General features: G+C 58.1%; 48 protein-coding genes, 2 tRNA genes and 1 pseudogene (1 of these 51 only partly in view). 26 read left to right on the forward strand and 25 right to left on the reverse strand.

Annotated elements, in window-relative coordinates; all coding sequences use genetic code 11:
• From addA to JHL21_RS11505, 3 genes are all read left to right on the forward strand, one after another.
• Nucleotides 1-1,789 carry the 3' portion of a double-strand break repair helicase AddA gene (gene addA, locus JHL21_RS11495; RefSeq protein WP_200213574.1) on the forward strand. Its footprint begins 1,634 nt before the window's first position, so only the last 1,789 of its 3,423 coding nucleotides appear in the window; its start codon lies off the left edge, out of view; the stop codon is at nt 1,787-1,789.
• Nucleotides 1,790-1,864: 75 nt separating this feature from the next.
• Nucleotides 1,865-2,191, forward strand: coding sequence for a thioredoxin (gene trxA, locus JHL21_RS11500; RefSeq protein ID WP_169194351.1), 327 nt, complete (start codon nt 1,865-1,867; stop codon nt 2,189-2,191).
• Nucleotides 2,192-2,336: 145 nt separating this feature from the next.
• Complete coding sequence (locus JHL21_RS11505) at nt 2,337-4,010, forward strand: glycoside hydrolase family 3 protein (protein WP_200213576.1); 1,674 nt, start codon at nt 2,337-2,339, stop codon at nt 4,008-4,010.
• Between the two features lie 12 nt (nt 4,011-4,022).
• Here the strand turns inward: JHL21_RS11505 and JHL21_RS11510 are convergent, their stop codons facing one another.
• The 7 genes from JHL21_RS11510 to JHL21_RS11540 form a co-directional block, all read right to left on the reverse strand.
• Entirely contained in the window at nt 4,023-5,312 is a 1,290-nt protein-coding gene (locus JHL21_RS11510) for a folylpolyglutamate synthase/dihydrofolate synthase family protein (protein WP_200213578.1), read from the reverse strand.
• Between the two features lie 108 nt (nt 5,313-5,420).
• The gene (pheT, locus tag JHL21_RS11515) at nt 5,421-7,844 is read right to left on the reverse strand and encodes a phenylalanine--tRNA ligase subunit beta (protein ID WP_200213580.1); all 2,424 of its coding nucleotides are present in this window, start codon (nt 7,842-7,844) and stop codon (nt 5,421-5,423) included.
• A 35-nt stretch (nt 7,845-7,879) separates the two neighbouring features.
• Nucleotides 7,880-9,010: a phenylalanine--tRNA ligase subunit alpha gene (gene pheS / locus JHL21_RS11520; RefSeq protein ID WP_200213582.1), complete on the reverse strand. Its 1,131-nt coding sequence runs from the start codon at nt 9,008-9,010 to the stop codon at nt 7,880-7,882.
• A gap of 108 nt (nt 9,011-9,118) precedes the next feature.
• A complete protein-coding gene (gene rplT, locus JHL21_RS11525; protein WP_169194346.1) occupies nt 9,119-9,520 on the reverse strand; it encodes a 50S ribosomal protein L20 in 402 nt (133 codons plus the stop codon).
• A 19-nt stretch (nt 9,521-9,539) separates the two neighbouring features.
• Nucleotides 9,540-9,740, reverse strand: a complete 201-nt coding sequence (gene rpmI / locus JHL21_RS11530) for a 50S ribosomal protein L35 (protein ID WP_046105910.1) — start codon at nt 9,738-9,740, stop codon at nt 9,540-9,542.
• Nucleotides 9,741-9,871: 131 nt separating this feature from the next.
• A complete protein-coding gene (locus tag JHL21_RS11535) occupies nt 9,872-12,046 on the reverse strand; it encodes a methyl-accepting chemotaxis protein (RefSeq protein WP_200213584.1) in 2,175 nt (724 codons plus the stop codon).
• 147 nt (nt 12,047-12,193) lie between these two features.
• Nucleotides 12,194-13,702: an MFS transporter gene (locus JHL21_RS11540; protein ID WP_254082031.1), complete on the reverse strand. Its 1,509-nt coding sequence runs from the start codon at nt 13,700-13,702 to the stop codon at nt 12,194-12,196.
• 90 nt (nt 13,703-13,792) lie between these two features.
• Between JHL21_RS11540 and JHL21_RS18005 the strand changes: the two genes are divergently transcribed.
• Complete coding sequence (locus tag JHL21_RS18005) at nt 13,793-14,344, forward strand: TetR/AcrR family transcriptional regulator (RefSeq protein ID WP_199531117.1); 552 nt, start codon at nt 13,793-13,795, stop codon at nt 14,342-14,344.
• Here JHL21_RS18005 and JHL21_RS11550 read toward each other — a convergent pair.
• On the reverse strand, nt 14,319-15,170 hold the full coding sequence (locus JHL21_RS11550) for a glycosyltransferase family 2 protein (RefSeq protein WP_200213587.1): 852 nt from the start codon (nt 15,168-15,170) through the stop codon (nt 14,319-14,321). The genes JHL21_RS18005 and JHL21_RS11550 overlap by 26 nt on opposite strands.
• A 116-nt stretch (nt 15,171-15,286) precedes the next feature.
• Between JHL21_RS11550 and JHL21_RS11555 the strand changes: the two genes are divergently transcribed.
• On the forward strand, nt 15,287-15,706 hold the full coding sequence (locus tag JHL21_RS11555; RefSeq protein ID WP_169194341.1) for an Hsp20 family protein: 420 nt from the start codon (nt 15,287-15,289) through the stop codon (nt 15,704-15,706).
• Between the two features lie 75 nt (nt 15,707-15,781).
• Nucleotides 15,782-16,066 (forward strand): DUF1150 family protein, encoded by a 285-nt coding sequence (locus JHL21_RS11560; RefSeq protein ID WP_169194340.1) that lies wholly within the window; start codon nt 15,782-15,784, stop codon nt 16,064-16,066.
• Nucleotides 16,067-16,139: 73 nt separating this feature from the next.
• Here the strand turns inward: JHL21_RS11560 and JHL21_RS11565 are convergent, their stop codons facing one another.
• From JHL21_RS11565 to JHL21_RS11595, 7 genes are all read right to left on the reverse strand, one after another.
• Complete coding sequence (locus tag JHL21_RS11565; protein WP_169194339.1) at nt 16,140-16,604, reverse strand: PTS sugar transporter subunit IIA; 465 nt, start codon at nt 16,602-16,604, stop codon at nt 16,140-16,142.
• A 47-nt stretch (nt 16,605-16,651) separates the two neighbouring features.
• Nucleotides 16,652-17,227, reverse strand: a complete 576-nt coding sequence (locus tag JHL21_RS11570) for an HPF/RaiA family ribosome-associated protein (protein ID WP_169194338.1) — start codon at nt 17,225-17,227, stop codon at nt 16,652-16,654.
• A gap of 436 nt (nt 17,228-17,663) precedes the next feature.
• Nucleotides 17,664-19,163 carry an RNA polymerase factor sigma-54 gene (gene rpoN / locus JHL21_RS11575; RefSeq protein WP_200213589.1) on the reverse strand — a complete coding sequence of 500 codons (1,500 nt, stop codon included), beginning with the start codon at nt 19,161-19,163 and terminating at the stop codon, nt 17,664-17,666.
• A 133-nt stretch (nt 19,164-19,296) separates the two neighbouring features.
• Nucleotides 19,297-20,052 (reverse strand): LPS export ABC transporter ATP-binding protein, encoded by a 756-nt coding sequence (gene lptB, locus JHL21_RS11580; RefSeq protein ID WP_169194336.1) that lies wholly within the window; start codon nt 20,050-20,052, stop codon nt 19,297-19,299.
• Nucleotides 20,049-20,510: an LptA/OstA family protein gene (locus JHL21_RS11585; protein ID WP_199531122.1), complete on the reverse strand. Its 462-nt coding sequence runs from the start codon at nt 20,508-20,510 to the stop codon at nt 20,049-20,051. The genes lptB and JHL21_RS11585 overlap by 4 nt, the downstream gene beginning before the upstream one ends.
• Nucleotides 20,507-21,160: a hypothetical protein gene (locus tag JHL21_RS11590; protein WP_200213590.1), complete on the reverse strand. Its 654-nt coding sequence runs from the start codon at nt 21,158-21,160 to the stop codon at nt 20,507-20,509. The genes JHL21_RS11585 and JHL21_RS11590 overlap by 4 nt, the downstream gene beginning before the upstream one ends.
• Nucleotides 21,161-21,174: 14 nt before the next feature.
• On the reverse strand, nt 21,175-21,789 hold the full coding sequence (locus tag JHL21_RS11595) for a ribonuclease D (protein WP_169194333.1): 615 nt from the start codon (nt 21,787-21,789) through the stop codon (nt 21,175-21,177).
• A 213-nt stretch (nt 21,790-22,002) separates the two neighbouring features.
• Here JHL21_RS11595 and metK point away from each other — a divergent pair, with 213 nt between their 5' ends.
• The 7 genes from metK to JHL21_RS11630 all read left to right on the forward strand — a co-directional run bounded on the left by metK (nt 22,003) and on the right by JHL21_RS11630 (nt 30,648).
• Nucleotides 22,003-23,259 carry a methionine adenosyltransferase gene (gene metK, locus JHL21_RS11600; RefSeq protein ID WP_200213592.1) on the forward strand — a complete coding sequence of 419 codons (1,257 nt, stop codon included), beginning with the start codon at nt 22,003-22,005 and terminating at the stop codon, nt 23,257-23,259.
• A 75-nt stretch (nt 23,260-23,334) separates the two neighbouring features.
• A complete protein-coding gene (gene trmB / locus JHL21_RS11605; protein WP_200213594.1) occupies nt 23,335-24,039 on the forward strand; it encodes a tRNA (guanosine(46)-N7)-methyltransferase TrmB in 705 nt (234 codons plus the stop codon).
• Nucleotides 24,040-24,162: 123 nt separating this feature from the next.
• Nucleotides 24,163-24,789, forward strand: a complete 627-nt coding sequence (gene rimP, locus JHL21_RS11610; protein WP_169194330.1) for a ribosome maturation factor RimP — start codon at nt 24,163-24,165, stop codon at nt 24,787-24,789.
• Entirely contained in the window at nt 24,789-26,384 is a 1,596-nt protein-coding gene (nusA, locus tag JHL21_RS11615; RefSeq protein WP_200213595.1) for a transcription termination factor NusA, read from the forward strand. The genes rimP and nusA overlap by 1 nt, the downstream gene beginning before the upstream one ends.
• A 30-nt stretch (nt 26,385-26,414) precedes the next feature.
• Nucleotides 26,415-27,104 (forward strand): RNA-binding protein, encoded by a 690-nt coding sequence (locus JHL21_RS11620; protein ID WP_282567605.1) that lies wholly within the window; start codon nt 26,415-26,417, stop codon nt 27,102-27,104.
• Nucleotides 27,105-27,109: 5 nt separating this feature from the next.
• On the forward strand, nt 27,110-29,950 hold the full coding sequence (gene infB, locus JHL21_RS11625; protein WP_200213597.1) for a translation initiation factor IF-2: 2,841 nt from the start codon (nt 27,110-27,112) through the stop codon (nt 29,948-29,950).
• Nucleotides 29,951-30,084: 134 nt separating this feature from the next.
• Nucleotides 30,085-30,648: a DJ-1/PfpI family protein gene (locus JHL21_RS11630; RefSeq protein ID WP_200213598.1), complete on the forward strand. Its 564-nt coding sequence runs from the start codon at nt 30,085-30,087 to the stop codon at nt 30,646-30,648.
• 99 nt (nt 30,649-30,747) lie between these two features.
• Here the strand turns inward: JHL21_RS11630 and JHL21_RS11635 are convergent, their stop codons facing one another.
• From JHL21_RS11635 to JHL21_RS18010, 4 genes and pseudogenes are all read right to left on the reverse strand, one after another.
• Complete coding sequence (locus JHL21_RS11635) at nt 30,748-31,395, reverse strand: L,D-transpeptidase (RefSeq protein WP_169194325.1); 648 nt, start codon at nt 31,393-31,395, stop codon at nt 30,748-30,750.
• 229 nt (nt 31,396-31,624) lie between these two features.
• Complete coding sequence (pnp, locus tag JHL21_RS11640; protein ID WP_199531129.1) at nt 31,625-33,769, reverse strand: polyribonucleotide nucleotidyltransferase; 2,145 nt, start codon at nt 33,767-33,769, stop codon at nt 31,625-31,627.
• Nucleotides 33,770-34,076: 307 nt separating this feature from the next.
• Nucleotides 34,077-34,384 (reverse strand): annotated as a pseudogene (gene rpsO / locus JHL21_RS11645) (30S ribosomal protein S15).
• Between the two features lie 104 nt (nt 34,385-34,488).
• The gene (locus JHL21_RS18010) at nt 34,489-36,174 is read right to left on the reverse strand and encodes a sensor histidine kinase (protein ID WP_200213600.1); all 1,686 of its coding nucleotides are present in this window, start codon (nt 36,172-36,174) and stop codon (nt 34,489-34,491) included.
• 304 nt (nt 36,175-36,478) lie between these two features.
• Here JHL21_RS18010 and miaB point away from each other — a divergent pair, with 304 nt between their 5' ends.
• The 4 genes from miaB to JHL21_RS11670 all read left to right on the forward strand — a co-directional run bounded on the left by miaB (nt 36,479) and on the right by JHL21_RS11670 (nt 40,716).
• Complete coding sequence (miaB, locus tag JHL21_RS11655) at nt 36,479-37,873, forward strand: tRNA (N6-isopentenyl adenosine(37)-C2)-methylthiotransferase MiaB (protein ID WP_200213602.1); 1,395 nt, start codon at nt 36,479-36,481, stop codon at nt 37,871-37,873.
• Nucleotides 37,874-38,098: 225 nt separating this feature from the next.
• Nucleotides 38,099-39,133: a PhoH family protein gene (locus JHL21_RS11660; RefSeq protein ID WP_248305890.1), complete on the forward strand. Its 1,035-nt coding sequence runs from the start codon at nt 38,099-38,101 to the stop codon at nt 39,131-39,133.
• The gene (ybeY, locus tag JHL21_RS11665) at nt 39,124-39,603 is read left to right on the forward strand and encodes an rRNA maturation RNase YbeY (protein ID WP_282567637.1); all 480 of its coding nucleotides are present in this window, start codon (nt 39,124-39,126) and stop codon (nt 39,601-39,603) included. Before JHL21_RS11660 ends, ybeY begins: the two co-directional genes overlap by 10 nt.
• 186 nt (nt 39,604-39,789) lie before the next feature.
• Nucleotides 39,790-40,716 carry a hemolysin family protein gene (locus JHL21_RS11670; protein ID WP_169194319.1) on the forward strand — a complete coding sequence of 309 codons (927 nt, stop codon included), beginning with the start codon at nt 39,790-39,792 and terminating at the stop codon, nt 40,714-40,716.
• A gap of 221 nt (nt 40,717-40,937) precedes the next feature.
• On the opposite strand, the gene JHL21_RS11675 is transcribed toward JHL21_RS11670, so the two are convergent.
• Both JHL21_RS11675 and JHL21_RS11680 read right to left on the reverse strand, forming a co-directional pair.
• On the reverse strand, nt 40,938-43,853 hold the full coding sequence (locus JHL21_RS11675; protein ID WP_200213604.1) for an FAD-binding and (Fe-S)-binding domain-containing protein: 2,916 nt from the start codon (nt 43,851-43,853) through the stop codon (nt 40,938-40,940).
• A gap of 59 nt (nt 43,854-43,912) precedes the next feature.
• Complete coding sequence (locus JHL21_RS11680; protein ID WP_199531132.1) at nt 43,913-44,845, reverse strand: LysR family transcriptional regulator; 933 nt, start codon at nt 44,843-44,845, stop codon at nt 43,913-43,915.
• Between the two features lie 405 nt (nt 44,846-45,250).
• Here JHL21_RS11680 and JHL21_RS11685 point away from each other — a divergent pair, with 405 nt between their 5' ends.
• The 6 genes from JHL21_RS11685 to JHL21_RS11710 all read left to right on the forward strand — a co-directional run bounded on the left by JHL21_RS11685 (nt 45,251) and on the right by JHL21_RS11710 (nt 51,634).
• The gene (locus JHL21_RS11685) at nt 45,251-46,546 is read left to right on the forward strand and encodes an ABC transporter substrate-binding protein (RefSeq protein WP_200213605.1); all 1,296 of its coding nucleotides are present in this window, start codon (nt 45,251-45,253) and stop codon (nt 46,544-46,546) included.
• Between the two features lie 44 nt (nt 46,547-46,590).
• Nucleotides 46,591-47,511 (forward strand): carbohydrate ABC transporter permease, encoded by a 921-nt coding sequence (locus JHL21_RS11690; RefSeq protein WP_169194513.1) that lies wholly within the window; start codon nt 46,591-46,593, stop codon nt 47,509-47,511.
• Nucleotides 47,501-48,388 carry a carbohydrate ABC transporter permease gene (locus tag JHL21_RS11695; protein WP_367948181.1) on the forward strand — a complete coding sequence of 296 codons (888 nt, stop codon included), beginning with the start codon at nt 47,501-47,503 and terminating at the stop codon, nt 48,386-48,388. The genes JHL21_RS11690 and JHL21_RS11695 overlap by 11 nt, the downstream gene beginning before the upstream one ends.
• 77 nt (nt 48,389-48,465) lie before the next feature.
• Nucleotides 48,466-49,482, forward strand: a complete 1,017-nt coding sequence (locus JHL21_RS11700) for a Gfo/Idh/MocA family protein (RefSeq protein WP_200213607.1) — start codon at nt 48,466-48,468, stop codon at nt 49,480-49,482.
• Nucleotides 49,479-50,558, forward strand: a complete 1,080-nt coding sequence (locus tag JHL21_RS11705) for a Gfo/Idh/MocA family protein (protein ID WP_200213609.1) — start codon at nt 49,479-49,481, stop codon at nt 50,556-50,558. The genes JHL21_RS11700 and JHL21_RS11705 overlap by 4 nt, the downstream gene beginning before the upstream one ends.
• Nucleotides 50,559-50,572: 14 nt before the next feature.
• Complete coding sequence (locus tag JHL21_RS11710; RefSeq protein WP_169194313.1) at nt 50,573-51,634, forward strand: ABC transporter ATP-binding protein; 1,062 nt, start codon at nt 50,573-50,575, stop codon at nt 51,632-51,634.
• 72 nt (nt 51,635-51,706) lie between these two features.
• Here the strand turns inward: JHL21_RS11710 and JHL21_RS11715 are convergent, their stop codons facing one another.
• The 3 genes from JHL21_RS11715 to JHL21_RS11725 all read right to left on the reverse strand — a co-directional run bounded on the left by JHL21_RS11715 (nt 51,707) and on the right by JHL21_RS11725 (nt 54,264).
• Nucleotides 51,707-53,848 (reverse strand): catalase, encoded by a 2,142-nt coding sequence (locus JHL21_RS11715; protein WP_200213611.1) that lies wholly within the window; start codon nt 53,846-53,848, stop codon nt 51,707-51,709.
• A gap of 193 nt (nt 53,849-54,041) precedes the next feature.
• Nucleotides 54,042-54,116: transfer RNA gene (locus JHL21_RS11720), tRNA-Gly, on the reverse strand.
• Nucleotides 54,117-54,189: 73 nt separating this feature from the next.
• Nucleotides 54,190-54,264, reverse strand: a tRNA-Gly gene (locus JHL21_RS11725).
• A 196-nt stretch (nt 54,265-54,460) separates the two neighbouring features.
• On the opposite strand from JHL21_RS11725, the gene JHL21_RS11730 reads away from it, so the two are divergent.
• From JHL21_RS11730 to JHL21_RS11740, 3 genes are read left to right on the forward strand one after another with little or no spacing between them, the layout of a single operon-like run.
• Nucleotides 54,461-55,402, forward strand: coding sequence for a co-chaperone YbbN (locus tag JHL21_RS11730; protein WP_200213613.1), 942 nt, complete (start codon nt 54,461-54,463; stop codon nt 55,400-55,402).
• 7 nt (nt 55,403-55,409) lie between these two features.
• Nucleotides 55,410-56,078, forward strand: a complete 669-nt coding sequence (locus tag JHL21_RS11735; RefSeq protein WP_169194310.1) for an LON peptidase substrate-binding domain-containing protein — start codon at nt 55,410-55,412, stop codon at nt 56,076-56,078.
• Nucleotides 56,078-56,305, forward strand: a complete 228-nt coding sequence (locus JHL21_RS11740) for a Trm112 family protein (RefSeq protein ID WP_169194309.1) — start codon at nt 56,078-56,080, stop codon at nt 56,303-56,305. Before JHL21_RS11735 ends, JHL21_RS11740 begins: the two co-directional genes overlap by 1 nt.
• Here the strand turns inward: JHL21_RS11740 and JHL21_RS11745 are convergent.
• The gene (locus JHL21_RS11745; RefSeq protein WP_200213615.1) at nt 56,302-57,522 is read right to left on the reverse strand and encodes an FAD-dependent monooxygenase; all 1,221 of its coding nucleotides are present in this window, start codon (nt 57,520-57,522) and stop codon (nt 56,302-56,304) included. The genes JHL21_RS11740 and JHL21_RS11745 overlap by 4 nt on opposite strands.
• Between the last annotated feature and the right edge of the window lie 149 nt (nt 57,523-57,671).

Here is a 57,671-nt window from a genome sequence, read left to right on the forward strand (position 1 = left end):
GGACGGAGAGATGAGTGGCAATCGTCAGGTCGCCATGCGCATCGCTGAGGAAATCCGCTCCTGGATCGATTCTGGCCGCATCTTGGGCGAACGCGGACGTCCCGTTCGCGCCGATGACGTTCTCATCCTCGTTCAAAAGCGCGGCGCTTTCTTCCAAGAGGTCATCCGCGCTCTGCGCGCCAAAAACCTGCCGACTCCCGGCGCTGACCGTCTGGCCGTCACCGGCCACATCGCCGTGCTTGATCTTTTGGCGCTGATGGATGTGCTGCTCAACCCAGCCGACAATCTGCAATTGGCGGCGCTCCTGCGCTCGCCTCTCTTCGACGTCTCTGAAGAGTTGCTCTACGATTTCGCGCACGACCGCCTTGCCAACCAGACCCTCTGGTCAGCAATCTTTGCTTCCGAACAGCCGAAGGCTGTTGCTGTAAAGCAAGTGCTGGGCAAGTGGCGCAGCCAACTCGATATGGAGCGCCCCTTCGAATTCCTCACCGGCGTGCTCTATGCCGAGGGCGGGCTAAAACGCTTCCACGCGCGTTTGGGCACGGAAGTGGACGAGGTTATCTCCGAGCTTTTGGAATTGGCCCTCAGCCACGAGCAGAGCGAGCAGCCCTCCTTGCAGGGTTTTGTCGCTGACATGCGCCGTCGATCTGTCACCATAAAGCGCGAACTGGCCGAAGGCGGCGCGGGCGTGCGCGTCATGACCGTTCACGGCTCCAAGGGCCTCGAAGCCCCCATTGTTATTCTTGCCGATGCGACAGCAAAGCCCTCGGGCAAACAAACCGGCAAGCCGCTTTACGTCGTCGCCGAAGCGCCCGGGCCTTTACTGGTCCATGCCTCCCAATCCGGGCAGCATGTCGAAGAGTCGCTCAATATTAAAGCCGCCAGCGACGCGCAGGTCGCCGAAGAATATTGGCGTCGCCTTTACGTCGCCATGACCCGCGCCGAAGACGAACTTTACGTCACCGGCACGCTTACAGCATCGCAAAAGCTCGACAATTCCTGGTACGAAGCCATCGAGATGGGCCTTGCGGGGGAACTCCACAAAGTCGGCGGCGACGACGACGTGCCGCTCTCCTATGTTTTCCCCCAGCACTCGGCGCTGCGCTACCTGCCCGGTGGTAAGGCTGAGAGTAAAGCCGCCCAAGAGCTGGTGCTACCCGCCGTACCAGAGCCGGACGTGTCGAAAATTATCAGCCCCTCATCGGCTGAAGATCATGGTCCCGCCGAACACGCTCTCGACACTCTGGCCGAACGCGCCCGTGACGCCGAAACGGCGCGCCGCGCTGGCATCGCACTCCACGCTTTGCTGCAGCACCTTGTGCGCGTTGAGCGTTCGGCCTGGGAGCAGGTCGCTCCGCGTGCGCTGGATGCGCTGATGCCGGGGGGCGGTGAGCATGCTGAGGACGTGCAAAACCGCGCTATTTCCATTCTCTCTCGGCCCGAGTTCTCTGCGCTCTTCGGCCCTGCGAGCCGACCGGAAGTGCCCTTCCAGATCAACGCCATCAAAAAAGGCGAGCCCATCATCTTGCGCGGTCGCATGGATCGCATCGTGGTCGATGATGAGGGCGTCCTTGTCATCGATTACAAATCTGACGCGAACGCGCCCAGCGACCCCGGAAAGGTCTCCCCGGCCTATCTCACTCAGCTGGGCCTATATGCGCTGGTTGCAACGCAGCTTTTCCCCGGCCGCTCGGTCCGCGCGGGTATTCTTTGGACTCAGTTGGAATCCCTAATGATTTTGCCGCCAGAACGGCTTGCAGAAGCGACAAAGGATTTCACGCTCGATTGACCGGACCTTGTATCTGGGCTGGACTCTTCCCAGCTTTAGGAGCAAACAGACGACCGCTTTCAACCTAAAGGCACCATGATGACTAATCCTGTTTCCGAGGCCAACTTTGGCGAGGAAGTCCTGAACTCCAAGGAGCCCGTACTCGTGGACTTCTGGGCGGAGTGGTGCGGACCGTGCCGCGCAATCGCCCCTGTCCTTGATGAACTCTCCAGTGAACTGGCTGGCAAGGTAAAGATCGTTAAGCTGAACGTCGACGAAAACCCGGGCCTTGCGGCTCAGTATGGCGTTCGCTCGATCCCGACCATGATCCTGTTCAAGGGCGGTCAGGCAGCTGACATGAAGATCGGCGCAGGCACCCCAAAGGCGGGTCTTGCCAAGTGGCTCGAAGGCCACGCCGCTTAATCGGCAGACCAGAAATTTTTTGTTGCGCCGTCGGGATTTCCCGGCGGCGCTTTTGTTTGCTTGAAGATCTGCCTCGCCTTTGCCACCTTGCTCTGGTGCTGCTAAGCAAGACAAAACAGAATAAGAAGACTTCAGGGGATTTGCCTTGGCCGCCATCGACCTCTCTGCCGCGCCGTTCCATCTTGAAGACGGCGCGCAGGCCTGGGTGCAAGAAACGCTGACCAGCCTAAGCCCGCGCGATAAGCTGGCACAGCTGTTCATTCTGCTGTCACGCGATGCGCCGGAGGCCGCACTCGATAGTCTGCGCGCGTTCAAACCAGCCGGTATCACGCGAATCTATTCGTCCAATCTCAGTGCTGAGATTGGCTTGATCAATGACGCCAATAGCGTTGGTCCTGTGCCCATGCTGGTCAGCGCCGATCTCGAAGGCAGCCGCATGAGCCTGCCCTTTGGCACTGAAGTGCCAAATCCGCTTGCGCTGGCGGCCATCGACGATGTTGAAACCACATCCGCGATTGCCACCATCATGGCCGAAGAGGCTCATGCTGTTGGGCTCAATTGGAGCTTTACGCCGCTGCTCGACATCAATGCCGCTTGGCGCAGCGCCATTGTCAGCACGCGCTCATTTGGCTCGGACGTTGATCTGATCGAGCGCCACGCCCTAGCAGAAATCTCGGCCTTCCAGGCCAGTGGCGTCGCCGCGACCGTAAAGCACTGGCCGGGCGAAGGCTTTGATGACCGCGATCAGCACCTGGTCACAACCGTAAACCCGCTCTCCGTGGAGGAATGGGAAGACAAGTTCGGTCGGCTGTATCGCGCCGCCATTGATGCGGGCGTCATGAGCGTCATGTCTGCCCATATCGCTTTTCCCGCCTATGTCCTCGCCAATGACCCAGATGCAGGCGCTGAGGCATACCGCCCAGCCGTTTTAAGCTCTTTGCTCAATCAGCAGCTCCTACGCGAAAAGCTGGGCTTTAACGGCCTTATCGTCACCGACGCCACGCCTATGGCTGGTTTTGGTGACTGGGGCCCGCGTTCCGAAATCATTCCGCAATCCATCATTGCTGGCTGCGATCTTATTCTGTTTTCCGACGATCCCACGGCCGACTTGATGCATCTCGTTGCCGCCGTTGCCGATGGTCGCTTGAGCCAGGAACGTGTTGATGAAGCCGTCACGCGTGTTTTGGCGCTCAAGGCCGCACTGGGCCTTCACAAGACTGATCGTGAGCCGCTGGAGCCAATCAGCGCGCAGCTCACTCTAGCGCGTCTGTCGAGCAAAGAAGTCGCCAAGGCAGCGCATGACAAAGTGCCAACGCTGGTCAAAGACACAGCGAACCTTTTGCCGTTGACGGTTGAAAAGCATAAGCGTGTTTTGATCTTTTCGACCGGGGCGGTGCAACCCTTCGCACCGGTGCCTCTGCCGCTGTCCTTGCCAGATCTCTTGCGCGAGCAGGGTTTTGAGATCACCGAATATACGCCTGACATGCAGGTCAACATCAAGGATTTTGATCTCGTGCTGTATCTTCTTGCGGAAGAAACCCTGCTGACGCGTCAGCGGATTTTCCTCAATTGGCGCGAGCTGACGGGCAATGTTTTTGGCGCGATGAAGCGCTATTGGCACGATGTGCCGGTGCTGATGGTGTCGCTTGGCTACCCGTTCTATCTGCATGATGCGCCACGGGTTAAAACCTACGTCAACGCTTATGCCTCCAACGAGGATATGCAGCAGGCGGTCCTCGATTGCCTCTTGGGCAAGAAGCCCTTCTTGGGCAAGAGCCCGGTCGATCCCTTCTGCGGGTCCGACCAGGCCAAATATTGAGGCACACATAGATCAGTCGGGCAGGGTGCTGTTTTTATCCAAAACGTCACCCGCCAGATAAAGCGATCCAGCCACCAGCACGCGGGCGTTTGCAATGCCCGCAGCGGCCTTCAAGGCCGTTTCTACGTCACTGACAGCCTCGGTCGGCACGCCAATAGCTGCGCCGCGTCGGGCAATCTCTTCGCCCGAATGCGCATTAGGCTCGCCCGGAATGGTGAGCGTAAACACTTTCACCGGCTCAAGCGGCATATAGGGCGCCAGCACGTCCTCGGGGGCGCGGGTGTTCATCATCCCGAGCACCAGCACCAACGGCTTTTTCGGCATGGCGCCGAGAGCCTTCGCTACAGCTCGCGAACCATGGGCATTATGCCCGCCATCCAGCCATAGCTCATGGCTAGGGGAGAGCAGGTCGCGCAGGTGTCCATTACGCAGCGGCTGCATGCGCGCTGGCCAAGTGACCTTGCGGAGCCCTTGCGCAAACGCTGCTTCATCAATCGGCAGGCCAAAATGGCGCGCGGCGGCAATGGCCAGCGCAGCATTTTCGAACTGATGCTGTCCGATCAAGGCAGGCGGTGGCAAATCAAGGAGGCCGTCTTGGTCTTCAAAGACCAAACGCCCTTCCTGCTCGGCCCCATAAAACTCTTCGCCCTGATAGATCGGGGTAACGCCCAAGCGGCGTGCAGCGCGGTCGATGACATCGCGCGCGTCAGGCTGTTGAATGCCGATAACCGCCTTGGCGCCACGCTTGAGGATGCCCGCCTTGTTGACAGCAATCTTCCCAATCGTATTGCCGAGGAACCCTTGATGGTCGAGATCGACCGGGGTGATGATCGTGCCCAATGGGGTCTTGACCACATTGGTTGTGTCGTAGGTGCCGCCCATGCCGACTTCGAGCAGAAGATAGTCGGCAGGCGTCTCGGCAAAGAGCTTGAAGGCCGTGACGGTTGTCACCTCAAAGAAAGTGATCGGATCGCCATTGTTGATCAGCTCAACCTCTTCCAATGCAGCATCGAGCACTGGGGTCTCAACCAGTTTGCTAGCGAGACGGATGCGCTCATTGAACCGGACGAGATGCGGAGAATTGTAGACGTGAACTGTCTTGCCCGCCGCTTCTAGGAAAGCGCGCAGATAGGCAATGGTCGAGCCTTTGCCATTGGTCCCGGCCACATGGATGACCGGAGGCAGTTTTTCATGCGGGTTTCCGAGGCGCTCCAACAGGGGCAGCATGCGATCGAGGCTGAGGTCGATCAGCTTTGGGTGAAGCTGGCTCAAACGGGCCAAAATGGCGTCTGTGCGGGACATTTTGTCATTCCCAAATGCAAAAGCCGGGCAGGCCCCGGCAGGTTCCTCTCCCGTGTGAAGGGGGAGGTGGGGTGGGGGCGGTCTAGCATGAGCCGCCCCCGATAGATCTTACTTGCGCAACTCGCCGCCAGTGGCTTTGGCAACCGCCGCCACGACCGCCGCCGACACCTTTTCGATGTCCTCATCAGTCAGTGTCTTGTCGCGTGGCTGCAAGGTCACTTCGATTGCGACCGACTTCTTGCCTTCGCCAACATGGGTGCCTTCAAAGACGTCGAAAATGGTCACGTCTGAGATCAGCACCTTTTCCGCGCCCTTGGCAGCCTTGAGAATGGTCGCAGCCGATACGGCCTTATCCATCACGAAAGCAAAGTCGCGTGACACAGGCTGGAACTGGCTGAGTGCCAGCGCAGGCTTGGTTTTCGTGGCCTTCTTGCGGGCTTCTGGAATTGCATCGAGGTCAATCTCGAACGCCACAACCGGACCTTCAAGGTCAAGCTCAGCAATCAGAGCGGGGTGCAGTTCACCGAACCAACCAAGCGCGACCTTCGGACCAAGGGCGAAGCGACCGCCGCGACCCGGATGGCTCCAGCTTGCAGCTTCTGGCAACACCTGAACCTTGTCGACATCCACGCCAAGAGCATCGAGCACCGCCGCAAGGTCTGCCTTGGCGTCCCAAACGGAAACCGCCGTGGCCTTTCCGGACCAATGACGGCCAGCGCCATTGAGTGTCGCCGTGCCAGTGCGGACGCCCGTTGCATAGGTATGCTGGCCGTCTGGATTACCGGACAGGAACACCTGACCCACTTCAAACAGCGCTACATCGCCAAAGCCACGGTTGGCATTGCGACGCGCACCCGAGAGCAGGCCTGGCAGCAGGGACGGGCGCATATCGGTCATGTCCGAGGCAATGGCATTGGCCAGCTGGCGGTCTTCGGTGCCACCACCAAAGCGTGTCGCCAATTCATTGGAAATGAACGACCAAGTGACGGCTTCATCCAGACCACGCGATGCCAGAGCGCGACGCGTAATGCGGCGACGGTTCTGAATGGTGGTTAGAATGCGCGGAGCGACATGGTTGAGGCGCGGCAGTGGTTCGACGGGAACATTGTCCACGCCCACCATGCGCATCACCTCTTCCACGAGGTCGGCATTCATCGTCACGTCTGGGCGCCAGCTTGGCACCTTCACCGTGCGAACATTGCCCTCGCCTTCAACGCCAAAGCCAAGGCGAGTGAGAATGTCTTCGATCTCGCTAGCGGAAACATTGAGGCCGGTGAGGCGCTTCACTTCCGCGAGTGGGAACTCGACGACCGTGTTCGGGAACACATCTTCACCCGAAATCGCTGGCTCCATGGCGTCGCCGCCGCAGAGTTCCAGCACGAGGCGGGTTGCCAGCTGCAGGCCTGGTTCTGTCAGGGCCGGATCAACATTGCGTTCGAGGCGATAGCGCGCGTCCGAAACAATGCCGGTTTTGCGACCACCCTGAGCAATCAGGTCCGGGTCCCAGCTGGCGCATTCCATGATGATATTGGTGGTGTCTTCGGTCACACCCGAACGGATGCCACCCATAATGCCACCTAGGCACAGCGGGCCCTTGTCGTCGGCGATAACCGTCATGGTTTCGTCGAGCGTGTAAATCTTGTTGTCGAGCGCGTCGAACTCCTCGCCACGGGCATTGCGCAGCACCATGGCGCCCTCAACCTTGTCGGCGTCATAGGCGTGCAGCGGACGACCCCAGCCCAGCGAAACAAGGTTGGTGATATCAACAATGGTGTTGATCGGGCGCAGACCAACAGCGCGCAATCGCGCCTGCAGCCATTCTGGCGAGGGGCCGTTTTTGACGTTGGCGATGTAGCGGCCAGCAAACTTGCGGATCGCCTTTGGCGCGCCGTCAGCGAAGTCATGCGCGAGCGGGGCAATCGGGCTTGGACCCTTGGAAGGGACTGGCGAAAAGTCGGTGGACTTCAACGTCCCCAGACCAAAGGCCGCCAGATCGCGCGCCACGCCATAAACGCCGGTCGCGTCGCCGCGATTTGGTGTGATGGAGATGTCAAAGACAACGCCGTTGATGCCTGCGAAGTCGACGTACTTCTGGCCGATTGGCGCGTCTTCGGGCAGCTCGATAATGCCGTCGTTCTCGTCCGACAGTTCCAGCTCTGCAGCCGAGCACAGCATGCCGTTAGATGGCGCGCCACGGATGACAACGCCACCCTTGAGCTCAAAATCCTTGCCCGGAATATAGGTGCCCGGCGCGGCAAACACGGTCTTCAAACCGGTGCGGCAGTTTGGAGCGCCGCAGACAACGTCGATCAACTCGCCCGTGCCCGCGTCAACTTTACAGATATTGAGGTGGTCCGAGTTCGGGTGCGCTTTGGCTTCCACCACATGCGCGACCACAAACTTTTCGAGCGCCTTACCCTGGCTTTCAATGCCTTCGACCTCGAGACCAATCATGGTCAATGCCTTGCCGATATCTTCCGGCGAAGCATTGGTGTCGAGGTGTTCCTTGAGCCAGTCGAGAGTGAACTTCATTTTGCTATTCTGCTTTCAGGAATCTGGGGTCAGGCTCAGTTGCTCAGGCCGCCGAACAATGTCGGCAGGTCGAGCGGACGGAAGCCATAGTGTTCAATCCAACGCTGGTCAGCGTCGAAGAACGCACGCAGGTCCGGCATGCCGTATTTCAGCATTGCGAGACGGTCGATGCCGACGCCAAAGGCAAAGCCCTGATAGACGCTTGGATCGAGGCCAGCGTGTTCGAGCACGTTAGGGTGAACCATGCCGCAACCCAGAATTTCGAGCCAGTCATTGCCTTCGCCGATCTTCACTTCGGCGCCCGAGCGGTCGCACTGCACGTCAACTTCCATCGACGGCTCAGTGAAGGGGAAGAAGCTTGGGCGGAAGCGCAAGGTGACGTTCGGCACTTCAAAGAAGGCCTTCAGGAATTCTTCGAGCACCCAGCGCAGCTGGCCAATATGGCTCGACTTGTCGATGACGAGACCTTCCACCTGATGGAACATCGGGGTGTGGGTCTGGTCGCTGTCGTTACGATAGGTGCGGCCCGGAATAACCACGCGGATCGGCGGATCTTGTGGTGGGGTCAGATAGGACGCCGATGGCTTATCATTGGTCTTCTGCATGACGCGAACCTGCACCGGCGAGGTGTGGGTGCGCAGAACCTTCTTTTCCCCGTTCGGGCCGGGCTTCATGAAGAAGGTGTCGTGCATTTCGCGCGCCGGGTGGCCTTCAGGGAAGTTCAGCGCGGTGAAGTTGTAATAATCGGTCTCGATATCGGGACCTTCGGCTACGGAAAAACCCATGTCCGAGAAAATCGCAGTGATTTCGTCAATGGTCTGCGAAATCGGGTGAATGCGGCCCTTGGCGGTTGGGGCAGGCTGCAAGGGCAGGGTGACATCGAGCGTCTCCGCCGTGAGGCGCGCTTCTAGCGCTGCGCTCTTGAGGGAAATGCTGCGCGCGTCGATAAGGCCCGCCACATCATTCTTGAGCCCGTTGATAGCCGGACCTGCGGCTTTACGGTCTTCGGGGTCCATCGAGCCGAGAGTGGCGAGTAGGGCCGAAACAGACCCTTTCTTGCCCAGGGCTGCGACGCGCACGGCATCAAGTGCAGTTTCTGTATCCGCGCCGTTAATGGCTGCGGAAATCTCACTGCGCAGGGTTTCGATCTGGGACTGCAGGGACATGAATAATCTCGTTCAACGTACTGGTGGCGGTTAGACCAAAACAAAACGCCCCGCGCCAGCCCTCTCGGGTGGCGCAAGGCGCAATTTTGACCTCAGCTAAGCTGAAGATTAGGCGGTAACGCGAGCGTGGGTGGTTGCATCCACGGTTTCGAGATACGCCAGAGCTGCCTTGGCCTTAGCGACGATAGCCGCAAAAGCTTCTGGCTGAGTGATCGCGAGATCGCTCAGAACCTTACGGTCGACAGCGACTTCAGCTTTGCTGAGGCCGTCGATAAAGCGGTTGTAGGTCAGGCCGTAGTCACGCACTGCTGCGTTGATACGCTGGATCCACAGAGCGCGGAAGTTACGCTTCTTGACGCGACGGTCGCGGTAAGCGTACTGGCCGGCCTTTTCGACCGCCTGCTTGGCGATACGGATCGTAGACTTGCGGCGGCCGTAGTAACCTTCGGCGGCCTTCAAGACCTTCTTGTGACGGGCGTGGGCTGTGACGCCTCTTTTTACGCGTGCCATTCTTTAGTGTCCTTCCAGCTTAGCGGTTGTACGGCATGTACCACTTCACCAGACCCTCGTCGCCCTTGGACAGGATCTTGGTGCCGCGGTTGGTGCGGATGTACTTTGCGTTGTGGCTGATAAGGCGGTGGCGCTTGCCGGCAACGCCGGCCTTCACCTTACCGGTTGCGGTGAAGCTGAAACGCTTCTTTGCACCGGACTTGGTCTTCATCTTTGGCATTTTGCGGGTCCTTTTGAAGGTACTTGGATGGATTTTGGCCCATCGCATTCAAGAACCGCCACGGCATGCCTTTTGGCCGGGCGATCCGGAGATGGGGCTTAATAGGCGTCCTGCGCACGAAACGCAAGGCCTTAAGCCGCCTCCTCCTGGCTATCGTGTTCGCCTTGTGTAAAGCGAGTAACGATTTCGTCGAGCGCTTCGGCCTGCGCACGCGTTTGGTCGATCGAGGCGTGCGATTCTTCAACCAGCGCGGCGTTCTGGTGCATGTCGCTATCCATTTCACGCATGGATTGTGCGATCGTAACAATCGACTGCGATTGGGACTGGGCCGAGGCCGCAATCTGTTCCATTTCAGAGCTCGAGCGACCGACCACGGTGTGGATGGCCGATAGCACTTCTGCTGCTTCCTGCGCGATCTTGGTGCCGCCCGCAACAACGGTTGAGGATTTCGAGGTCAGCGCCTTAATGTCTTGCGAGGCATTGGCCGCCGATTGCGCCAGACGGCGCACTTCTACGGCCACCACAGCAAAACCCTTGCCCGCATCGCCTGCGCGCGCCGCTTCCACCGAAGCGTTGAGCGCCAAGAGATTGGTCTGGAAGGCAATGTCTTCGATCATGCCCGTAATCGAGGAAATCTGATCAGAGGAGCTGCGGATGTCCGTCATGGCCTGCAGCAGGCGCGACATTGCCGAATTGCCATTATAGGCCAATTCGGCCGATTCCTTGGCGCTATTGGCGGCCTTATGGGCCAGTTCGGCGGTTTCATCGAGCTGGCTTGCCAAGTGTTCAACGGCGCGCACGGTGGTTTCCAAAACGCCAGCCTGACGATGAGTGCGTTCGGCCAGATTGTCGGTCCCGCTCAAAATCTCGCGGGTGGCGCGACGGAGGGCCTGCGAGGCGTCAGAGAGCTGTTCCATCGTGCCAGACAGAGACTCTGCCAAAGCATTGGTGTCGTTCTGCAGCTTCTGGAAGACGCCACGGAACTCGCCTTCAACGCGGTGATCCAAACGCGCAGCAGCAAGATTGGCCAGCACATTGGCGTTCGTCTGCACGCCTTGCGCCACCGTTTCCATCAGCGCGTTAACGCTGCGTGCCAAGGCGTCGAGGTCGTCGCTGCCATAGCCATTGCTGAGACGCGCGGAGAAATCCCCATCAAGCGCCGCATCGACAACATAGCCGAGGTCCGCCTTGAGCGTGCTCCAGCGCTGCGCAGCAAGCTGCGCCTCGCGTTGCTCTTCCTGCTCGCGTTGGCGCGATGCCTGCAAGGTCTGGCCGTTCTTCCCGAACACTTCGAGCGCGCGGGCGATGCTTCCAAGCGCGTCGGTGCGCTCGGTATTATCAATCGTGAGGTCAAACTCGCCGCTCGAGAGACGGTCCATCCGCTCGGCGATGGCCCCGATTTCCTTTGCCAGCCAACGCGCCGTCAGCAGGCTGAAGATCACGCCGATGATCAAAGCGAGGCCGCCTGCGAGTGAGGCCAAGAGGGTGATCTGACCGCTCTGCTCGCCCACCTGCTGTTCGATCCGCGCCTCTTCGGCAGCGCTTTGTTCAAGCGTGGAATTATAAGACTGCAACAGCGCCGCGTCGGCAGCAGCGACAGAGCGCTCAAACTCGGCACTGGCTTGTTGGATCTCCGCCATAGTGGTGAGTTCTGAGAGGACTAGGTTGAGTTCACCCAGAATGGTTTTGGCGAGGTCATCCAGAGGCGAGCCATAAATGCTGTAGCGCAGCATGTTGAGCGCTTTGGTGGTTTCGGAGTGCGCGGTCATGGCGTGGTCCAGCGCGCCCGGTTCCCCGCTCAACAGATCTTCTGTTTCAATGCGCAGCATCAGAACACCACGCTGCACCGCTGCGCCGTTTGCCGTTACGGCAACGGACAGCCCATCGAGCTGCGACAAGCCTTTGACCAGCTCTTCTGCCTGATCCATCAGGGTCAGGTTTTGCGCGCGTACCATCTCACTTTGGGAGATGAGGTTCGTATCGAGAGCGATGATGGATTCAACGTTCTCAATGAACACGGCCACGTCTTCTTCGGGCAAGCGCGCCAGCGCTTCGCGCAAAGGCGCCTCAGTCGCGCTCGATGGTCGGACGCGGTATTGGCTAAAGGCAAGGCGCGCATCCGCCAGATGTTCAGATCGCGTGCGAACTTCATCGGTCTGCTGCGCCACCAGGCTACGGTCTGCAAATGCCGCGGTTAATGTCTGGCTGCCAACCAAGCACAGTGCAAGAAGGCCACCCATCAGCACGATCAGGATGCTAAAAGCGAGATAGATACGCGCTGACAGAGATAAGCGGTGCAGATTCATAGACCTAGCCTAGGGAAGTCCCAACGTTAGCGGACTAGGTAGAGGTCATATCTTAATGAATCTTGCATGGTACTGCCATAAATGTGGTTATAGCAGTAGCTTAGCGGCACGCGCGCGCCGCTAAGAGATATGTCAAAGCTGGGCTGCCTAGTGTGCGCTCTGCTCAGGCGTGCTGTAGTTCCGCAGGGCAAAGCCCACGCCAATGGCCAAGACTGCCACGATTGTTGCAGCGCTGAGGAGAACCGTTTGGTGAGCGCTAGAAAAAGCCAGACGCGCCGCCTGTTCTAAAAGCCCAGCCTGATCGCCTAGGCTTTGGGTTGCCAACATGGTCTCCCCAATCGAATCCTTGGCATTGGCAGGCACGAGTGCCGCCAGACCCTCAGGAACGCGCAGGTTTGTGGCGTAGATATTGGTGAGCAAGACGCCAAAGAGCGAAATGCCCAAGCCTGCGCCCAGCTCATAGCCCGTGCCTTCTAGTGAGCCCGCAGCTCCGGCTTTGTCGGCCGGTGCATTCGACATAATGGCGATCGAGGAGGCTGTAAGGCCGATGCTGAGGGCCAGCCCAAGCATCGCCATCATCAGGTAAACCGTTACGCCGGGGTGGTGGAAATCGCTGACACCCAGGACGCTCAGCGCCAAGGCTGCAATCAACAACGACGCCGGTGCGAGCCACTTTAGCCCGACGTATTTGACCAGATAGCCGGCCACAGGTCCGCCAATCGCCGAGGCGATGACGAGTGGCATCATGAAGAGACCGGCTTGAAGCGGGCTACGGCCAACCACAAACTGCAATTCCTGCGCGATAGTGAGTTCCACTCCAGCCAGCGCGCCGGTCACGACCAGTGCCATGACCACGCCCGCGACAATAGCGGGTGTTTGCAGCAGGCTCATATCGAGCATGGGCGTTGCCGAGCGCAATTGCTGGCGCACAAACCAAGCGATCAGTGCCAGCCCGATGGCCGCAATGGAGAGGCTGGTGATGACGGAACTGTCGGGTTTAAAGCCAGATTTCAGAGCGTAAACGGTGGCAATCAGGCCAAGAATAAGGGCCAGTGCCTGTCCGAATTTCCACTCAGCTGTGCCTTCTGGCTTGCGCTTCGGGACGACGAAATAGGCGAGCGGCCAGACAATGGCCATTACCGGCACATTGATCAAAAACACAGAGCCCCACCAGAAGTGCTCAAGCAGGAAGCCGCCCACCAGTGGACCGAAAGCCGCGCCTGCGCCGCCGATCGTGCCCCAGAGGCCCAAAGCCATGGCGCGTTCATTCGCATCGTCAAAAGTCTGGCGAATAATGGCCAGAATATTGGGCATCACCATGGAGGCGCCGATCGCGAGCAACAGCCGTGCGCCGATCAAAACGCTGGCGGTGGGAGCGAAAGCGGCAATCACCGAAGCGACCAAAAATATGGCGAGCCCGGTGAGCAACATCCGCTTATGCCCCACCCTGTCGGCCAGAGTGCCCATCGGCACCAAAAGACCGGCCATGATCAGGGGGTAGATGTCGATGATCCAAAGGATCTCGGTGCCACTTGCGCCCAGTGCCAAGGTCAAAGACGGCACAGCGATGTGCAAGATGGTCATGTCGATGACGATTGGCACAAAGGCAACCAGAACTGCGATCAGCACCAGCCATCTGTTATGAGTCTTCGGCATCGTACACCTCATTTTGAGTCATTGCGGCCTAGCTTCGCCGCCAAAGATTGGTTATTTATATCCGTCCGGACGGATTGAAAAGAGAAAAAAGTGGGTAGAAAACAAACAATTGATCGTGGTGCTTTACTCGATGCTGCCGAGCGCGTGGTGTTTCGCGATGGCGCTGGGCAGCTGACAATCGAAGCGGTTGCCGCCGAAGCTGGGGTCAGCAAAGGCGGGGTGCTTTACGCGTTCACCAATAAGGATGGTTTGATCGACGCCATGTTCACGCGCGTCTTTGCCGCAATGGACGAGATCGCCAACGCGCGCATGGCTGAGATGGAAGATACAAGCGAAAATCGAGTGCGCGCCCACACCATCGCCAGCCGCGACGCCGGCCAGAGCCTGAATGAGCGCTCGGTTGCGCTCGTGACCAATTTCATGCGGTCGCCGCAATATCGGAAAGGGGCGCTGGAGTATTACGAGCAACTCCTGCGCAAGCTGGACCTCTCGACCCCGTCAGGTCGAAAAGCGCGCCTCGCGCTCTTTGCCAGCGAAGGCGCGCTCCTGCTGCGCGGCATGGATTTTTACCCCATCAGCGAAAGCGACTGGGTCGAAATCCATAATGATATTCTCTCTATTCTGCTTGCTGAGAAGCCTTGAGGCGCGGCTCAAGGTGATCTTCAAAGAGCAGGCCCGGCTGTGCCGCGAGGGCATCGCCGAATTCGGCCTCGGCCGCTATCGAGATGGTTAGGAAGGCAGCGACGCCGTCCACATCGCTTTGCGATAGCCCATAATAACCACTTTCCAATCGCCTCAGGATTTCGCGCTTGGAGCGGATCATTCCCTCGGTCACATTTGTGGAATTGCTCATCGAGCCTTCCCGCTTGATATAATCATGCAGCGGCTCGCCCAAATGGTAGCTTTGTGGCGCCGTCCGGTAGAGCTGCAGCAAAAACTCCAAGTCGGTCATATTGCTCATGCCGGCCTCAAACCGCCCATCGGCTTTGGCCCGGTCCCACACCACCATTGAGTCCATCGAAAGGCTCACCCATTTGTGTTCGCCCGGCGTCAGCGCGCGGTTCTCGCCAACGCCGACAAAGCGCAGGTGTGCAAAGCTCATGTCCATGACATCAAGTGCGGTACTGACAATGGCAAAATCCTTGAGTGCTGACACAGCTTTCTCAAGTTTTGTGGGCTTTAGCCGGTCGTCCGCATCCAAAATTGCCGCATATGGCGCGGTAATCGTTTCGAGCGCCACATTGCGCGTCACCGAAGCGCCAAGGCCAATCCCGCCGCTCGTCAGAAAGCGCTGGCGTGGATCGTTTAGGCCCTGTTCATACATGTAGGAGCGATAATCGAAGCCGTCGTCGGCGATGATCCAGTGTTCCCAGTCGCCGTGTGTTTGGTTCAGTACGCTTGTCGCGGTCGTCGCCAGCGTGCTTTGGGCGTGAAAGGCAGGCGTAATGATGGCGACCGTATGGGGCATGGATGCTCCTTAGCTCTTGAACCCGGCTAGGCCATACCCATATCTTGAGCGCGTTGCAGACGCCATATGTGTTCGGGTCTGCGACAGGACGTTGCTTGATGTTCAAGGACGCTTAAATGTCGCGTATTTCGGTGTTTTCTGCACCTTTCCTCCTCGGGTTTGATAACTTTGAGGAGCGCATTGATCGCCTTCAGCGTGCTGCTGACGGCTATCCGCCCTATAATATCGAGCGCGTTCAGACCGAAGATGGCGCTGAACGATTTTTGATCTCGGTTGCCGTCGCTGGGTTCTCGCAAAATGAACTCGAGGTGCAGGTTGAAGACAATCAGCTGCAGCTACGAGGAAAACAGAAAGACGACCCCGGTCGTGACTATCTGCATCGCGGCATTGCGGCCCGCCAATTCCAACGGAGCTTTCTGCTAGCCGACGGAATGCAAGTCCTCGATGCAACTTTAGGGCATGGTATGCTCGTTATCACTGCTGAGCGTCCTCGCGCTCAGAAGATCGCCCGAATTATCAACATTCGCTCTCTCTAAATGAGCACTCCTCCCCAAGGGCCGAGCCTCCGGCCCGTGCCAGGAGAGAGCCAAGGAAAGGAAAGGGCCGACCCGATGATGGACAAAAGCAATTCCGACCTTCATGCGGATGAACTGAACCCGCTTAAGCATCTCACGCGCGCCCAGTTTGCCGCGCTCGGGGGTGATGCGGTCGCCTATATTAAAGCCGTGCCTGGTTCGCTGCTGACGACGCTCATCGAGGAAGGCCATTTCGACGCCGCTGGTGAATATCACCTGGTGATGTCTGCTGATGGCACCCCGCTCATGGTGGCTGATACCACCGAGGCCGTCGCAGAATGGCTGTCTGACCAGCGCATAGGTGTCGCAACTCTGCATTAGGCGGAGTTGAAAAGCCCAAAGAAAAACCCCCGGAGCGCGTGCTGCGGGGGTTTTTTAATCTTTGCCTAGCGGTTTACGCCGCGTCTTCTTCCAACTGCTCGGTCAGCAGCACGTGCAGACGATCTGCATCGTTTTCGGCTCGGAGTTGGTCGACCACGCTTTCGGTGCGCAGAATGCGCGCTACGCGTGAGAGGGCCTTGAGGTGATCAGCGCCAGCGCCAACAGGGGCGAGCAGCATCACAACAATGTCCACTGGCTGGTCGTCGACAGCGTCGAACTCGATCGCCTCATCAAGGCGAGCGAACACAGCGGTTACGCCTTGGAGTCCGGATACCTTGCCATGCGGGATAGCAATTCCGTTGCCCAAACCTGTCGAACCCAACTCTTCTCGTGCCATCAGCACTTCGAGAATGGTCTCTGCAGGAAATCCGGTAAGCTCGGCGCCCTTTTGGGAAAGGAGCTCAAACAGATGGCGTTTGTCGCGCACACCCGTGCAAGTCAGCACGGCATGTTCTGCCAGAATATCGGCCAATTCCATAAGTCTGCCTTAGGGTCTCATCAGCGAAAACAGTCGGCGGGCGCCCATTAACTGGCGCTCAGGGCTGGGTCAATCCAGCCGATATTGCCGTCCGCGCGGCGGTAGACCACATTCAGACCGCCATGTCCAGCGTGGCGGAACATAACGACTTGTTGACCGGTAAAGTCGAGCTCCATAACGGCCTCGTCTACGCTCATCTGTCTGAGGTTTTTCGTGGTCTCGGCAATCACCGGCGGAGCATAGTCCTCTTCGAGCTCGTCAACACCCTCTGTCCCTCCAAAAACTGTGTATTGCGCGACGAAGTCGTCCTCGGCATTTGCTTCCGCACGACGGTGCGAGCGCAGCTTGCGGTTATAACGGCGGAGTCTTTTTTCGATATTGTTTGCGACGATTTCATAGGTCGCGGTTGGGTCTTGCGCCTTCCCGCTCACCTGCAGCGTAGCCCCTGTATCAAGGTGAACCACGCAGTCGGCATGGAAACCAATGCCATCGGGCGTCAGGGTAAGATGGCCGTCATAGCCGCCGTCGAAGTACTTTCGCACCACATGAGCGACGTGATCTTGGGCTTTGCCACGCAGGGCATCACCAACGTCCATATTCTTTCCCGAAACACGTAGGGTCATGGCTTTCTTCCTTTCGGTCGTATGGCCAGACGAGATGTTCCGTAAGCCGCTTCCCGGCTTTACGGGATCTGCGTCTGTCAGCACGCGAAACCGCACTGACAAGAGGATGCTAGCCCCGCTCTTAACCCAAGTCCATGACGAACTCGGCTTCCTTAGGAGTTTAGCGAGGTGACAGCACTCCTTTGTCAGACTACGCTCCGCGCTGAAATAACGGGGCGTTTTGCCCTTAGTTCCGAAAAACTTTGCTTAGCGCTCAAGGTTTTTTCTGTGCCAGCGCGGCGCGCAGAAATTGCGTCCTGTCAGTCACTTCACCCGGTCTAGTCGGCGTCGGCACCAGCCCCTCTCCACGAAGGGTCGGGCCGAGGCGAAAGCCGCCCAAATCAGACTGAAATCTCGACAGATTTTGGCGGTCAGACGGCAGGCGCGCGGGACCTCTTTAGTCGGCGAGGTTCTTCTTTTGACGACGGCGAATGACCGAGGAAGGGATATTCATGCCTTCGCGGTATTTGGCCACAGTACGTCGGGCCAATTCGATACCCTGCTCTTTGCGCAAAATCTCAGCGATGGTGTCGTCAGAGAGAATGGCCTTGGCGTCTTCGGCGTCGATCAAATTCTTGATCCGATGGCGCACGGCTTCCGCCGAATGGTCAGCTCCGCCCTCCGATGAGGCAATGGCGGTGGTGAAGAAATACTTCATCTCATAAAGGCCGCGGGGGGTGGCCATATATTTTTGGGCCGTCACGCGCGACACGGTGGACTCGTGCATTTCAATGGCTTCGGCCACCATTTTCAGCGTCATCGGCTTGAGGTGCGAGACCCCGTGGGTCAGAAATCCATCTTGCTGACGAACGATCTCTGTCGCCACCTTGGTGATGGTCTGCGCCCGTTGATCAAGGCTCTTCGTCAACCAGTTTGCGGTCTGCAGGCAGTCGATCAGAAAAGTCTTCTCAGCCGTATCGCGGGTCTTCTTGGTGACCGTTGCGTAATAAACGCGGTTGACGAGTACGCGCGGCAAGATCTCGGAATTGAGCTCAATCTGCCACCCGCCATCAGGCCCTGGCCGAACGAACACGTCCGGAACGATAGACTCCACTGGCGCGATATCAAACGCTAGGCCGGGCTTGGGGTCGAGCTGCTTGAGCTCGGCCAACATATCGATCAGATCTTCCTTGTCGCAGCCGATGGTTTTGAGCAGGGCCGACATATTATGGTCGGCCAGCAAATGCAGGTTCTCGATCAGCTTTTGCATTACAGGGTCAAATCGATCCCGCTCGATGAGCTGGAGTGTCAGACACTCCGCCACCGACCGCGCGAACAGTCCCATGGGCTCGCAAGTCTGCAGCACCTGCAAAACTGCCTCAACATCTTCGATTTCGGCCCCGAGTAGCTCGGCGATGCTGTCGAGTTCGACGCTGAGATAGCCAGCCTCGTTCAGCCCATCGATGAGATGTTGGGCGATCAGCCGATCGGCTGTCGTGCGCAGCACCATATTGGCTTGCGCTTCCAAATGATCAGATAGGCGCGGCTTAGCGGCGACGTATTGGTCGAGGTCCGATGTTTCGCCGCCCTCAAACGAGCCGCCACGGTCCGGCCCAGAGGTCTGGCCAATGTCTTGCGGAATGGCATCGGGGAAGACGTTTTCGACCGCAGTGTCATAGCCCTCAGCGATTTGGTCAGCGTCTTGAATACGTTCGCCCTGCGCGACTGTGTCCTCATAGGCGCTCATCTCAACCGGCTTTTCCACCGGCTCGCTATCGGCGCTGTCTTCGCTTGGCCCCTCTTCACGCTCCAACAGTGGATTGCGCAGCAGCTCGGTGTCAACGAAGGCGTTGAGCTCAAGATGGCTAAGCTGCAGCAGTCTGATGGACTGCATCAGCTGCGGCGTCAGCGTTAGCGATTGGGACTGGCGAAATTCCAGCCGTGGCGAAAGCGCCATGCGTGTGAGGTCTCGTGTTGCTAAGTCCGGCCGACAAGGCCGCTTCCCGCCGGGACCATGCAACAAAATAGGGCGTCCGGCAAGTTTCGTGCCAGATATTTCAGGCGACGAAATTCAGTTTAACCAGAACGCGCTAGATGGAGAAACCTTCGCCCAGATAGACCCGTCGCGCTTCTGGATCGGCCGAAATCATCTCTGGCTTGCCTTGGATCATCACCTTGCCGCCATGGATAAGATAGGCGCGATCGACGAGGCCAAGGGTCTCACGCACAGCGTGGTCGGTGATCAGCACGCCAATGCCACGTTGGGTGAGCTGGCGCACGAGGCCCTTCACTTCAGCCACGGCAATGGGGTCAACGCCCGCAAACGGCTCGTCGAGCAGCATAAAGGCCGGGTCAGCCGCAAGGGCACGCGCGATTTCGACTCGCCGACGCTCGCCGCCCGAAAGGGCGAGGGCATTAGATTTCGCGAGATGTTCGATAGAAAATTCGCTCAGCAGTGCTTCTAGGCGACGCTTGCGCTCAGCCTTGCCACTGACCGTGTTTTCAAGCACGGCCATGATATTGCCGGTGACGGTCAGCCCGCGAAAAATGCTTGGCTCCTGAGGGAGGTAGCCGATCCCTAACTGCCCGCGCTGAAAAAGCGGCAGGCGGGTGATGTTTTGACCATCAATAACAATGGTGCCCGCGTCCGGCTTCACCAGGCCCATGATCATAGTGAAAACGGTGGTTTTGCCAGCGCCATTCGGCCCCAGTAGGCCAACGGCTTCGCCGCGCCTTACAGCGAGCGACACATCGCGCACGACGACGCGCTTGCCAAAGCTCTTGGCCAAATTATTGGCGACCAGCCAACCGGTCTGGTCGACACGTGCTGAGGTTTCTGCACTCATTGAGAGGTAAAAACCCCCGTCACGCGGCCGCCGCCAGAGCTGGTGAAGGTCGAGACATTGGTTTCAAGGTTCACCACCAATTCGGTCGCATCGACAGTGCCGGACGCGTTCTTCACCTTCACATTGCCGGTAAGGCGCATCAGCTGGTCGGCCGGGGTGAACACGGCGCGGTCGCCGGTTGAATCCTGGTCCTTGGTCAGCAGGCGCACATTGCCCCCGGTGGCCTCAAAGGTTTTGATGTCGCTGGTGCCGCCATCGCCATAGGTCGCCACAACCTTGGGCGCCCAGACGGTTACAACGGGATGCTTGACCACAACATTGCCGGTGAACACTGCTTCCCGGTCGGTTTCGTTCATCACGAACTCATCCGAGGAGATCTCGACGGGGTTTTGGGCCTGCGCGGGGCTAGCTGCTAAAAGCGGCATCAGCACAGCGGGGATCGCTAACCAGCGTTTCATGGTGTTTCGCCTTCTTCAGTCTCAGACTGCCCCTCGCCCGGGGTGGAGGGGATGGTTACGACAGAGCGGGAGAACGTCCACTGTGCCGCTTCCGCATCATAAACAAGACCTTCGGCTCGTACAGAGGAACCGTCGGCGTAATCAATTTCCACACGGCCTTCACTGGTCAGGATTTGGCTGCGCCAGTCAAAGGTCGAATTCACAATCGTCCCGACTGTACCGGTGGAGTCCGAAACCTCGGTTAATCCGCGTGCGATGGTGAGTTCGCGCAGGGTATCGAGTTCGGCGTCATTGGTTTGGGCAATAAACTGTACGCCGTCGGCGCGGTCCATCACGAGCCGGGCATTTTCGAGGTCGACAAAGTCGCGCCGGTCATTGCTCGACCGTGCGCCTTCCGAGGAGATCCGATAGCGCGAGCCGTCCGGCAGGACGCCCACATATTCCGGCGCTTCGACAACCACGGCCTCTGGGGTGACAGTAATATTGCCGACCTCAAACCGCCCGCTGATGCTGGAAATGTAGAGTTGCAGACAGAGGGCTGCAAAGACCACCACGCCCAAAATCGGCACGAAAACACGCAAGAGGCCGACGAAGCGATTGCGCCGCGCCAGCCTTCTAAATGCTCTCGAATTCGCCGTCGTATCGCTCATCGAGCGGGGTACTCTTAGCTATGAGCAAAAATGTCGGTTTCTTCCCAACCCAGGAGATCGAGCTCGCAGCGGGTCTTGAGGAAGTCAAAGCATTGCTGCGCCAACTCGGTGCGGCCTTCGCGGGCCAGCATTCGGTCTAGGTGGCGCTTGAGGTCGTGCAGGTGCAAAACGTCAGAAGCTGCATATTCAAGCTGCGCGTCGGTCAGCTTGGTATTGCCCCAATCCGAGCTTTGCTGTTGCTTGCTCATGTCGACACCGAGCAATTCACGCGAAAGATCCTTCAGACCGTGGCGGTCAGTATAGGTGCGCACAAGCTTAGAGGCGATCTTGGTGCAGTAAATCGGACCTGTGACCACGCCAAACCGGTTTTTCAGCACTGCGACGTCAAAGCGCGCATAGTGGAAAATCTTCGTCACATTGGCGTCGCCAAGCAGCTTGACGAGGTTCGGTGCCTCGGTTGCGTCTTGCGGGATTTGCACCACGTCAGCGCTGCCATCGCCCGGCGAAAGCTGCACCACGCAAAGGCGGTCGCGACTGGGGTTGAGCCCCATTGTTTCAGTGTCGATCGCAACTTCGCGGCCGTAGTTGTTCAGATTTGGCAGGTCGCCGCGGTGTACTCGGATGGCCATGAATGATGTCCAGCAATTCAATTTCACCTGTCTTGGCACAGACCTGTGTCGATGGAAAGGCGAAGCGGACAATTGCGAGATGAAATGCGCTGCATTGGGATATAACCATATCAAGATTTCTTTATATCCTCCTTGACCCGCCCCCTCGCCAGTGTCACAAAACGCTCAATATGTGTGCGCCCTCGGGCGTCTGGAACTTTAGGGGACTTTAGCGTGGCACGCTCGTCTTACCTCTTCACCTCCGAATCCGTTTCTGAAGGTCACCCCGATAAGGTCTGTGACCGCATCTCGGACGAGATTGTGGATCTGGTGTTCAAGGAAGCTAAAAAGACCGGCATGGATCCGGCGCAGGTGCGCATCGCGTGCGAAACGCTCGCGACCACCAATCGCGTCGTCATTGCGGGCGAAGTGCGCGTTCCCGATTCGCTTTTGAAGAAGGACAAGCAGGGCAATATCGTTCACGATGCTGCCGGTGCGCCGATGGTGAACCCGTCCAAGTTCAAATCCGCTGCACGCAAGGCGATCCGCGCCATTGGCTATGAGCAGGACGGCTTCCATTGGAAGACCTGCCGTATCGATGTGCTGCTGCATGGTCAGTCCGCTGACATTGCCCAGGGCGTGGACGAAAGCGGCAATAAGGATGTTGGCGCTGGCGATCAGGGCATCATGTTCGGCTATGCCGCACGCGAAACCCCAGAATTGCTACCGGCGCCGATCTATTACGCTCACAAGATTCTTGAGACCCTGACCGAAGCGCGCAAGTCCGGCACCGGTCCTGCTGCGGTTCTGGGGCCCGATGCCAAGAGCCAAGTGACTGTCCGTTACGAAAACGGCCTGCCCGTTGGCGTGACGCAGATCGTCCTTTCGACCCAGCATCTGGATGAAACGCTCTCCTCCGCCGACGTCCGTAAGATCGTCGAGCCATATATTCGCGAAGCCCTGCCGGAAGGCTGGATTTCGGCGGACACGGTTTGGCACGTCAACCCAACGGGCAAGTTCGTCGTTGGCGGTCCAGACGGCGACGCGGGCTTGACCGGTCGCAAGATCATTGTTGACACTTATGGTGGTGCAGCGCCTCACGGCGGTGGCGCGTTCTCTGGTAAAGATCCGACCAAGGTCGATCGCTCGGCCGCTTATGCTGCGCGCTATCTCGCCAAGAACGTGGTTGCAGCCGGCCTTGCCGACCGCGCAACCATCCAGCTCTCTTACGCTATTGGCGTTGCCAAGCCGCTCTCGATCTATGTCGATCTGCATGGCACCGGTAAGGTCGATGAATCCAAGCTCGAAGCTGCGCTGGCTGAGGTGATGGATTTGACCCCGCGGGGCATTCGCACCCATCTCGATCTCAATAAGCCCATCTATGCGCGCACCTCTGCTTACGGCCATTTTGGTCGCAAGGCCGGCCGCGATGGCTCTTTCTCTTGGGAAAAAACGGATCTGGTGAAGGCTCTCAAGGCCGCAGTCGCCTGATCTTTACGCGCATAACCTTGACCAAGGGCCTCTTTTGCACCAAGCGAAGGGGCCCTTCATTTATTCTAGATGACCATGACCGAACACGAGCTACCCAAAACCCGCACCGGCGAGCCGCGCGCCTTCTTTGGTCGCCGTTCTGGCAAGAAATTGCATGGTGGGCAGCTTGAGCTGGTCGATGATCTGCTGCCGCAAGTTGAGATCAAACTCCAAGAGCAATTTGATCCGCGGTCGATCTATCCCGATGCCAAGCGCATTGTGGTCGAGATCGGCTATGGCGGGGGCGAACATCTGGCGCGCAAGGCCGCCGAAGAGCCAGAAACCGGCTTTATTGGCTGCGAAGTTTTTACCGGCGGTATCGGTAAGATGGTTCAGGCCATTGCTGCCGCTGAGCTGCAAAACATACGCCTCTTCACCGATGATGCGCTCAAGTTTTTGATGAGCCTGCCCGACGCCTCCGTCGATGCGATTTATCTGCTCTACCCCGATCCGTGGCCAAAGAGCCGTCACCACAAGCGTCGCTTTGTGTCGCCAACGACCTTGGCGCAGCTTTCCCGCGTCATTCGTCCGGGCGGAAATTTCTTCTTTGCCTCAGACATTGAAGATTATGCCGATTGGACACAGGCGCATCTGGTGCGCTGCCCCCAGTTCCGCTTTGAAACCAGCGCGCCCGGCGATTGGCACATTCCTTATGCGGGTTGGAAGCCGACTCGCTATGAACAGAAAGCGCGTCGCGAAGGTCGGATGATTTCTTGGTATTTCACCTATACCCGCGTGTGATGAGAAGCCTCTCGCTTGGCTTGCCATTGGCGGGTTGAGGGTCTATATAGAGACCAACATCGTTGCTCTCTTCTGAGAGTGGGTGCCGGAAGGCCCCCGCTCTTTTTGTTATCTTGGGATCCAATGGCTTTCGATCTGACCGAAAAGCGCTACATTAAAGAGACCGGGCTTGAAGCTCGCATCTCGCGCATCGTTGAGCCGGTGGCTAATGGCCTCGGCTACTCGCTGGTTCGTGTGAAAATCACGCAGGAAAACGGCTGCACCCTTCAGATTATGGCTGAAGATGCCAATGGCCGCTTCAACATTACCGATTGTGAAAATCTGTCCAAGGACCTGTCTCCGGTTCTCGACGTAGAAGATCCAATCGAACGCGAATATCATCTGGAAGTGTCCTCGCCGGGCATCGACCGGGCCCTCGTTCGTAAGCGCGATTATGAGCGCTTCCTTGGCCATGAAGCCAAGATCGAGCTGATGGACATGGTCAATGGCCGCAAGCGCTTCCGTGGCGACATCACTGCGGTGGATGCGGATGGCGTGACCATCACTCTGCCAGATGCGCCGGGCGGTACTGATCCAAATCACAAGCTTGCCTTCTCAACCATTGGGGAAGCCAAGCTGGTCATGACCGACAAGCTCATGGATATGGCTCGCGCTGAGCAGGAGCTGCATCCAATCGACGACGACGAAACCGAAACGGTTGAATACGCCGACGCCGATAATGACGACGATATGTCTGAGGAGTCCAAATAATGGCTGTTAGTGCGAATCGCCTTGAGCTGTTGCAGATCGCCGACGCTGTAGCGCGTGAAAAGTCGATCGACCGTATGGTCGTCATCGAAGCCATGCAGGACGCCATGGAAAAGGCGGCCAAGGGCCGTTATGGCGCTGAAACTGAAATCAAGGTTGAGATCAATCCACGCTCGGGCGAAACCCGCATGTGGCGTCTGCTCGAGATCGTTGAGTTCGTTGAAGAACCAGCGCGCCAGGTTGACCTCAAGTTTGCCAAGACCAAGTCGCCTGAAGCGCGCATCGGTGACTTCCTCACCGAGCCGCTGCCGCCAATGGAATTTGGCCGTATCGCCGCTCAGTCGGCTAAGCAGGTTATTGTTCAGAAGGTCCGCGACGCTGAGCGCGACCGTATGTTCGAAGAATTCCAGGGTCGTATTGGCGAAATCGTCAACGGTTCGGTTAAGCGCGTTGAATATGGCAATGTGATCGTCGACCTCGGTCGTGGCGAAGCCATCATTCGTCGTGACGAACTGATCCCGCGCGAAATGTTCCGCTACGGCGATCGCGTCCGCGCTTATGTTTATGACGTGCGTCGTGAACAGCGTGGTCCGCAGATTTTCCTCTCGCGCACCCATCCGCAGTTCATGGCCAAGCTCTTCATGCAAGAAGTGCCGGAAATCTATGATGGCGTGATCACCATTCGCTCCATCGCTCGTGACCCAGGTTCGCGCGCGAAGATCGCCGTTACCTCGAACGACAGCTCGATCGATCCGGTCGGCGCTTGCGTTGGTATGCGTGGCTCGCGTGTTCAGGCTGTTGTGGCCGAACTGCAGGGCGAAAAGATCGACATTATTCCATGGACCGACGGCATCGCCGATCTCGTCGTTTCCGCGCTGCAGCCTGCTGATGTTGCCAAGGTTGTTCTCGATGAACAGGCCGAGCGCATCGAAGTTGTGGTTCCTGATGAGCAGCTCTCGCTCGCCATCGGTCGCCGTGGTCAGAACGTGCGTCTGGCCAGCCAGCTCATTGGTTGGGATATCGACATCCTGACCGAGCAGGAAGAAAGCGAACGTCGCCAGAAGGAATTCACTGAACGCTCGACCCTGTTCATGCAGGCGCTGGACGTTGACGAAATGGTTGCCCAACTTCTGGCTTCGGAAGGCTTCTCTTCGGTTGAAGAACTGGCCTATATCGAGCCGGGCGAAATCGCCACCATTGAAGGTTTCGATGAAGAAACCGCTGGTGAAATTCAGGCCCGTGCTGCTGACTTCCTCGCTGAAATCGATCGCAAGTTCGATGAAGAGCGTAAGGAGCTTGGCGTCGAAGACGAGCTTTACGAAATTGCTGGCCTGAACGCTGCCATGTTGGTTGCTCTGGGCAAGGAAGACATTAAGACGGTCGAAGACTTCGCTGGTTGTGCAGCGGATGATCTTATCGGCTGGACCGAACGCAAGGATGGCGAAACGAAGCGCTTCGAAGGTACTTTCAAGGACTTCCCGGTTTCTCGCGAAGAAGCCGAAGACATGATTATGCAGGCTCGTATCCGTGCTGGTTGGATCAGCGCAGACGAAATTCCTGCAGACGAAGACGATCATTCTGTGGAGGAGGCGGTCTAACGACCGCCCTCCTCTTGGGAGCACCTGGCAGTGGCCCGGCGCGTAGAAACAACTAGAACTTGTGCCTTGACCCGCGAGGAATTGCCGGTCGAGGCGCTGGTGCGTTTCGTGGTTGGCCCCGATGAGGTGCTAGTCCCCGATGTCGAGGCACGCGCTGAAGGGCGCGGGGTCTGGATCTCGCTCAATCACGAAGCTGTGTCAGAAGCTGTCCGGAAAAAGGCGTTTGCACGGAGCCTAAAGGCCCCTGTAACCGTTCCGGATGATCTGGCACAACTCACCAGACTGCGTCTTGAGCAGCGCTATCTTTCGGCACTGGGCATGGCGAAAAAGGCCGGTCAATTTGTGACCGGAGCGACTAAAGTCAAAGGCGTTCTTGACAATGGAACGGCCTTGGCGCTCATCACCGCGACTGACGCGGCGCCCGATGGGCGGAACAAGATGACAGGGTCCTTGCGGGCTCTCAATTATGCGCGGCGCGACGAGGGCATCTCTGGCCCAGATGTGCCGCACTTCGAATTGCTCTCAAGTGATCAAATGGGTTTGGCACTTGGGTTGGAAAATGTGATACATGCTGCCCTGACGACAGGGGCAGCTGCGCAATCGGCGCTTGCAAAGGCGAGACGTCTCGCCATTTACAACGCCCAACCGACGCAAGAAGACACCGGCAGTGCATCTGCCATTGGTGAGCTTTTGCCCGCGGACCAGGACGAAAGACGATAGGAAGTATGGCTGATAACGACGACAAGCGTTCCGACGACACCGGCGCCAAAAAGACTCTGACCCTCAAGGGCGGCGCCGGGCTGGGCAATCGCCCCGGCGGGATGTCGCGCGCGCCCACGCGCTCGACCGTAGTCGTGGAAAAGCGCACTCGCGTGGTTCCCAAGCCCGCCGGACAGACCGGCACGGGTAGCGGCGGTGGCCGTCCCCAGGGTTCGGGCCGACCACAGGGTGGCCGCCCCCAGCAGCAGAACCGCGCACCGCTAGGCCTTTCGGCTGCGGAAGCAGAAGCACGCCGTAAGGCGCTTGCTCTGGCTGGCGCGCGTCAGGCTGAAGATAGTGAGCGTTTTGCAGCTGAAGAAGCGCGCCGTATCGAAGATGACAACCGTCGTCGTCAGATCCGCGAAGAAGCTGCACGCCAGGAAGAAGAACGCCGTCAGGCTGAAGACTCCCGTCGCGCTGAAGAAGCTGCATCCGTAGCTGCTGCAGAACGTCCGGTCGTCGAAGAAAAGCCTGCCCGCGAAGACTTCGTTCCAGCGAGCCAGCGCAACCCAGGCCCACGCGACGTTCGCGTCGTTGCCGGTCGTCCGGGTCAGTCCGCGCGTCCTACTCGCAACGAACGCCCAGAAGGTGGTGCTCGCCCAACCGGCGACAACCGTCGTCCAGAAGGTACAGGCACACGTCCAGCTGGTGGCAACACCCGCCCAGCCGGTACGAACACCCGTCCAGCCGGCACGAACACCCGTCCAGCTGGCACAGGTGCCCGTCCTGCCGGTGGCCGTCCGTCCCCAGGCATGGCCCCAATCGGCAACGTCCCACCAGCACCGCCAAGCGAAGCTGATGGTCGTCGTACCCGCGCTGGTGCGCCTCAAGCTCGTCCAACCACTGAAGCAGAACTCGAGAACGCACGTCGCGCCTCGCGCGCTCAGCCAGAACGTCCAACCCGTAAGGCGGACAATGGCGCCTCGCGTGGTCGTCTGACTGTTTCGACTGCAACCACCGAAAGCGATCGTGATCGTGGCCCGTCTTTGGCCGCTATGAAGCGTCGTCGCGACAAGAAGATGGGCCGCAACCAGCAGGATGCGCCAAAGCTTCAGCGTGAAGTGGTTATTCCAGAAGTCATCACGGTTGCAGAACTTGCAAACCGTATGGCCGAACGTTCGGTCACCGTGATCAAGATGCTCATGCAGCAGGGTCAGATGGTCAAGATCACGGACGTGATCGATGCCGACACTGCAGAACTGATCGCAACTGAACTCGGTCACACCGTTAAGCGCGTTTCGGACGCCGACGTTGAAGAAGGCCTGTTCGACATTGCTTCGGACGACAAGGCAGAAGATCTGACCGATCGCGCGCCGGTTGTGACCATCATGGGTCACGTCGACCACGGTAAGACTTCGCTTCTCGATGCGATCCGCAATGCCAATGTTGTGTCTGGTGAAGCCGGTGGCATCACCCAGCACATCGGTGCGTATCAGGTTGAACGGAACGGTGCGAAAATCACCTTCCTCGACACCCCAGGCCACGAAGCGTTCACCGCTATGCGTGCTCGTGGTGCTCAGGCAACCGACATCGCCATCCTCGTGGTTGCAGCAGACGACTCCGTCATGCCGCAGACCATCGAATCCATCAAGCACGCCAAGGCGGCTGGTGTTCCGATCATCGTTGCGATCACCAAGATGGATAAGCCTTCGGCTGATCCGCAGAAGGTTCGCACCGAACTCTTGCAGCACGAAGTCTTCGTCGAAACCATGGGCGGCGACGTCCTCGACGTAGAACTCTCGGCCAAGACTGGTCTGGGCCTCGACAAGCTGCTCGAAACCATCCTCCTGCAGGCTGAAGTTCTCGAGCTCAAGGTTGCTCGTGATGGCCGTGCTGAAGGTCAGGTTATCGAAGCCAAGCTCGATCGCGGTCGCGGTCCAGTGGCTACGGTTCTCGTGCAGCGTGGCACGCTCAAGGTTGGCGACATTGTTGTTGCTGGCACCGAGTTCGCCCGTGTTCGCGCCCTGATCAACGACAAGGGTGAGCAGGTTAAGGAAGCCGGTCCTTCGGTTCCAGTTGAAGTCCTCGGTTTCAATGGCGTTCCGTCCGCTGGCGATCGCTTCTCGGTTGTTGAAACCGATGCGCGTGCTCGTGAAGTCACCGAATACCGTCAGCGCGCAATCCGCGAAAAGACTGCCGGTGGTGGTGCAACCAGCCTCGAGCAGATGATGAATCAGCTCAAGGCGAACGGCATCTCCAAGTTCCCGCTGATCATCAAGGGCGACGTGCAGGGCTCGGTCGAAGCGATCGTTGCTTCGCTCAACAAGCTCTCGACCGACGAAGTTTCGGCTCAGATCATCTACTCGGGCGTTGGTGGTATCACCGAGTCCGACGTGACCCTGGCTCAGGCTTCGAACGCGATTGTCATGGGCTTCAACGTCCGTGCCAATAAGCAGGCGAACGAACTCGCCAACCGCGACGCGATCGAAATCCGCTACTACAACATCATTTACAACCTCATCGAGGATGTGAAGGGTGCGATGAGCGGCCTCCTGGCTCCAGAACGTCGCGAAACCTTCATCGGTTACGCTTCGATCAAGGAAGTGTTCCAGATCACCAAGGTCGGCAAGGTCGCTGGCTGCCAGGTCACCGAAGGCTTCATCGAACGTGGTGCTGGCGTCCGTCTGCTGCGCGACAACGTGGTTATCCACGAAGGCAAGCTCAAGACCCTCAAGCGCTTCAAGGACGAAGTCAAGGAAGTGCAAGTCGGTCAGGAATGCGGTATGGCCTTCGAAAATTACGAAGACATTCGTGCCAACGACGTTATCGAATGCTTCCGCGTCGAAACCGTCCAACGTTCGCTCTAAGCGCGTTGAAAACAAATTGAGAAGAGGGCGTGGCTTCGGTCACGCCCTTTTTTTATGGGTGGAGAAAAGGGTTTACTACTGACATTCCCTGTCACTGTTCTGGCATCAAGCTCCTGAATAATCAGGAGAAATCAATGCACCCCATCACCATCATCCTCACCGAAGGTTTTTCGGATTGGGAGATTGCGCTCATCAGTGGGGCAGGGCGTCTCTTTTTTGCGGCAGACATCCGCTTTGTATCCCCAAATGGTGGCAATCTGACCTCGGCGGGCGGAATGCTTGTTGCAGATACAGGCAGGCTCGACGTTTGTTCTGAGGGCGTCTTGGTCGTCTGCGGCGGGACAATTTGGGATGCGCCTGATGCGCCTGACATCTCCCCAGTTCTGCTGGCCAGCAAAGCGGCGGGCGCCACCATTGCCGCCATTTGTGGCGGTACGCTCCCTGCGGCCCGTGCAGGCTTGCTGAACGCTATCCCACACACCTCCAATGGCGACGGCTATCTGGCGGCTCTGGTGCCGGCCTATGCCGGTACGCAGCACTACATCGCCCAGACCAAGGCTATCGCTGCTGATGGTGTCATCACCGCAGCTGGAACGGCACCCGTGAGCTTTGCCGCTGAAGTCTTTGCGGCGGCCGGCTTGCCGCCAGAAGCCGTTGCGCAGTTCTTGGCTATGCTTGGCGCCGAACATCACGCCTAACGCATAAAAAAAGCCCGCTTCGGGAGGCGAAGCGGGCCCTATTTTTGCCGGCGACAGTGACTACGGTAAGGGCGCCACCAGCAAATCTAGATAGGACGGTTAGTTGACAACCGTCACACGCGCACCGACCGGCACGCGCGAATACAAGTCGATAATGTCTTGGTTCATCAGGCGGATACAGCCCGAGGAGACATTGGTACCAATGGTATAGGGCTCGGTCGTCCCGTGAATACGGAACAGCGTGTCCGCACCATTGCGATAGAGATAAAGCGCACGCGGACCAAGCGGATTGGTCGGGCCCGGAGGCATGCCACCGGCGTATGGACCATAACGATCAGGTTCACGACGGATCATGGATTGAGTGGGTGTCCAACGGGGCCAAGCAGCCTTGCGGCCGATCGTGGCATTGCCGCGGAACACCAAGGCTTCGTCCTTGCCGACCCCGATGCCGTAACGCAGGGCGCGGTTGTTTTCCATGACGAGGTAGAGGTAGTGCGCTGGCGTGTCGATAACGATCGTGCCCGGACGCTCGGAGGTGAAATACTCCACTTCCTGGCGCCACCACTTGGGGTCGACGCGACGCAGGTCCATGGCTTCCACCGGATGTGGCTCGTCATACAGAGGGCCGTACATGCGGACATAATAGGGGTCGAAAGTGGGCTCAACCACCTTAGGCTGACGTGTTGTTGTACACGCTGTCAGCGCAGTGGCGGAAATCCCGATCAGGAACAGACGGCGAGAAAGCAACTCGGAACCTCAATCAAAACGGGGGGTGTTGAGAATGTGGCGAGGGATCCCGCCTTCGACACTACCCATACCTTTGCTTACCTTAACATGGCACCAATGCGGCGGTTCCGTGTCGCAAAAATCCCAATCCTGCAAATGTTGCTCAAAAAGCACATGAGTACTGAGGCTAAAAGAAAAAGGCCAGCAGAGCCGGCCTTCTTCAAATTGGTGATGGAAAATTTAGCTGAAATTATTCAGCCGAATCATCCTTGGCAGCGGCCACGATTTCCTGACCTGTTGCCTGATCGACAACCTTCATGGAGAGGCGAACCTTACCGCGTTCGTCAAAGCCCAGAAGCTTGACCCAAACCTTGTCGCCTTCCTTGACCACATCGGTGGTCTTGGCAACGCGCTGGTCGGCCAGCTGGGAGATGTGCACGAGGCCATCCTTGGCGCCGAAGAAGTTCACGAATGCACCAAAGTCAGCGGTCTTAACGACAGTACCCTGATAGATTGCGTTCACTTCTGGCTCGTCGGTGATCGAGCGGATCCACTTGATCGCAGCGTCGATCTGCGAACCTTCCGAGGACGAAACCTTTACGGTGCCGTCGTCTTCGATGTTGATCTTGGCGCCGGTCTTTTCCACGATTTCGCGGATAACCTTGCCACCGGTGCCGATCACTTCACGGATCTTGTCGGTTGGGATCTTGAGGGTTTCAATGCGCGGAGCAAATTCACCGACTTCACCACGGCTCTGGCTCAGGGCCTTGCCCATTTCGCCCAGAATGTGGATGCGGCCGTCCTTAGCCTGCGCCAGAGCGGTCTTCATGATCTCTTCGGTGATACCGGCGATCTTGATGTCCATCTGCAGCGAGGTGATGCCTTCTTCGGTCCCTGCGACCTTGAAGTCCATGTCGCCGAGGTGATCTTCGTCACCCAGAATGTCCGAAAGAACGGCGTACTTGTCGCCTTCCAGGATCAGACCCATGGCGATACCGGCCACTGGACGCTTCATTGGAACGCCAGCGTCCATCAGTGCGAGCGAGGTGCCGCAAACGGTTGCCATCGAGGATGAGCCGTTCGATTCGGTGATCTCTGACACGATACGGATGGTGTATGGGAATTCTTCCAGGGATGGGCGGATCGGGTTGATCGCGCGCCAAGCCAGCTTGCCGTGACCGATTTCGCGACGGCCTGGGGAACCCATACGACCAGCTTCACCTACCGAATATGGAGGGAAGTTGTAGTGCAGGAGGAAGTTTTCCTTGCGGGTGCCTTCGAGGCTGTCGATGAACTGTTCGTCATCGGCAGTACCGAGGGTCGCAACAACCAGCGCCTGAGTTTCACCGCGGGTGAACACAGCCGAACCGTGGGTGCGTGGCAGGATACCAACTTCGGAAACGATCGAGCGAACGGTCTTGGTGTCACGGCCGTCGATACGGCTGCCGGTGTCCAGAATGTTCCAGCGAACGATCTTGGCCTGCAGGTTGTGTACGACTTCGCCGAGCGCTTCCTTGGACACTTCGCCAGCTTCGATCTTGGCAGCAAAAGCTTCCTTGACCTTGGTGTTGGCAGCGGCAACCGCAGCGTAGCGGGCAGCCTTTTCAGTGATCTGGTAAGCAGCGCGCAGGTCAGCTTCAGCAATCGTCAGAACTTCAGCTTCGAGAGCCGAGAAGTCTGGCGGCGTGAATTCGCGTGGTTCCTTGGCAGCAAGTTCAGCCAGCTTGATGATCGCTTCGATCACCTGAGCCGATGCCTTGTGACCGAACATCACCGCGCCGAGCATGATTTCTTCGGAAAGCTCCTGAGCTTCCGATTCAACCATCAGAACGGCGTCCTGGGTGCCAGCCATGACGAGGTCAAGCTTGCTGTCCGCGCGACGATCAACTGGCAGGTTCAGAACGTATTCGCCATCGACATAACCAACGCGCGCTGCGCCGATTGGGCCCATGAACGGAACGCCGGAGATGGTCAGAGCAGCAGAAGCTGCGACCATGGCGAGCACGTCTGGGTTGTTTTCCATGTCGTGCTGGAGCACGGTGATGACGACCTGAGTTTCGAACTTGTAGCCATCTGGGAATAGTGGGCGGATCGGACGGTCGATGAGGCGCGAAACCAGAGTTTCGTTCTCGCTCGGACGGCCTTCACGCTTGAAGTAACCGCCTGGGATCTTGCCCGCGGCGAAGTACTTTTCCTGGTAGTTGACGGTCAGAGGGAAGAAGTCCTGGCCGGGCTTTGCGGTCTTAGCGCTTACCACGGTCGCGAGAACAACGGTTTCGCCCAGCGAGGCAATGACTGCACCGTCAGCCTGGCGAGCCATCTTACCGGTCTCGAGCGTAAGCGGCTGGCCGCCCCAGTTCAGCTCGACCTTGTGGTGGTCAAAATTGATCGACATGACTTGTCTTTCTGTTTTGCGGCAGAGCGGGAACGCGCGTGAGGCCTTCACGAGCGAACTCTACCGATGTGCCCGCACTGATGATGCACCCCATGTGCATGTCAGCTCAAAATCAGGCACTGGTTCTGTTGGCGGGTCAGAACATGGACAAGACAACGAGCAACTCCTCAGCGGAAGCGGCTGGTAATCCTGCCATGCTCCGGCATCGCCGGCCTAAAAGCACTTTCCGCCATATTGCGGGAGTTTGCTCTAACTGCCCCGGAAAAGGGCAACCGGCGCGAGAGTTGCCTCACGCGCCGGAAGTTTTTTAGCGACGCAGGCCGAGCTTTTCGATCAGCGACTGGTAGCGCGCGCCGTCAACCTTCTTGAGGTAGTCGAGCAGGCTACGACGGGTCGAAACGAGCTTGAGAAGACCACGACGGGAGTGGTTGTCCTTCTTGTGGCCCTTGAAGTGTTCGGTGAGGTTCGCAATGCGTTCAGACAGAATCGCAACCTGCACTTCCGGCGAACCGGTGTCGTTTGCAGTGGTTGCGTATTCCTTGATGAGTTCTGCCTTGCGTTCTGCAGTAATCGACATCAGCTGTTCCTTTTCAGTTAGGAAAGTGGACGCCCCAACCAGGATGTCGTCCAGGTAGGGCCATGAAGGCAGGCCGTCTTGTCATGCAACAAGCCGCCAGCTGGGCGGACCTATAGGGCAAATAGGCCCAAAACACCAGAATTTATTGGGCTGCCAGCTGCTCCTCGGGCCGCGCCGCCGCAAAGGACGGGTCGAGTGCGGTGAGGGGGACATGAAATTGCCACTCAACCCCATCTGGATGCGCGATTCTTTCCACTTTTGCCCCCAGGGCTCCACCCACCATGGTGCGCAACACAATGGTGCCAAAGCCAGATCGGTCGGTCATCACCAGTTCCGAGCGCAAATACTCCCGCCAGCGGATAAACAGCATGGAGTCTTCAATATCCCAGCTCAGCTTGAGCCGCCCACTTGGCTCATAAAAAGCGCCATAGCGCGTGGCATTGGTCGACAGCTCATGCAGCGCCATGCCCAAAATCTGCGCCCCTTGCGGGTTGATGCGCACCTCAGGCCCGTCAATGGTCACGCGGTCTGCATCGGGTGGCAGGAAAGGTCCCAATTGCTGGTCGACCAGTTCACTTAACATCACCCCAGCCCGACCATTGGCCAAGAGCAGGTCGGTCGAGCGCGCCAGACCCAAAATGCGTTTCTCAAGGGTCTGCACATAGGTGGGCAGATCGGTAGAACCCCGCGCCGTTTGTTTGGCCATGGCGGCGATAACGGCCATTTGGTTCTTAGAGCGATGCGCCAACTCCCGCATCAGGAAACGAATGTCGCGCTCTGCGGTTTGACGTTGCTCAGAGGCGACCGCCAGCGTTTTCGACACCTCGGCAATTTCAGCAACTGGATAAGAGCGCGGATAGACCGTTTCGCCATGCCCAAGGCGTCTCGCGTCAACACTGAGCCCCTTGACCGAATGACGGATACGGCCAGCGATCAAAAAGGCGACGCCGGTCGAGGTCGCGGCAATAACGAGGGCCCAGATAGCCAATTGTTGCAGCGAGTCGGCCAGTGGCTTTTGCACATTGGCAGCGGAGGCCCAGGCGACTATACGCCAGCCCGTAAGCGGCGAGCGCCACAGCACACTCACCACATCTTCGCCGTCATAGACCTCGCGTGAAAACCGCTCGTCGGGCAAATTTGATTGGTCTTGGCGCAGCGGCAGCTTTTCCGCGACCTCAAGGCCCGCGTCCAAGGTCGACGCCATCACCGCATTGTTGAGGTCGATCAGGGCCGCGTGCCAGCCCTCGGGCAATTGGCGTGATTGTAGCGCTGGCGCGAGATCATCTGAGTTTTGCGCCAGTCCCAAAAGCGCAACGCTTTCGGTTGTCTCAACCGGCAGCCACACACTGAACACATGTCGCTGCGAGGCTGCGCCCATGAACAGGTTGGAAATCGCGGGGCGTCCGGTTTCGAGCGCCAAGGCAGCCGTAATTGGGTCGGCGGTTTTGGGCAGCTTGGTGCCAAAGGGCATGCGCGTGTTCAAAATCTGGTTGAACTCGTCGTCCGTAGCCAGAAGATAGGTGCTCGTCCCTTGCAGGGCCTGGGTGGCGCGGGCATGGAAGTTGATCAGGTCTTCGTCTTGCATGGCCTGCGTTGCCGCGAGAACGCGCAAGGTCGTTGCCATGCCAGCAACTTCACGGTCCACCGAATAGCCCATGGCCTGCACAGTGGCATTGATCAGTGTGTTGACGACGGCTTGCTGAGTGTCATTGCCGCGATTGATGAGCACGACAGAGACAGCAAAGGCGGGAATGAGGATCACCAGCACCAGTGCATAGAGATAGGTGGCGATCGAGTGACCGCGATGGAATTTACCGAGCTTGGGCACTTTGTGTACCCCGGCGATTGCCATCCGATTATAGCCCCTGCATCAACTTAGTGTACGACGATCTGAACGCCTGCGCGCCAGCCTTGTTCCAAAACCACGCTTCGGATTACTCGCCTAACGCTATTGTCGTCGACCCATCGGCTAACCAACACCGTATATATACGCCGGAAATCAAACGATTAGTGCGAAGTGCAGACTGTGCCTGCTTGCAATAATCAGTACTTCTCTAACCGAGATAACCCGCAACTCGGCGTTCGGTTGCAGAGGCATGGCATGAATTGTTTGGCTCTGCTAAAGAGCCACCATGACCCAGACTATGATCCCGAGCGCACCCAGGCGGGTGTTCATCAAGACTTATGGCTGTCAGATGAATGTCTATGACAGCGACCGCATGGCCGACGCCTTGGCGCCGCACGGTTATATGCCGACGCAAGAGCTTGCCGAGGCCGATCTGGTCCTGCTCAACACCTGCCACATCCGCGAAAAAGCCTCGGAAAAGGTCTTCTCCGAACTTGGTCGCCTGCGTGAATTGCAGGATGAAAAGCGCGCCGCTGGCAGCGATATGATGATCGGAGTTGCCGGTTGCGTGGCGCAGGCAGAGGGCGAAGAAATTGCCCGCCGCGCGCCCGTGGTCGATCTGGTTTTTGGTCCGCAGGCTTACCACCGCCTGCCTGAAATGCTCTCGCAGGTCGAATCGCGCAAGCATCTGCACCCCTCGCTCAAGCGCGCCGTCATCGACACTGACTTCCCCGAAGAAGATAAGTTCGCGCATCTTCCTGCTGCCAAAAAAGAAGTGATGGTTGCGCGCGGCCTCACCGCTTTCCTTACTGTGCAGGAAGGCTGCGATAAGTTCTGCTCCTTCTGCGTTGTGCCCTATACGCGTGGCGCTGAAGTGTCCCGTCCGGTCTCCCAGGTGCTCGACGAAGCCCGTCGTCTGGTCGACGCCGGCGTCAAGGAAATCACCCTGCTGGGCCAAAACGTTAACGCCTACCACGGCACCGATGCCGCCGGGCGCGATGTCGGCCTTGGCGCGCTGGTTTATCTCCTCGCCGAAATTTCTGGTCTTGAGCGCCTGCGCTACACCACCAGCCATCCCCGCGACATGGACGATGCGCTGATCAATGCGCATCGTGATCTGCCGCTTCTCATGCCTTACTTGCACCTGCCGGTTCAGTCCGGTTCTGATCGCATTTTGAAGGCAATGAACCGCAAGCACACGCGCGCTGAATATCTCGCGCTCATCGAGCGCATCAAAACCGCGCGTCCAGACATGGCCATGTCCGGCGACTTTATCGTCGGCTTCCCCGGCGAAACCGATCAGGATTTCGAGGACACTCTCGATATCATCCGCCAGACCAATTACGCCTCGGCCTATTCGTTCAAATACTCGACCCGTCCCGGCACGCCGGGCGCAAATCTGGGCGATCAAATCGCCGAAGAGGTCAAAACCGAGCGCCTCCATCGCCTGCAAGAGCTGGTCAATCAGCAGACCACGGACTTCCACGCCTCCATGATCGGCAAAACTCTGCCGGTTCTTATCGAGCGCGTTGGTCGTCAGGCCGGTCAGATTGGCGGTCGCTCGCCTTACCTGCAAGCGGTTCACCTCGATGGCAGCCCAGATCTCATCGGCAATATCCATCAGGTCGAGATCATTGGCACCATGACCAATTCGCTCGTCGGGCGCTTGGCTCAAATCTAGTCCTCTATCCTCTCCCCGGCGGGGAGAGGTCAACCAACGGCCGGGTGAGGGGGGCTTAGGCGCGCCGCGCAAACGCACGTTTCGCCAAGTGTCAGCCCTTGCTTTGAGATAAAACTGTCACCAAATACTTGAAGACAGCGAACGCAAATTCACCTAGCGTCGTTATGTGTTGGCGACGCAGCCCGCGGCGCCTCCTTTGGGAGCCGAGAAAGTTTGAGCAGGCATTTGTCACCATCAGCAGATAACGCCCTCGCATCACAACTCGAACTCGCCTTTGACGATAATCGCCTTGCTTCACAGCTCTATGGTGATTTCGACCAAAACCTCGCCCTTGTTGAACAACGTCTTGCCGTCACGGCCACGCCGCGCGGCAATCATGTGTTGCTCAAAGGCGCAGCGTCCAAGGTTGATCAGGCGCGTCGCGTGTTGGAATCTCTTTACGCCGGTCTTGAAGAAGGTCGCCGCGCCGATATTGGCGATGTCGATGCGGTCATTCGCATGATCGAGACCGAAGACAGCCAGCTCACGCTGCCGTCCTTGGAAAAGAAGGGCAAGGTGCGCATGGCCCAGATTGCCACGCGCAAATCCACAATTGTTGCCCGCACCCCAGCCCAAGACGCCTATATGCGCGCCATGGAGCGCAGCGAATTGGTATTTGGTGTCGGCCCTGCTGGTACGGGTAAAACCTATCTCGCCGTTGCCCATGCTGCCTCGCTTCTTGAGCGCGGCGACATCAATCGCATCATCCTCTCGCGCCCGGCGGTGGAAGCGGGCGAACGCCTCGGCTTCTTGCCCGGCGATATGAAGGATAAGGTCGATCCTTATCTGCGCCCGCTCTATGACGCGCTGCACGATATGATGAAGCCTGAAAATGTCGAGCGCTGCATTGCCTCGGGCATTATTGAAGTTGCCCCGCTTGCTTTCATGCGCGGTCGTACGCTCTCCAATGCCGTCGTCATTCTCGACGAAGCGCAAAACACCACATCGATGCAGATGAAGATGTTCCTCACCCGTTTGGGTGAGAACTCTAAGATGATCGTCACTGGCGATCCGACACAGGTCGATCTACCGCGTGGTGAAAAATCGGGCCTCGTGGAAGCAGTTCACCTCCTCGACGGTGTGGAAGGCGTTCACATTTCCCGCTTTGGTGACAAGGATGTGGTTCGCCACGCGCTTGTCGGCCGCATCGTCCGGGCCTATGAGGCTGATACTGCGCGCCGTCTGGCCAAGCAGAATGCTGCCGAAGGACAATCGAACTGACTACTCTGCCTCTTGAAGTGGCCATCATCCGCAATGCGGATGGTTGGCCTGACCATTTTGACGAACTCGCTGAAAAGGCGGTGTTTGCGGCCCTCGCTGGCGCCAAAGCGCGCCTCAAAGGGCCTGCCGAAATATCTGTTGTTTTCACCGATGATGAAGAACAACGGGAACTAAACGCCGAGTGGCGTGGCAAAGACTCCTCGACAAATGTTCTCAGTTTTCCGCAAATCGAGCCTTTTGGGCCGGTCTTCGGTATTTTGGGTGACATTACGCTGGCGCGAGAAACTCTTGAGTTAGAAGCAAAAGATCTGGGCAAGAGCCTCGAAGATCATTTCACCCACCTAATGGTGCATGGATTTCTGCATATTTTGGGGTATGATCACATCGAGGAAGAGGAAGCTCTTCAAATGGAAGGGTTGGAAACCCAGATATTGGCCGGGCTCGGTATTGCCGATCCTTACGCCGATTAAAGGTGATGCAACCCATTTTTGGATGGGCCATTTCGTCCGAAGGTAACAGAAGCCGCATATGCGGCAGGCATGATGAACGACAGCGACAGTAAAAACGCCTCGCGGGTGGCAGATAACCCTGAACCTCCTTCTAGTACCGCCTCCGCTTCACGGGGGCTTAACTTGTGGAGCCGCCTTAAGGGCTTTATGCCCCTGAAGTCGGTCTCGCTGCGCGACGACTTACAAGTCGCGTTAGAGGAGCCGAGAACCGCCGACGCTGGCGACTTCTCGGATAGTGAGCGCGTTATTCTTCAGAACGTGCTCAAGCTTTCTAAAGTCTCCGTGGACGACGTCATGGTCGAACGCTCGGATATCCATGCGGTATCGGGCGATATCAACCTGGGCACGCTCTTGGCCAAGTTCCGCCAAGTGGGTCACTCCCGTCTGCCGGTCTACGAAGAAGGCTTGGACGATATTAAGGGCTTCATCCATATCAAGGACGCTCTGGCCAAAATCACCGAGCCAGTGAGCGATCCGGAAAAAGATGTCCCGGTTAAGCTTTTGTCCGCAGCGCTCAAAACGCGCATCGATAAGCTCGGCATTATGCGCTCGGCCATGTTTGTGCCGACCTTTATGCCCGCAGCCGATCTCTTGCAGTCCATGCGCGCCAGCCGTACCCACATGGCCATCGTCGTCGATGAATACGGCGGCACCGATGGTCTGGTGACCATTGAAGATCTGCTCGAAGCCGTCGTTGGCGAGATCGAAGATGAACACGACGTCGCCGAGGCCGCTTTGATTCGCCGGGTCGGTGATGATCTCTTCATCGCCAACGCCCGTGCCGAATTGGAAGATGTGCGTAAGCTCATTGGTCCCGATTTCGACCCCGTCGAATATGCCGAGGCGGTGGACACCATTGGTGGCCTCGTTTTCGATATTGCCGGTCACGTTCCCAAGCGCGGCGAACGCGTATCGGGTAATGGTCCGCTCGAAGGCTTTGAGTTTGAAATTCTGGCGGCCGACAGCCGTCGTATCAAACGCCTGCGCATTCGCCGCAAGCGCGCCGATGATGCCCCAGAACCTCTGGCCATCACCGACCAGCGCCCCGCCGAAGAAAAAATGGCAGCGGAATAGTTTTAAGGCAGCCCCCGGGCTGCCTTTTCTTTTGGTTCTGTACAGCGGGCTCTTTACCTCTCCCTTCGGGGAGAGGGCCTTATGCCTCTTGCCGCATTCCAACCTCACCCACCAGCCCAATCCCTCCCCCGCTCGCGGGGGAGGCTAGGTGGGGGCCATCCCCCAATACAAAAAAGGGGCAGCCAAGCCGCCCCCTTTCAAAACCCCAAAATCCAAAAGCCTTATCGCGTCGCCCATTCCAATAAGCTCGCGAGCCCCACAAACGGCACGCCCGCCCGCTCGGAAAGCCCCGAAGCACAGGTGGACACTGTCGACACGCCGACCGTGCAATTGGCGGGCACATCGTTCTTCACCCGACGGGTTGCGTGCTCATTCAATTCAGGAATGAACAGCCCCTTATCGCCCGCATACCCACAGCAGGTAATCGAGCTCAACACCGCCAGCTTTTCCGAACACGCCTGCGCCACAGCTTCTGTCGCCGGTTGCTCGGCCAGACGTTGTGCCGAGCAATTGTGGTGCACTGCCACCACCGGCAGACGCTGGGTGATGGTCAGGCGCGGCAAGACATGGCTGAGCAAATACTGCGCGCTGTCAGCAACCGCTGCCTCGCCCGGAAACTCTTTGAGATGCTTGGCGCAGGTTGATGCGTCCGTCACCACATTGAGCGCGCCACCATGCGATAGGCGCGACAGCTCATCATTGAGGGCGCCTCCCACACGTTTTGCTTCCTCAGGGAAACCCTTGGATTGGAACGGCTGACCACAGCATTGGCCCGTGAGCTTTTCGGGGATGATCACCTCATAGCCCGCCCGTTCGAGGAGGACCACCATGGCGTCCTGCGTCGACAGAAAAACTTCGTCCGTCTTTGGAGCGCCGAACATGCGGCTCGGGCAAGCGGGGAAGTAGACAATCTTTTCCCGTGCTGGCTGAGTGATCGGGACCGGGAAACCCGTTGTGCGCGGGTCTTGACGATTGTCGCGTGCCTTTGGTGTTCCGGTGCCGTGGTGCAACGCCCGCGAGACGCGTGGAATGCGGTTCCCGGTCAACTTGCGCGCGGTATCCGTCAGTGCTTCCACAGCGCCACCGGGGATGATCGTCCTGGCCCCATCGGCCACGGCCAGACCAATTCGCATTCCCGTTTCAATCGTCGCGAGGTTTCCAGCGACAAGTTTGGCAATCGAATGCCCGGTGTCGCCGCGGCGTCGGGCCCTTTCGCCCATCACCATGGTGCCGGTCTCAATCCCAACCGGGCACCGTAGCGCACATAGATTGCACGCCGCGCAAGTGTCGAGCCCGGCATATTGGAAATCGGCTTCAAACTTTTCCAACCGTGCCGGATCTTCGCCCGAAGCTCGCATGCGGGCGCGTTCGCGCGTCACGGCAATGCGTTGACGAGGCGTCAGCGTCATATGATGGCTGGGGCAGGCGGGTTCACAGAAGCCGCATTCAATGCACATGTCCACGAGGCCATCGGCCTGCGGCATGAGCTTGAGATGGCGCACATGCGCCTTGGGGTCGGCGTTCAAAATCACGCCCGGATTGAGTATGGTTTCGGGATCAAAGATCGCCTTGATCTCTTCCATCAAGCCATAGGCTTTTTTGCCCCACGCAATTTCAACGAATGGCGCAATCGCTCGTCCCGTGCCGTGCTCGGCCTTGAGCGAGCCATTGTAGCGCACCGAAACGAGGTCCGAGAGCGCTTGGTTGAAGAGGTCGAATTTTTCCGCGGCGCCCGGCTTGGCAAAGTCGTCGCCCATCAAAAAGTGCAAATTCCCCGCCAGCGCATGGCCAAAGATGATCGCGTCTTCATAGCCATGCTCATCGAGCATCGCGCGCACATCGGTGACAAAATCGGCGAGCTTTTCGATCGGCGCGGCAATGTCTTCGGTCATCAGGGTGGTGCCCTGCGGACGCGTTGCTCCGGCGGTGGTGAAAAAGCCTTTGCGTATGTCCCAGAACGCGTGGCTCAAATGCTCGTCGGTCGAGAAGTTGAGATGGGTCGCCCCGTGTCGCGCCAGCAACTCCTCGGTCTTTTGCACCTCGGCAATCAGCGTTGCTTCGTCAGGCGCAGTCACGTCGATCAAAACCGCAGGTGAGTGCTCGGTCAGCCATGGCAAAATGCTCGCCATTGCGGGCACATGCTCAACCGTCGCCAGCGCCCGGCGCTCGATATACTCGGCGGCATTGACGCCGACCGTCAGCTGCACCCCGCCATTGGCCATTTCGATAATGGCCCGGCCTGCCGATTGCGCGTCAGGGAAGGGGATCATGCCCGTCGATTTATACGGGTGCTCCGGCACGGTGTTGTAGGTCACTTCCGACACAAAGCCGAGCGTGCCTTCAGATCCCACCATAAGGTGGATCAAAATATCGAGCGGGTCGTGATAGTCGACCAGCGCATTGAGCGAATAGCCGACCGTGTTCTTGATCCGATATTTTTCCCGGATCAGCGCCACAAGCTTGGGGTCTTCCATCACCACATGATGCAGCTGGTGGATCTTCTCAAGCATAGACGCGTGGGTCGTGCGGAAGGCGGCGCAGCTCTCTGCATCGCCGGAGTCCAGCATGGTCCCGTCGGTCAGCACAATGCGCAGCCGGTCCATGGTGTAATAGGTGTTCTGCGCCACCCCACAGCACATGCCCGAAGAATTATTGCTCACCACGCCGCCGATCTTGGCGGTGGCCTGGCTCGCCGGATCTGGCCCGATCTTTTTGTTATAAGGCTTTAGCGCTTTGTTGGCTTCGGCCACGATCACCGCTGGCCCGAGCGTGATTTTCTCAGCGCCGGGGTGAATGGAGAGCTTTCGCCACCCGTCGCCCAAAACCGCCAACACACCATCGGTGATGGCTTGGCCGGAGAGCGATGTTCCCGCCGCGCGGAAGGTCACGGGCAAGCCTTCAGCCCGCGCCGCTTTATAGACCGCGCGCACATCGTCTTCCGAATTGACGAACACCACGACAGCCGGGATGAGGCGATAGCTGCTCGCGTCCCCGCTCCAAGCGTAGGTCATCAACGGGTCGGTGAAAATATTGCCCCGCACCTCGGTTTTGAGACGCTGAGCCACCCGCTCGCCGGCGGCAAGGCGCTCGGGCGTGGGGGCTTGGGGTTGGGTGGAGTAGTTTGGGGCCAAGTACATAATTATAGCGCTAACATGTCAGAAGCACCCTGTGGAGGGTTTTCAAAATTACCTTTGGTTTACGCCTCGCCGGTCCATGCGGGAAGTACGGCGTGGCACGCTTTGGTGATGCGTTCTATGAGTTCTTCTATGCGCTCTTCGCCGCGTCTCTCCCGCAGCACGTAAATGCCGCTGATCGCGCGTCGCGGCTCGTCCGCCTGGTCCACCTCAAATAGCCCTTTGGCCTTGAGATCGTCGCACAGCACATTGGTGTGCAGCAATACGGCATCGGTCGCCAAGGCGTAGTCAATGCAGGCCGCCAGTGAGTTCGATCGAAACGCAAACCGGGCGCGATCAAAGATCGTCTCCACCCGCGTGCGCCGCAGTGTTGGGTCGAGAAAACGCTCGTGCCGGCTTTCGGCAATGGCGGTCGTGACCAGCGCGAATTGATCGATCTCGCTGGCCGATCGTGCCTGTCCCAAAAGCGGATGCCCTTCATGGGCGAAGAAGGCGTTGTAGACCTTGGCGAGGGGAATGAAATCGGTGCCCACTGACGGGCTCAATCCATCGATTTCATGGGCTAGAAACATCGAAATATCGCCTGAAAGCATCTGGTCGAGCAGCCGCAGCTGATTGCCAAGGCTCACCTGCACGGGCGATCGCGGAAACTCTTTTTCATAGTCGAGCACCATGTCGCGTAAAAACAGCGACCACCACGAATAGCCCGACCCGATCGACACCCCGCGCTGCACGCCTCGTTGCTGATCGCTAATCACCTTGAGCGTATTGTCGTAGATGCGGCTCATCATCCGCGCGTTTTCATAAAGCGTTTCCCCGTAGCGGGTGAGCCTTACCCCGCGTGAGCTCCGCTCAAACAGCGCCGCGCCGATACTCTCTTCGAGCTTGCGCATGTTGAAGGTCAAAGTCGGTTGCGTAATTAGCAGGTTTTGCGCCGCTCCAGACAGTGATCCGGCATCCGCAACCGCCATGAATTGGGTGAGTAGCTTATCCATCGCCTCCTCCGGCTATAGATTATTTCTATAGTACGCAGGAAATTTCGTAGTTTGCCTAGCGATTTTTTTGGGTCACTCTCTGCTTAATCTGACGCGGTCGAAGAGCCGCGCATGAGGGAGAGGAATTTCACCAATTCGTTCACATGGTCTGTCTGTAGAATTTCGCGCCCAGCGCAATTCTTCCATACAAGACATTGCCCAGCCGGATTTGGACGTGTAACATTCGTAAATAGCTGGCAAGGCGCACAAAGCCTACCCGATTATGCTTGGGGCGGTGGCGAGCAAGGCAGAAACGGAAATGGGTTCGTTCTTCTTCATCTTGTAACCAGTTAGTGACTTAGCGACGGGAGGTCGCTGGTCATTCGCCAATCCCACTCCGGGATTGTGCACTTTGGGAGGATAAATATGACTATTCGTCTCGATAGACGTCAGTTTCTTATGGGCTCGTCCGCTCTCGCCGCTGCTGGCGCTCTGGGTCTGAGCCCAGCCTTCGCACAAAGCGCGGGCCTGCGTCAGTTCTTCTGGGGTGGTCAGGCGCGCGCCGACCGTACCTATGGCGTCAACGACCTGTTCAAGGCCGCCAATGGCGCAGAGGTCGATTCCAGCTTCCTCGGCTGGGGCGATTACTGGCCAAAGCTGGCCACTGAAACCGCAGGCGGCAATTCGCCAGACATCGTCCAGATGGACTATCGCTTCATCGTTGAATACGCCAAGCGCGGCGCCATTGCTCCGCTCGATGAATATGTTGGCGGCGCGCTCAAGCTCGACGGCTTTGACGCCGACCAGCTCGAAGGCGGCAAGGTTGACGGCAAGCTCTACGGTATTTCGCTGGGCGCCAACTCGGTGGCCCAGCTGGTCAATGTCGCAGCTTTTGAAGAAGCCGGTATCGATCTGCCGAACCGCGACACCACCTATGATGACATCCGCGCCATGGGCGAGGCATTCCTCTCCAAGAATATCCGCGGTGGCATTCGCGTTATCGCTGACGGTTCGGGTTCCGAGCCAATGCTCGACAACTGGCTCCGTCAGAAGGGCCTCGCCCTCTACACCGCTGATGGCAAGCTCGGCTTTGATGCTGACGCAGCGATCGAATGGTTCACCTTCTGGAACCAGATGCGCGCCGACAAGATCTGCGTTGACGCCGAAACTCAGGCGCTCGACACCAACGGTCCGCTCGAAACAACCATGGTCGTGATGGGCAAGTCGGCCATGATGCCGTCGAACTCTAACCAGCTCGTGGGCTTCCAGGCGCTGATGACCGACAAGGTCACCATCACCAGCTATCCGCGTATTGCAGCGGGTGTTGGCGGCGGTCACTACCGCAAGCCATCCATGTTCTTCTCCATCGGCGGCTCGTCCAAGAACAAGGAACTGGCAGCTGAGTATCTCTCCTACTTCATCAACGATCCTGAAGCAGGCAAGATTCTCGGCGTCGAACGCGGCATTCCGTGCATTCCGGGCGTTCGCGAAGCCATCGCGCCGACCCTGAATGAACAGGACCAGATCGCGCTCGATTTCGTTGCCAACCTTGGCGATCTCTTGGGCGCTCTGCCTCCTCCTCCACCAGCCGCTGCTGGCGAAATCGACATCTCCGTGCTGCGTACGCTCAGCCAGGAAGTCGCTTTCGGCGCACGCACGCCAGAAGACGCCGGCCAGTATTTCGTCACTGAAGCAAGTGCCGTTCTGGCGCGTCAGGCCTAAAACCTAGGGGACCGTATATGGCCACGCAGGTTGATACGAAACATATGACTTCGGCAGCCCGCGTGGCCGCCCCATCGGTGTGGCGGGGGATATGGGAAAACCATGCCCCCGGCTACCTCTTCCTTTTGCCTTGGTTCATCGGCTTTTTGGGCCTGACCATCGGGCCGATTCTTACGTCTCTCTATCTCAGCTTTACCCATTTCGATCTGCTCACCGCCCCACGCTGGGCTGGGCTCGATAACTACACGCGCATGTTCACCAACGATCCGAAGTTTGCCGCCTCTATGCGCGTCACCTTCGTCTTCGTTATCTTCTCGGTGCCGCTCAAGCTCGCCTTTGCGCTCGGCGTCGCTCTGCTGCTCAATCGCGGCATGAAGGGGCTCTCGATCTATCGCGCGCTGTTTTATCTCCCGAGCCTTTTGGGTGCCTCCGTTGCCATCGCCATTCTCTGGCGTCAGATTTTTGCCGGCAATGGTTTGGTCAATCAGGTCCTCGCCAATTTCGGCATCGAAGGCCCAAGCTGGATTTCCAATCCGAACACCTCGCTGTGGACGCTGATTATTCTGGCCGTCTGGCAGTTTGGCTCGCCCATGATCATCTTCCTCGCCGGGCTTCGTCAAATCCCGCAGGATATGTATGAGGCGGCAAGCCTTGATGGTGCGTCGCGCTGGCGTCAGTTCTGGAAGATCACCCTTCCCATGCTGACCCCGGTGGTGTTCTTCAACGCAATTATCCAGACCATTGAAGCCTTCAAGAGCTTCACCCCGTCCTTCATCATTTCGGGCGGTACAGGCGGTCCGATCAACTCGACCCTGTTCTACACGCTCTATCTCTACAACGAGGCCTTTGGCTTCTTCCGCATGGGCTATGCCTCGGCGCTCGCTTGGGTGCTACTGATCATCGTCGCTGCGTTTACCGCCTTCTCGTTCCTCACCTCAAAGTTCTGGGTGCACTATGACGACTGATGCAGACCGTCTCACCGTCGTGACCTCGACGTCACCGACCCGCAAACGCATCATGTCGGTTGTGGCGCATGGCTTGCTGATCACTGCGTCGATCATCATGCTCTACCCCTTGCTATGGCTTCTGGCGGCGTCCTTCCGCCCGGAGAACGAGATCTTCACCTCGGGCATTTCGGTGCTGCCGAGCCTGAATTGGAGCATTGATAGCTACTTCCGTGGCTGGAATGGGTTGCGCGTTGGCTTTGGCCAGCTCTTCATCAATTCCTTTGTCATTTCGGGCCTGTCGGTGATCGGCAATGTCATGGCGTGTTCGCTGGCCGCCTTTGCCTTTGCGCGCCTCGAGTTCTTTGGCCGCAACTTCTGGTTCGCCATGATGCTGATGACGCTCATGCTGCCCTATCAGGTCACCCTGATCCCGCAGTATGTGATGTTCCTCAACATGGGTTGGGTGAACAGCTTCCTTCCCCTCGTCGTGCCAAAATTCTTGGCTGCCGACGCCTTCTTCATCTTCCTGATGGTGCAGTTCTTCCGTGGCATCCCCAAGGAGCTTGATGAAGCCGCGCGTATGGACGGGGCAGGGCCGTGGCGCATCTATTGGAAGATTCTTCTTCCCTTGAGCACGCCGGTTCTGGCGACCGCCGCGATCTTCACCTTCATCTGGACCTGGGACGATTTCTTTGGCCCGCTGATCTATCTCTCCGATCTGCGCCAATACACCGTCATGCTCGGTCTGCGCACCTTCGTCGATAGCACCGGCCAGTCCGACTACGGCGGCATGTTCGCCATGAGCGTCCTCGCTCTGGTGCCGATCTTCGTCTTCTTCCTCGCCTTCCAGCGCCTCCTCATCGAGGGCATTGCCACCACCGGCATGAAGCGCTGATCGCGGACCTAAATTGCACAGGAGCGGCCACACGCGCCGCTCCTTCCAGACCAAATTGAATTGAGGGTTCTCCTCCAATGACGATTAAGTTTGCAGCCATCGGCGTCAACCACGCCCATATCTACGGGCAGGTCGATTGCCTCAAGCGCGCCGGTGCGCGGTTTGTTGGCTTCTATTCGGCTGAAGACGACCTCGCCGCCACTTTTGGCGCGAAATATCCCGAAGCGCCGCGCGTTTCCGATCCGGCCGTCCTGCTCGAAGACCCGTCCATTCAGATCATCACAACCGCCGCAATTCCCGGCGACCGCGCCGACATTTGCCTCGCTGCCATGCGCCACGGCAAAGACGTGCTCACTGACAAGCCGGGCATGATTTCCTTTGCCCAGTTCGATGAGATCCGCCGCGTCCAAAAGGAAACCGGCCGCATCTTCTCCGTGCTTTATTCCGAGCACTTTGAAGTTCCGGCTGCGGTCGAAGCAGGCAATCTCATTGCGTCTGGCGCCATCGGCAAGGTGGTCAACACCATCGGTATGGGCCCGCATTCGCTGCGCCTCAACAATCGCCCCGATTGGTTCTTCACCCGCAATCGCTACGGCGGCATCTTGTGCGACATCGCCAGCCACCAGTTCGAGCAGTTCCTGTTCTTCTCGGGCGCTATGGATGGCGAAGTAGTGTCTGCTTCCGTTGCCAACCGCAATAACCCACACCGTCCGGGCCTCCAAGATGTTGGCGATGCTCACGTCCGCACGCAAAACACCACCGGCTATGTCCGCGTTGATTGGTACACCCCGGAAGGTCTCCCCACTTGGGGCGATGGACGCCTGACCATTTTGGGCACTGAGGGCTATATCGAGCTGAGGAAATACGTCGATATCGACGGCAAGAGCGGCGATAACCACCTCTTCCTCGTCGATAAAAAGGGCGTCCACTACAAGGATTGCTCTGGCGTCGAGCTGCCCTTTGGCCGCCAGTTCCTCGACGACGTGCGCAACCGCACCGAAACTGCCATGCCGCAAGAGCGCTGCTTTAACGCCATGAAAATGGCCCTCAATGCTCAAAAGCTGGCCGAGCAAGGCACGGAGTGGGCCCAATGAGCCGCGTCTATAATGTTGCCGTCGTCGGTATGGGCATTGGCCGCAGCCACATTGTCGAAGGCTATCTGACCAATCCCGACAAGTTCAAAGTCTTGGCGCTATGCGACCTCAACGTCGAGCGTATGAACGCGGTGGGCGACGAGTTTGGCATCGAGCGCCGCATCACCAATTTTGATGATCTGCTCGCCATGGCCGACGTTGATATTATCGACGTCTGCACCCCGCCCATGTTGCACCACCCGATGACGCTGGCCGCCCTCAAGGCGAACAAGCACGTCATCTGCGAAAAGCCGCTGGTTGGTTCTCTGGCGCAGGTCGATGAAGTCATCGCCGCCGAAGGCCAGTCAAAAGGCCGCCTCATGCCGGTCTTCCAATATCGCTTTGGCGATGGCGTCGAACAGGCAAAAACCATCATCGACGCTGGCATTGCCGGAAAGCCTTATGTCGGCACCGTCGAAACGCTGTGGCGTCGTGGTCCCGATTATTACGCCGTGCCGTGGCGCGGTAAGTGGGCTACCGAGCTTGGTGGCGTGCTCATGACCCACGCTATCCATCCGCACGACATGTTCACCTATCTCATGGGCGACGTGTCCCGCCTCTTTGGTCGCGTTGCCACCCGCGTCAACGACATTGAAGTCGAAGATTGCGTCTCCGCTTCCGTCGAAATGGCGAGCGGCGCTCTGGGTAGCTTTACGGCAACCCTTGGCTCCTCCACCGACATTTCGCGCATTCGTCTGGCGTTTGAAAACGTCACCTTCGAAAGCGATCACGCTCCTTATAATCCCGGCGACAAGCCGTGGAAGATCGAGCCGCGCAATCCAGAAACGGCCGCCAAAATCGAAGCTCTACTGAAAGATTGGAAGCACGTCCCGTCGCGTTTCCAAACCCAGATGGCGCGCTTTTACGATGCGCTAGAAACCAATGGCCCGCTGCCCGTCACCAGCGCCGACTCCCGTCGCGCGCTGGAACTGGTAACAGCCTTTTACCACTCGTCTTCAACCCACACTGAGGTTGAACTTCCCCTCCGCCCCGATCACCCGCTCTATCAGAGCTGGGTTCCGGCCGCATTCCGCTAACAGGGAGATCCATTATGGCAACCAGCATCGAACTGCGGCAGATTAAAAAGGCCTATGGCGAAGTTCCGGTCATTCACGGCGTTGATCTCACCATCGAGCCCGGCCAGTTCACCGTCTTCGTTGGCCCCTCCGGCTGCGGCAAGTCCACCCTACTGCGCATGATCGCGGGTCTTGAGCCGATCACTGGCGGGGACCTCATCATCGATGGTCAGCGCATGAACGACGTGCCCGCTGCCAAGCGCGGCATCGCCATGGTGTTCCAGTCCTATGCGCTTTATCCGCATATGTCGGTCTATCAGAACCTAGCCTTTGGTCTTGAAACCGCGCGCATGCCCAAGGCCGAGATCGAAAAGCGGGTGCAGCAGGCCGCAGCGATCCTAAAGATCGAGCCGCTCCTCAAGCGCAAGCCAAAGCAGCTCTCAGGCGGTCAGCGCCAACGCGTCGCCATTGGCCGCGCCATCGTGCGCGAGCCAAAGATCTTCCTCTTTGACGAACCGCTGTCTAACCTCGACGCCGAACTGCGCGTTGCCATGCGCGTGGAGATTGCAAAACTCCACAACGACCTCGGCAACACCATGATCTACGTGACCCACGATCAGGTCGAAGCCATGACCATGGCCGACAAGATCGTCGTTCTGCGCGCGGGTATTCTGGAACAGGCCGGCGCGCCGCTCGATCTTTATAACAATCCGCGAAACCTCTTTGTGGCCGGGTTCATCGGTTCGCCGAAAATGAACTTCCTCACCGCCACAGTTGAGAACGGTGCCGTCAAAGCTGCGGGGTCCTCCCTGCTCCTCGGCCGCGACGTCACCGGAACCAAAACTCTGGGCATCCGCCCAGAGCACATCACCATCTCGGAAGGCAGCGGCATCAAGTTCGCCGACGTGCGCGTCGACCTAATCGAGAACCTCGGCGGTCAAACTGTGGTCTATGCCACGACCTCTGATGGTGAAGCGCTCACAGTCGTTCTCGAAGGCCAGCGCGCAGTCGCAATGGGCGCAACGATCACTCTCTATCTCGATCCGAGCAAGGTTCATGTCTTCGACGAAGCTGGAAACGCCATAAGCCAATCCTAGGCCCCTCCACAGGCCCAAAAGTGCCAGCCAAAAGCCCCGTTTATGCCCATAAACGGGGCTTTCTTTTTGGTGTTAGGGCAGGTCACGGACCTTGGGTTCGCGCGCCCAATGACGCACCGGCCCAACCGAGATCAGCTCCTCAATCGGCACAACGCCCTCGTCTTTTTCAACGCGAGCGGCATCGAGCAAGATTTGCGTCCCCTTGCAATGGGCAATGGTTTTGCAATGCGCGAACGCATCCATAAACCATTGAATTGCCGCACCATTTTTGAGGAGCTTCTCCGCAGCGTCCGGCATCATAATCGACGCGACCGCATCAAAAATCACCGCAGGCGAACCCTCAAGCTTCCCATCAGCCTTGAGCGTCCCCCCCTTAACCGGAATACCGCCAACCTTAGGCGCGACCAAAAACGCTGTCCCGCCAGCGCCTTCGATCTCGCTTTTCAGCTGATCAATACTGGCCTTATCCGACCCTTCGGCGAACAAAATGCCAATCTTGCGCCCTTCAAAAGTCTTCTTGGCTTGCTTCTGAATCGACAGCGCATCGGATGTGCCCAGGTCCACCGGCTCTCTCGCAGCCTTAGATTTTGTGGGCAAATCCATCGCTAGGCCCGCAGCCACCCGCTTGGCTAAGCCCTCGTCGATATTGCGCAAATTGCTCATCACGCGGGCACGCACATGCTCAAGCGTCACCTTCGAGAGCTCGAACACAATCGCGTCGATGAGATGGGCCTGCTCATTCTCGGTTTGGCTTTTGAAGAACAAGCGCGCCTGCGAATAATGATCCGCGAACAAATCCGCGCGCGTGCGGAGCTTCTCTGTCGGATCGTTGCGCTCCCCATTCTCGGCGAGAGTTGTAAAACCGCTGTCGAGAGAAGCCCTTGGCCCGGAGTTCTCCCCGGCCTCGTAAAGGCTGTTAGGTTCATAGTTCGCGCGCCCCTTAGGTACGAGCGTTTGCATCATGCCGTCGCGCTGGAAATTATGGAAAGGGCACTTTGGAGCGTTGATCGGGATCTGGTGGAAATTCGTCGTGCCCAAACGCGATTTTTGTGTGTCGAGATAGGAGAACAACCGACCCTGGAGCAGCGGGTCGTTTGAGAAATCAATGCCGGGAATAAGATTGGATGGCAAAAAAGCCACCTGCTCGGTTTCGGCAAAGAAGTTGTCGACGTTCCGATTGAGCGTCATACGTCCAATGATCTCGACCGGAACTTCCTCTTCCGGAATAAGCTTGGTGGCGTCGAGCACGTCATAAGGCTGTTTGGCAGCCCATGCCTCGTCAAAAACCTGCACACCCAAATCCCATTGCGGGAAGTCACCACCGTCAATTGCTTCAAACAAATCCCGACGATGGAAGTCTGGATCAGCCCCGGCCAATTTCACTGCCTCGTCCCAAGTCGTTGATTCAATTCCTAAAACTGGCTTCCAGTGGAATTTAACAAACGTGCCTTCACCCTTGGCATTGACGAAGCGGAAGGTGTGGACGCCAAAGCCCTCGATCATGCGCAAGGACCGCGGAATGCCGCGATCCGACATGGCCCACATAATCATGTGGCTGGTTTCTGGCATCAGGCTCACCCAGTCCCAGAACGTGTCATGGGCGGAGGCGGCTTGAGGATAACCGCGATCGGCTTCCATCTTAACGCTATGAACCAAATCAGGAAATTTCATTGCGTCCTGGATAAAGAACACCGGAATGTCGTTGCCGACGAGGTCCCAATTGCCCTCTTCCGTATAGAGTTTGACCGCAAAGCCGCGAACATCGCGCGGCGTGTCGACCGAGCCAGCGCCACCAGCCACGGTCGAGAACCGCACGAACACCGGGCAGCTCGTGCCAGCCTTTTGAAAAAGCTGCGCTTTTGTCAGTTGGGGAATCGCTTTGGTGACTTCAAATACCCCATGCGCGCCGGACCCGCGGGCATGCACAATGCGTTCTGGGATGCGCTCATGGTCGAAATGGAAGATTTTTTCGCGCAGGACGAAATCTTCGAGCAGCGTCGGCCCGCGCGATCCGGCTTTGAGACTGTTCTGATTGTCGGAAATGCGATGACCGTGGTTGTCGGTCAGAAATGCGCTGGGGTCCGCACCATTGGGAGCCTGCTGCTGTAACTCGCCAGAGTTGCCGCGCTTCTCATCGGGCGTGAAGCGTACTTCGCCTGGTGCGTGCTCATGTAAGCTATTGGAATTAGAAGGAGAGTTTTTCTCTTCTGGCATGGGGTCCTCCGCAGAACATGGTGTCTGTCGGGGGCCGCAACCGGGATGGTCTCAACAGCGGCACCCTAATCCAAGAGAACTCTTGTGGAGCAGTGCCGTTCCGCCAAAGGCAGGTTCTGGTCGGGAAGTGAACGCCAAACAACAAAAAGGCCCCCGAAGGAGCCGATTTGTTTTGCCAGCTATTTCACCGAATTGGAGCGGGCGATGGGATTCGAACCCACGACCCTAACCTTGGCAAGGTTATGCTCTACCCCTGAGCTACACCCGCATTCCGTATCGGTATAGAAGATTTCCTCGCGGAAGGTTATCTTCTGGTCAAAGCCCTAAGGCCTTGAAGTATTTGGAGCGGGCGATGGGATTCGAACCCACGACCCTAACCTTGGCAAGGTTATGCTCTACCCCTGAGCTACACCCGCGCTCCGTTTTTGTTGCCGCGCCTTGTCGTTGCGCCAACGAGGGCTTATATGCCCAATCGCCCGGCTGATTGCAACCCGATATTTTCCGGAGACCCAACTTGTTCAAAGGGCTGTGGGAAACGCTCTTGAAACGCTAGGCGGAACAAGGGAAAAAGGGGTCCAAGGCTTTGTAGCAAAAGCAGAAGAGCAGATTGCCATGACCATGTCGTTTGATGCAGCACCCAGTGCTTCTCGTCCTCCTGCAGAGCTAATCCGCGATGGTAGTGACGCCGGTTTTAAAGCGGATGTGATCGACGCATCCCTAGAGACACCAGTCCTTGTGGACTTCTGGGCCCCCTGGTGCGGCCCTTGCCGCCAGCTTGGCCCAGCCATTGAAAAAGTGGTGACTGAGAAGGCTGGTGCCATCCGTCTCGTCAAAATCAATATCGACGAACATCCTCATTTTGCTGGCCAACTTGGCGTCCAGTCCATTCCAGCGGTCTTCGCATTTGCTGGCGGTCGCCCGGTCGATGGTTTTATGGGCGCTATGCCCGAAGGCGAAGTGCGCCGTTTTGCTGAGCGCGTTATTTCGGCCGCGCCTGCAGGGCAACCGGCTGCCGATACGCTCGAAAGCCAAATCGCTGATGCTCTCAACATCGCGCAGCAGGCAATTGCCGCTGGCGATCTCCCGCAAGCCGCTGAAATCTTTGGCATGGTTCTCCAGCACGTCCCTGATCACGCCCAGGCGCTGATCGGATTGGCAGGCATATACTTGGCCGCCGATGAGCTTGAAGAAGCACGCGCAACCTTGGATGCTGTTCCCGAAGCTGGCCGCACCGGCGACGCCTACAATGCCTTGGTCAATGCCATTCGCCTCAAGGACGAAGCCGCTGGCCTGTCCGAATCTGCAGCGCTAGAAGCCACAGTGGCTGCCGACCCAGACAATCATCAGGCGCGTTTTGATCTCGCCATGGTGCTCAATGCCGAAGGCAAGCGCGTCGAAGCGGCGGAAGCTTTGGTCACGATTTTCAAGCGCGATCGCACTTGGAATGAAGATGCGGCCCGCAAGAAACTGCTCGAGTTCTTCGAGGCTTGGGGCTTTAAAGACCCGGCAACCGTTAAGGGTCGCCGTCTCCTCTCTGCAGCGCTGTTTTCCTAAGGATACTATGCCTACGCGCCCCACAAGCATTGCTGAGCTGCCGCAATCGGTTGCCATCTTCCCGCTGAGTGGGGCGCTGCTGCTGCCCTTTTCTCATCGGCCTCTCAATATTTTTGAGCCGCGCTATATCGAGATGATCGACAAGGCCTTGGGGGGCGATCGCCTGATCGGGCTCATCCAACCAGAAGATATGAGCGAGGAAAGTCCAAAGGGCGAAGTGCCGTTGCAGCAGATCGGCTGCCTAGGTCGCCTCACGCATTTTGAAGACAATGCCGATGGTCGCTATTTCGTTGTTTTGGAAGGGATTTGCCGTTTCCGCCTTGAACGGGAGCTAACGGTCGATACGCCTTTCCGTCAGGCTGAAATTTCTGCTCTCGGCTATGATGCAGATTTCGAGCGCACCTATGGCGAGGGCGCTGTCGATCGCCAGCGCTTCCTCAAAATGATGCGGGACTATGCTGAATTCGCCAATTTTGAGCTCAATTGGGAAGAGATTGAGAGCACTGGCACAGCTGACCTAGTCAATTTCTGCTGTATGGTGTCGCCCTATGGAGCCGCTGAAAAGCAGGTCTTGCTTGAAGCGCAAACCCTTCACGATCGTGCGGAGACGCTAATTGCCATGACAGAATACGAAATGGCACGCGGCTCGAGCGACGGCACTGTCTCGGTGAACTAATGGTCAAGGGCGACATCGTTCCGCGCTATGTATTGCATCCGCAAACCCTCGAAATGCTGGTTTGTCCGATGACGAAGACGCGGCTGACCCTGTCGCCCGACAAGTCCGAACTAATTTCGGTCGCCGCGCGCTTGGCCTTCCCTATTGTCAAAGGGGTGCCGCTTCTGAGCCTCGACGACGCACGCGCCGTCGAGCTCGAAGAAATTCAAAAACTGCGTTTGGTCTAAAGCGGTATGCCGCTCAAGAGCTTAGGACCATTGCCGGCAGATGCCGCTCGGATCAGGGCGGATTTCACCGGACCCGCGCGGTCGACTAGCCCTAGCCCGAAATCGCGCACCGCTCGAACGGGAGCAATCTCATTGGAAAACAGCCTATTCATGCCATCGGTCACAACGGCCATGGAGGCCGTGTCAAACCGCCGCCAGCTCTGGTAGCGCTCCAGCACGTCTTGTGTTCCGTGGTCGAGGCCGAGGCGCATGGCGTCGACAATGACTTCCGCAAGCGCCGCAACGTCCTTCAGCCCGAGATTAAGCCCTTGTCCAGCAATCGGGTGCACGACATGGGCGGCATCCCCCACAAGCGCGAGGCGCGACCCGATAAAGCTTTTTGCGAGCTGCAATCGCAGGGGGAAGCCCGCGATCTTGTCCTCAAGCGTCACCTTGCCCAGCGTTGAACCCATAACGGCTTCAATCTCCTCTGCCAGTTGCTCCGGCGTCATGGCGAGAAAGCGCTTTGCCGCTTCAGTCGTTTCAGTCCACACCAGTGATGAGCGGTTGCCCGGCAAGGGGAGGCTGGCAAAAGGCCCCGCGGGCCTAAAATGCTCATATGCGACGCCATCATGAGCCAATTCATGGCTGATCGTCGCCACTAGCCCCGTTTGATTGTAATCGGCCCCCATGGTGTCGATACCGGCCTGCTTGCGCAGCCAAGACTGCGCGCCGTCGGCAGCCACGATTAGCGGCGCGATGAGTTCACGACCATCCTCAAGCGTAATGGTGCTGAGCGATGCACCTGCATCCCAAGATTGGATTGCAGCCGGTGCAATGACCGAGATATTCGGCGCAGTTGCCTCGAGCAAGGCGCCGACACTGGCTTGGTTCGGCACCATATGCGCAAAGGGTTCGCCGAGTCCCACTTCGCCATCAAACTGTAGAAACATGGGGCGGGCCAAATCGCCGGTCCCGGAATCCGTAATGCGCATGGCAGTCATGGCCTGCGCATGCGGGGCCATGTCATTCCAGACGCCCAAGACCTCGAAAACGCGACGCACTCCAGCAGCAATGGCCGAAGCGCGGTTGTCTTGCGGAACAGAAAGCGGGCGGCGATCCACGAGGCCAACACGAATTCCTGCTGCTGAGCGCACCAGCGCTAAAGCCAGCGTAAGGCCCACGGGACCTGCGCCCACAATCAGCACATCAAAACGCTCACAGCTGGACTTTGTCATGAACCACTCCACTTCTGTTCTCGGTTCTGGCCTGCATGTGTGATCGGAGCAAGCCCCCAGCAAGCCCCGGGCCCAAAAAGGGGGCCAAAACACGCGCCTAAATATTAACCGCCATGCCGCGTCGATGCTCAAAAACTAGACGCATGTTA

It is taken from the genome of Devosia sp. WQ 349K1 (assembly GCF_016595685.1).
Lineage (GTDB): Bacteria > Pseudomonadota > Alphaproteobacteria > Rhizobiales > Devosiaceae > Devosia.

Bases quoted from the DNA above. Each gene is read 5' to 3' on its own strand.
- JHL21_RS11595 (WP_169194333.1), bottom strand. From the start codon at position 21,789: ATGGCCATCCGAGTACACCGCGGCGACCTGCCAAATCTGAACAACTAC.
- miaB (WP_200213602.1), top strand. From the start codon at position 36,479: ATGACCCAGACTATGATCCCGAGCGCACCCAGGCGGGTGTTCATCAAG.
- JHL21_RS11585 (WP_199531122.1), bottom strand. From the start codon at position 20,510: ATGAAACGCTGGTTAGCGATCCCCGCTGTGCTGATGCCGCTTTTAGCA.
- infB (WP_200213597.1), top strand. From the start codon at position 27,110: ATGGCTGATAACGACGACAAGCGTTCCGACGACACCGGCGCCAAAAAG.
- JHL21_RS11710 (WP_169194313.1), top strand. From the start codon at position 50,573: ATGGCAACCAGCATCGAACTGCGGCAGATTAAAAAGGCCTATGGCGAA.
- trxA (WP_169194351.1), top strand. From the start codon at position 1,865: ATGATGACTAATCCTGTTTCCGAGGCCAACTTTGGCGAGGAAGTCCTG.
- JHL21_RS11685 (WP_200213605.1), top strand. From the start codon at position 45,251: ATGACTATTCGTCTCGATAGACGTCAGTTTCTTATGGGCTCGTCCGCT.
- JHL21_RS11715 (WP_200213611.1), bottom strand. From the start codon at position 53,848: ATGCCAGAAGAGAAAAACTCTCCTTCTAATTCCAATAGCTTACATGAG.
- rpoN (WP_200213589.1), bottom strand. From the start codon at position 19,163: ATGGCGCTTTCGCCACGGCTGGAATTTCGCCAGTCCCAATCGCTAACG.
- pheT (WP_200213580.1), bottom strand. From the start codon at position 7,844: ATGAAGTTCACTCTCGACTGGCTCAAGGAACACCTCGACACCAATGCT.
- trmB (WP_200213594.1), top strand. From the start codon at position 23,335: ATGACCGAACACGAGCTACCCAAAACCCGCACCGGCGAGCCGCGCGCC.
- JHL21_RS11560 (WP_169194340.1), top strand. From the start codon at position 15,782: ATGATGGACAAAAGCAATTCCGACCTTCATGCGGATGAACTGAACCCG.
- lptB (WP_169194336.1), bottom strand. From the start codon at position 20,052: ATGAGTGCAGAAACCTCAGCACGTGTCGACCAGACCGGTTGGCTGGTC.
- JHL21_RS11550 (WP_200213587.1), bottom strand. From the start codon at position 15,170: ATGCCCCATACGGTCGCCATCATTACGCCTGCCTTTCACGCCCAAAGC.
- pheS (WP_200213582.1), bottom strand. From the start codon at position 9,010: ATGTCCCTGCAGTCCCAGATCGAAACCCTGCGCAGTGAGATTTCCGCA.
- pnp (WP_199531129.1), bottom strand. From the start codon at position 33,769: ATGTCGATCAATTTTGACCACCACAAGGTCGAGCTGAACTGGGGCGGC.
- JHL21_RS11735 (WP_169194310.1), top strand. From the start codon at position 55,410: ATGCCTACGCGCCCCACAAGCATTGCTGAGCTGCCGCAATCGGTTGCC.
- JHL21_RS11565 (WP_169194339.1), bottom strand. From the start codon at position 16,604: ATGGAATTGGCCGATATTCTGGCAGAACATGCCGTGCTGACTTGCACG.
- JHL21_RS11670 (WP_169194319.1), top strand. From the start codon at position 39,790: ATGCCCCTGAAGTCGGTCTCGCTGCGCGACGACTTACAAGTCGCGTTA.
- rpmI (WP_046105910.1), bottom strand. From the start codon at position 9,740: ATGCCAAAGATGAAGACCAAGTCCGGTGCAAAGAAGCGTTTCAGCTTC.
- JHL21_RS11540 (WP_254082031.1), bottom strand. From the start codon at position 13,702: ATGCCGAAGACTCATAACAGATGGCTGGTGCTGATCGCAGTTCTGGTT.
- nusA (WP_200213595.1), top strand. From the start codon at position 24,789: ATGGCTGTTAGTGCGAATCGCCTTGAGCTGTTGCAGATCGCCGACGCT.
- JHL21_RS11705 (WP_200213609.1), top strand. From the start codon at position 49,479: ATGAGCCGCGTCTATAATGTTGCCGTCGTCGGTATGGGCATTGGCCGC.
- JHL21_RS11695 (WP_367948181.1), top strand. From the start codon at position 47,501: ATGACGACTGATGCAGACCGTCTCACCGTCGTGACCTCGACGTCACCG.
- JHL21_RS11740 (WP_169194309.1), top strand. From the start codon at position 56,078: ATGGTCAAGGGCGACATCGTTCCGCGCTATGTATTGCATCCGCAAACC.
- rimP (WP_169194330.1), top strand. From the start codon at position 24,163: ATGGCTTTCGATCTGACCGAAAAGCGCTACATTAAAGAGACCGGGCTT.
- JHL21_RS11730 (WP_200213613.1), top strand. From the start codon at position 54,461: ATGACCATGTCGTTTGATGCAGCACCCAGTGCTTCTCGTCCTCCTGCA.
- JHL21_RS11570 (WP_169194338.1), bottom strand. From the start codon at position 17,227: ATGACCCTACGTGTTTCGGGAAAGAATATGGACGTTGGTGATGCCCTG.
- rplT (WP_169194346.1), bottom strand. From the start codon at position 9,520: ATGGCACGCGTAAAAAGAGGCGTCACAGCCCACGCCCGTCACAAGAAG.
- JHL21_RS11555 (WP_169194341.1), top strand. From the start codon at position 15,287: ATGTCGCGTATTTCGGTGTTTTCTGCACCTTTCCTCCTCGGGTTTGAT.
- JHL21_RS11675 (WP_200213604.1), bottom strand. From the start codon at position 43,853: ATGTACTTGGCCCCAAACTACTCCACCCAACCCCAAGCCCCCACGCCC.
- JHL21_RS11680 (WP_199531132.1), bottom strand. From the start codon at position 44,845: ATGGATAAGCTACTCACCCAATTCATGGCGGTTGCGGATGCCGGATCA.
- JHL21_RS11700 (WP_200213607.1), top strand. From the start codon at position 48,466: ATGACGATTAAGTTTGCAGCCATCGGCGTCAACCACGCCCATATCTAC.
- JHL21_RS11590 (WP_200213590.1), bottom strand. From the start codon at position 21,160: ATGAGCGATACGACGGCGAATTCGAGAGCATTTAGAAGGCTGGCGCGG.
- JHL21_RS11690 (WP_169194513.1), top strand. From the start codon at position 46,591: ATGACTTCGGCAGCCCGCGTGGCCGCCCCATCGGTGTGGCGGGGGATA.
- JHL21_RS11745 (WP_200213615.1), bottom strand. From the start codon at position 57,522: ATGACAAAGTCCAGCTGTGAGCGTTTTGATGTGCTGATTGTGGGCGCA.
- JHL21_RS11510 (WP_200213578.1), bottom strand. From the start codon at position 5,312: ATGTCCCGCACAGACGCCATTTTGGCCCGTTTGAGCCAGCTTCACCCA.
- JHL21_RS11630 (WP_200213598.1), top strand. From the start codon at position 30,085: ATGCACCCCATCACCATCATCCTCACCGAAGGTTTTTCGGATTGGGAG.
- JHL21_RS11535 (WP_200213584.1), bottom strand. From the start codon at position 12,046: ATGAATCTGCACCGCTTATCTCTGTCAGCGCGTATCTATCTCGCTTTT.